The organism is Sorangium aterium (genome assembly GCF_028368935.1).
GTDB lineage: Bacteria > Myxococcota_A > Polyangia > Polyangiales > Polyangiaceae > Sorangium > Sorangium atrum.
Map to the genome: position 1 here is coordinate 172,705 of NZ_JAQNDK010000003.1, position 57,671 is coordinate 230,375.

Consider the following 57,671-nt stretch of genomic DNA (forward strand, 5'->3'; position numbering starts at 1 on the left):
CGACCAGCTCGCTGACGACCGCCGCCTCGCTCGACGTGAGCGTCCCGTCGACGTCGGTCACGGCTACCTGCGCGCCTGGCGGGAGGACCTCGATGAACAGGTCCGCGCTCGTGGCGTCGCCGGCCACGGCGAGGTGGACGCGGTGCCGGCCGATCTCGAGGCGCCGGCCCGCGGCGAGGTCGATGTAGATGCGCCCGCCGGTGTCCGGGATCCCCTCCGTCGTCGCGTGCGGGTGGTCATCGTCGCTCGTCCGGAAGGTGCCGAGCCGCTCCCAGGCGCCGCTGCAGCCGCGGAGCAGATAGGCCTCGACGTCCTCATCCTCGAGATCGTCGTCCTGCGGCCCGTAAGCGAACTTCGCGATGGCCCACTGCGGCCCGTCGGCGCGCGCGAAGAGGTCGCGCCCGCGGTGGCGCGGCCACCCGGCCGCGACGAGGCGCGAGCGCGTGTGCCTGAACCCGCGCGGCAAGGCCTCCGGCGGCGGCGCGTCGCAGGCCGGACGGGCCGGGCAGGCGCCCGCCCGGGGCCGCGGCGGCGCGGGCGCATCGGGCTGCCGCGGGGCACCGGCGCAGGCGACGAACGAGACGGCGGCGAGGACCAGCGTAGCGAGCGGGGAGGGGCGCAACATGTCCACGTATACCGCGTTGGTCGTGAACGCGGTCGTGGTCGTGAACGCGGTCGTGGTCGTGAACGCGGTCGTGGTCGTGGTCGTGAACGTGGTCGTGAACGCGGTCGTGGTCGTGAACGTGGTCGTGGTCGTGGTCGTGGTCGTGGTCGTGGTCGTGGTCGTGGTCGTCCGCCGGCCGACGTGAATCGTGGGAGTTGAGAGCGGCGATCTCCGGGGGACGTTCACGTTCACGATCTAGCCGTCGACGACCACGACCACGACCACGACCGCGTTCACGACCACGTTGACGACCACGACCACGACCACGACGGTGATCGCTAAGGTTCAGGTCCAGAGGCCCGTCGGCTGCCCAAGGAGCGCGGCGCCGACCTGGCCGAACCAGCCCTCTGCGGCGGCGGCGTGCTGGGAGAAGGTGTGAATGTCCCGGAACCGCCGTTGCAGGGGCGACGCGTTCCGGGCGACTCCGCCTCCGCCCGCCTGATAGCAGGTGTCCACGGCACGGGCCGTCACCTCCGTCACCCACGCCAGGGCGCCCGAGATCCGCGGCGCCACCGCGAGGGCGGCGCCAGGGTTGTTCACGCACGCGGCCCAGAGCTCGTCCCCTATGTCGCGCAGCAGGGCGCGGGCGGCGCGGACGCTCGTCTCGGCGCGGCCGAGGTTCACCTGGAACAGCGGAGAGTCTGCCAGCTGGGCGCGCGCATACAGCCGCTTCTTGCCCGAGCTCGCGAGCGTCACGATGTCGTCGAGCGCCCCCTGGGCGATCCCCACCGCCACCGCTCCCATGTGGAGCGCGAAGTGCAGGACGGGCGCGACGAAGCCCGGCCCGGCCACCGACGGCTGGCCCCGGAAGATATCGAGGGTGTTCGCCTCGGGGCAGAAGGCCCCTTCCAGCGCGATATCGTGGCTGCCCGTGCCGCGCAGGCCGAGCACGGACCAGGTGTCGATGATGCGCGCCTCGCTCGCCGGGAACAGCATGCCCCGCATCTGGGGCGCCTCGCCGGCCGGGCCCATCCGCGGGCGGCCGCCGTCCATGATCACGCAGTTTCCGAACAGCCAGCTGGCGTGCTCGCAGCCGCTCGCGAAGCTCCAGCGCCCGGTGACCCGGTAGCCGCCGTCCGTCGCGTGGGCTTCGCCCTGCGCGTTGAAGCCGCCGCCGATGATCACGTCCGGCCCGCCGGCGTAGATGGCGTCGAAGCGCTCGCGCGGCAGGAGCGCGAAGAGGTGCGGGCTCTCCGAGCCGATCATCACGGTCCAGCCGGTGGCCCCGTCCGCCCGGGCGAGCGCCTCGAGGACGTCCATCCCCGTGCGCAGGTCGACCTCGTGGCCGCCGTGGCTCCTCGGCAGGAACATCCGGAAGCAACCCGCCGCCTTGAGCTGGCCGAGGAGATCCGCCGGGAGGCGCCGCGCCTCCTCGATCTCCGCGCTCCGTGAGGCGATCGCGGGGGCCAGGTCACGGACGGCATGCAGCACCTTCGCGGCGTCTTCGTTCTTCATCGCTCGCTCCTTGACATCGGGGGTTGGCGGACCCTGTGAAGGCCCGTCAAAACGCCTCATCGTACGGCGGTTCAGGAGCTCCGCGCGGACTTTCGGCCCCCCTCCGCCGGGAGCGACGTCATCGCGGGTCGGTCACGCGGCCCATGAACAGCACGGTGCCAGTCGCCACGTCGCGGATCAGGAACACGAACGGGTGATCCGCGCGGAACACCTGGGGCGGCGCCGGGGCTGAGCGTGTCGTCATGACGACCCCCGTGGCCGCGGCGGCTTCGGTCCCTTCCTCGTTGACCTCCACGAACGCCTTGTGGCGCACCTGGGAGATGTAGAGCGGCTCTGCCCTCGTGATCCCGGAGAAGTCGGCCTTCTTCTCGTCGAACGCGAGCGGCATCCCCAGCGCGCTCAGGGTCGCCGACAGCTCGAGCTCGGCGGTCATCTTGAAGCGCGGGAGCGCCACGTCGACCCGCGTCGGCTCGAGCGCCTCCACGTACGCCTTGAGCTGCCCCGCTGCCAGGCGCTGCTCCACCTGCGCCAGCCCGTCCACCTGCGCGGGCAGGACGACGACCATGGCCAGCCGGCGCTCGGGGCTCTGCGCCTCGTACGCGAGCTCCAGCACCGAGGCGTCAGCGGTCTTTCCAAAGCCCGCCAGGAGCGTCTTGCGCATCATCGGCACGGCCGGCGCCGTCCGGGGCTTGACCGTGAACGGCTCGTTCTTGGTGGCCTTCTTGTCGAAGGGCGTCACCCACTTCCCCTTGAAGTAGACCGCGTTCGTCAGGACGAGCCGCGTGAGGCCGGTGATGCTCCCGGCGGGCATCAGGTCCTTGATCTTCCCGTTCGTCTGCTGTTCGACCCATTGATTGATGCGCCCCCGCGCCGGCTCGCTCCCGCCCTTGAAGTCGACGAGCTCGATCCCTGCCCCGTAGTGCTGCTCGGTGGTGCTCTGGAACGCGGGCTCGATCGGCAGCCCGGCCTGGCCCCACAGCCGGTTGGCGATCCGGAGCTCGGGCCCCTTGGGCCCGGTCGCCAGCGCCAGCTCCTTGATGAGCCCGCCGAAGGCGGGATGGAGCGCCTCGGGCGGGAGGGTGAACTCGAGCGTCTTCGCCATCTGAGCCGCTGTCTCGCCGCGGGCGCCGGCGTAGGTCATGGCCAGCGCCGTCGAGATGCTCGCCGGCGAGAAGAAGAGCTTGTCTTTGGTCGCGGCGAGCTTGCCGTAGAGGCGCTGCGCGAACGCGGCGTTCGTGTCGGCGAGCGCCGTAGCCGGCGCCGCAGGATCCGGCTGCTGAGCGTCCGGCGGGGCGGGCTCGCTCGGCCCAGGGGCCGCCGCCCCGGAGGCCGGCTTCGTGCCGGGACAGACGTGCTCCCACCGGCACGCCCCGCCCTCGGCGCGCGCGCACTGCGGGGTGCCGGTGGAGCCATCGTCGCAGACGCGGGCGATCATCGCGAGGGGGCCGCAGTCGGCGGGCTGGCAAGCGGACGCGCTCGGGGCCGGCGCGGCCGGCGGGGCGCCGTCCCGGGCCTGACACCCGAGCCCCAGCAGCGTGCATAACGCGGTCGTGAAGAACGAGATCGGTCTGGCCATGGCGCTGAGGTACCAGCGCGCCAGGCCGGCGGGAAGCTCGACCGGAAGGCGGAGCGAGCGTGTGCTCCCGTCGCGCCGTCAGAAATTGTGGACGAACGTGAACCGGCCGGCGAGCTTCTTCCCGCCGATCTGGCTCTTCTCCTGCGTCTCGTAGCCGAGGTAAAGGAGCAGCTTGTTTCCCGTGCCGTAGTTCAGCCCGAGCACGCCGCCGACCTGCAGGCTGGCGAGGCCGCTCTCGTCGACGTCCACACCGGCGGTCGATGGATCGTCCTCGAGCGTGACCTCGTTGAGGTCGAGCGTGGCCTCGAGGTGCGGGCCGATGCCGAAGTCGTCGATGGGGTAGTAGAGCAGGAAGTCCCGTGTGTAGACGTAGTTCTGGACGCTCTCGTCGAACATGCTGGAGAACGACCCCAGGATCCACGACTCGAAGTAAACGGGCTTCGAGTCGACGAAGGTGAACAGCTGCGGGGCGACCAGCGCCGCCGGCTGCATCGTCGTGAAGTTGAACGAGAAGCCCACCATCGGGTTGAGGATGACAGGGCCCATCGTGAAGGCGGGGCCGATGTCGAACTCAGCGGTTCCCAGCGTGGTGAGGTAGATGTCGCTCGAGAGGCTGATGGGGCCGACCTGGTGCGTGGCGCCGGCCCAGAGCTGGAGACCGAGGCTGTCTGCGTCGAAGCGGAACCAGCTCGGGATCTGGCTCGCCTGCGGCTCCGGCGCGGCGGGCTCCGCCGCGGGCGTCGGCGCGGCCGCGGCCGCTGCGCCCGGATCAGCCGGGGGCGCAGCGGGATCCTGAGCCCAGGCGGCGGGCGACGCGAGCAACCCCACGACGCAAGCGAGCGCCGAGCAACTTCTCCGCATATCGTTCTCCATCATCGAATTGCCTCCTCTGCGCAGCACGAGGTGAAAGCAACATGAAACATGAGAGCAACATGAAACGTAACTGCAGTCGGTCGACACTAACGTAGTGCAGAGCAGTTAGGCAAAGCCGATGTGCATGGAGAGCCCCCGAGCGGCGCGCGGCCGCGTGGCCTGCCCGCGCGGGCGCACCTCGCTGCCTCGCTGGCCACAGGCGTCGATCGGGCAGGGGAGCGGCTCGAGCCGTCGGCGGCGCTGGACCGGGCGAGGTGTCGTTCGCCGAGGGCCGCGGGCGCGCAGGGGGAGAGGGGCCTGCGCCCTTCTTGAGAGGAGGATCACAGAGGGATGTACTGGATGCCCGCGGCCGCCCCGAGCGACGCCAGCGCGGCGACCCCGACGAGGAGCAGCGTCATCTTCAGCAGCGTCCCCTCGATCTGGTCGGCGACGAGGCCGTCGACGCCCTGGGAGAGCTCGTCCCGCACCTTCAGCAGGTCGATGCCGCCTGCCTGGTTGGCCTCGTTGCGGAAGCGCGCCAGCGTCAGCGTCTCGATGGTCCCGAGCAGCTGCGCCTCGATCTTGCGCCGCAGGAACCCCCGCACGCCGCCCCCTGTCGGCGCCGCCTGCACCCTGTGGATCACGGCGAGGCGAAGGCGCTTCACCGCCTCGTTGAGCGGGACGCGCTCCACCGCCTGCGCCACCCGCCCGCCGCGGGCGCCCGCCTCGGCCTGCTCGGAGACGCCGAGCAGCCGCTCGAACACGGAGGTCACGAGCATCCCGCCGAGGCGCTTCGCCCGCACGATCTGCAGGATGCCGGTGCCGAGCGCCCGCTTCCACGACAGCGTGAAGCCGATCACGGCGGAGAGCGCGAGCGCCGCGACGGCCGCCAGCGCCCCGCGCAGCGCCGAGCCGTCGGCCGCGATGGCGTACGAGGCCGCGGCGAGGACGAGGGCCAGGAACGACATGGCCGCGGCCGTCAGGAAGAAAGAGCGGAGCGCAGGGCCCAGCGCCCCGGCGACACCTTGCGCGAACGGTCGAAGATCCATGACCGCTCAGCTGACCACGCCCGCCGCGCGGCGAAAATGCCGAACGTGGCGGGCGCGCCTCGATCACGTCGAGCATGCCCGGAGGGCGCCGCTCCCGCCCGCCCGCCTCAGATGACGCCGAACTTCTTGCCGACCTTCTCGAACGCCTCGAGCGCGTGATCGAGGTGCTTGCGCTCGTGGGTCGCCATGTAGCTCGTCCGGAGCACCTGCTGCTTGGGCGGGACGCCCGGGGTGATGAACGGATTCACGTAGAGCGAGTAGTCGTCGAGGAGCGACTTCCACATCATCACGGTCTTGAGATCGTCGCGGATGTAGATGGGGATCACGGCCGTCTCCGTCTTGCCGAGCTCGAAGCCGAGCCGCTGCAGCTCCGTGCGCATGTACGTGAAGTTCTCGCGGAGCTTCTCCTGGCGCCAGGGCTCCTCCTGCATGACCTCGAGCGAGGCCATGGCGGCGGCAACGCAGGGCGGCGCGGCGCTCGCCGCGAAGAGGAAGCTATAGGCGAAATGCTGAATGTAATCGAGCACCTTTCGCTCGCCGACGAGCCAGCCGCCGATCGAGGCGAGCGACTTCGAGAAGGTGCCGCCGATGAGGTCGACCTCCTTCCCGAGGCCGAAGTGCGCGGCGGTGCCGCGGCCCCCCGGGCCGATGACGCCGAGCGCGTGGGCGTCGTCGACGAGGAGCCGCGCCTTGTGCTTCTTCACCACCTCGACGATGCCGGGCAGACTCGCGATCTCGCCCTGGGCGCTGAACACGCCGTCGGTGATCACGAGGGCGCCCTCGGTGTCGGCGATCTCGGAGAGCGCGCTGTCGAGCGCGGCGGGATCGCTGTGCTTGTAGCGCACCATCCGGGCGCCGGCCGCCTGCGCGAGCCGCACGCCGTCGTAGATGGAGGCGTGATCGTCCTTGTCGATCATCGCGACGCTCCGCTTGTTGCTGAGGAGCGCCGAGATGGTCGCGATGTTCACCTGATAGCCCGTCGTGAACACGAGCCCCGCCTCCTTGCCGTGGTAGGCGGCGAGCTTCTGCTCGAGCTCGTTGTGGAGGCGCATCGACCCGTTCACGAGCCGCGAGCCGGTCATGCTGGTGCCGTATTTGTCGATGGCGTTCCGCGCGGCTTCCCGCACCTTCGGGTGGGTCGTCAGCCCGAGGTAGTTGTTCGAGCCGAGCATGATCACGCTCCGGCCCTCGAGCTGCGCCTCGGGGCCGTTGTTGAAGTCGAGCGGGCGGAAGAAGGGGTAGACGCCCATGGCGCGGGCGTTGTCCGCGGTCATGAACTTGTAGGCCTTCTCGAACACGTCGCGCCCGCCGATCCGCGCCAGCGACGTCCGCGCCGCCATCTGGGTCGCGAGCTGCTGCTCGGCCGCCGCGGCCACGTAGGTGCCGGCGCCGTTCGAGCCCGCGCCGTTCGAGCCCACGCCGTTCACGTGCGGGCGGCTCGCCACCCCGCGCTCGCGCGGCGCCTCGCTGCTCGCCGTCTCCTCCACGACCGACAGCCCCGCGCCGCTCGCGGCGGGCGCGGCGGGCGCGGCGGGCCGACGAGCCGCCGCGCGCGACGGCGTCGCCCCGTGGACGCCGGCCTCGTCGTCGAGCGAGGGATCGATGTTCGGGAGCGCGTGCCCGTTGAGCAGGATGTCCCAGGCCTCCGCGGCCCGCTCCCTGGCGGCGCGCAGGCGGTTCTTCGCGTCCATGACCCCCGTGGCGAGCCGCATCACGCGATCGTTGCTGACGACACGGACGACCACGCCCGACGAGGTGAGCTTCTTTGCTTGGTCGACCAGACGATCCTTCATCCTCATGCCCTGGCTCCTCACGCGATCGAATTAAGGGGCGCGGTCCTGTCCGCGAAAGCCGCTCCGGCGTGCAGGATCGAGGCCTCTCGGGCCCCTGCTCGTTCCCTGCGCGTGTCGCCGCTAAAGCAGCCTGCGCGGGCCGCGTCAACTGCCACCGCCGCGTCGTCCTGGCGTGCCACGAGCGCCGCGGAGCGCCGTCGCCGCGCACGCGCATTCCGCGTCGCGCAGGGGCGTTCGCGTGGTGCGCGGCGACGTTCGCAGAGCTCGCCCGCCGGGGGGCCTGCGCGCGCTGCACCTGACTCCCAAACACCGCGGATGACAGGCCGCGGCAAGGGCAAAGGCGCAACTCGTTGCGGAGTGGTGCGCGCCGGTGTAGGAAAAGTTTTCAGGGTCTATGCGCCGTGTCCTAGTCGTTGACGACGAAGAAAACCTGCGCCTCGTGGTGCGCACGTTCCTCAAGCGGGACGGCTACGAGGTCGAGGCGGTCTCGAGCGGCGAGGAGGCGCTCGCGATGGTCGAGACGTTCGGGCCCGACGTCATCCTGACCGACGTCCGGATGCCCAGGATGGGCGGGCTCGACCTGCTGGCGACGCTGAAGGCCAAGGGCAACGAGGCCACGGTCATCGTGATGAGCGCCTACGGCAACGTCGACCTGGCGATCGAGGCGATGAAGGCGGGCGCCTACGATTACATCCAGAAGCCGTTCAAGGCCGAGGAGGTGCTGCTCACGCTCCGCAAGGCCGAGGAGCGGGAGGCGCTCCGCCGCGAGAACCGCGTCCTGCGCCAGGAGATCCGGCGGGAGAACCTCTTCGAGGAGCTCCTCGCGAAGAGCCCGCCGATGCAGGTGATCTTCAAGACGATCGCGAAGGTCGCCGACTACAAGACCACGGCGCTCATCACGGGAGAGAGCGGCGTCGGCAAGGAACTCGTGGCCCGGGCGATCCACAGGCGGTCGAGCCGCCGCGGCGGTCCGTTCGTCGCGGTCAACTGCGGCGCCATCCCGGAGAACCTGCTGGAGAGCGAGCTCTTCGGGTACAAGCGGGGCGCGTTCACCGACGCGGTGAACGACAGGGCGGGGCTGTTCGAGCAGGCGAACCACGGCACGCTGCTGCTCGACGAGATCGGCGAGCTGCCGCTCGCGCTTCAGGTGAAGCTGCTCCGGGTGCTCCAGGAGGAGACGCTCCGCCGGCTGGGGGACAGCAAGGACATCAAGGTCGACGTCCGCATCCTCGCCGCGACCCACCGCGACCTGATGGCCGAGACGCAGGCCGGCCGGTTCCGCGAGGACCTCTTCTACCGGATCAACGTGCTCCCCATCGCGATCCCGCCGCTCCGCGAGCGGCGGGAGGACATCCCGATCCTCATGGATCACTTCCTCGCGAGGAACAACGCGCGGTTCGGCATCAACATCCGCGGCTTCGAGCCCGAGGCGAGGCGGCTGCTCCTGGAGTACCGGTGGCCGGGCAACGTGCGGGAGCTGGAGAACACCGTCGAGCGCGCCATGGTGCTCTGCGAGGGCGAGCGCATCGGCGAGGCCGACCTGCCCGAGCGGATCCGCGAGGCGCGCGATCCGATCCAGATGCAGCTGACGAGCGGCGAGCTGTCGATCAAGAAGACGTCCCGCGTCATCGAGGAGATCCTCATCCGGCGCGCGCTCCAGAAGACGAAGGGCAACCGGACCAAGGCGGCCGAGGTGCTGGAGATCAGCCACCGGGCGCTGCTCTACAAGATCAAGGACTACCGGATCGATCTCTGACGACGGCGGGCCGACCGGGAGTCGACGGGGACGACGCGGACGGCGCGACGACCGTGGACGATGTTCCAGATCCGGCCGAGTCGAAGGTCGGTATTTCTCCAGATGTCCGCGAGAGGCTCGCGCCGATGCATGGGTCAACGCGTGACCGCAACCAAGCGCGGGCGGCACAACAGCTCTCTTGCGCCCGTCGCTTCAGGCGGCTACGTCGTCCCGCTCCCCCATGAAGAAGAATTACGTTCTCGACGCGAACGTCCTCCTCCACGATCCGCACGCGATCTTCAGGTTCGAGGACAACGACGTCATCATCCCGATCTACGCGATCGAGGAGATCGATCAGTTCAAGCGGGAGGGCTCCGAGCGCGGGCGCAACGCGAGGACGATCGCCCGGCTGCTCGACGAGGTCCGCGGCGCCGGGACGCTCGCGACCGGGGTGCTGCTCGAGAGCGGCGGCACGCTGCGGATCGCGATCCCGGAGCGGCGGCCGGAGCTGCTCGTGGGGCTGGAGTCCGGATCGCAGGACAGCGCCATCCTGCAGACGGCGATCGACATCCGCGATCGGCACAAGGATCGGCCGACCATCTTCGTGACGATGGACACGAACCTCCGGATCCGCGCCGACGCGCTCCGGATCCCGGCGGAGACGTACGAGAACCAGCGGGTGCACGACCCGGCCATCGAGCAGTCGGTGGTGGAGCTCGAGGTGCCCGGCTCCGAGGTCGACGCGTTCTTCCAGAACGGCTCTCTCTCCAGCGACAAGCTCGCGGATTTGTTGCCGAATTCGGCGGTGTTGCTCCGCGACGCGGGGGCGCCGAGCCACACGGCGCTCGGCCGGTTCGACGCGGCGCGCGGGCAGATCGTCGCCCTCCGCGTCGGGCGGGAGGGGGTGATGGGGGTCCGGCCGCGCAACAAGGAGCAGGCGTTCGCGCTGGACCTCCTGCTCGACGATTCGGTGCGGCTGATCACGCTGATCGGCAAGGCCGGGACGGGCAAGACGCTCCTTGCGCTCGCGGCGGCGCTGAAGCGGACGACCGAGGACAACGCCTACAGCCGGCTGCTCGTGAGCCGGCCGATCATGCCGCTGGGGCGCGATCTGGGCTTCCTTCCGGGCGACGTGGACGAGAAGCTGAACCCGTGGATGCAGCCGATCTTCGACAACCTCGAGTTCCTCTTCTCGAACGGCGGCACGAAGCCGGGGCGCGACGCGCGCGGCTTCGTGGAGCTCCTGGAGAGCGGGCGGATCCAGGTCGAGCCGCTCACCTACATCCGCGGGCGCAGCCTGCCGCACCAGTACCTCATCGTGGACGAGGCCCAGAACCTCACCCCGCACGAGGTGAAGACGATCATCACGCGGTGCGGCGAGGGGACCAAGATCGTGCTGACCGGCGATCCTCAGCAGATCGACAATCCGTACGTGGACCACGCGTCGAACGGCCTGCTCGTGGTGGCGGAGCGGTTCAGGCGCGAGCGCATCGCGGGTCACGTGGTGCTCGCCAAGGGCGAGCGCAGCGAGCTCGCGGAGCTCGCGGCGAACCTGCTCTGAGGCGAGCGGCGCCGGGCGCGCGGCGCTCTCACGGGGCGGGGGCGCGCGGGGCGGGGGCGCATTTGGAAGGAGCGGCGGGCCGTGGCGCGGCGTCATCGAGCTAGATCGGCCGAACGGCCGGCGCCTCCGGCGTGGGTGCCGGACGCGGATCGGCTCCTCGGCGCCGCGGCGCGGCGGATCCGCGTCGTCGGGTCGAGCACGCCGGTGAACCTCGTCGAGGAGCTCGCGCGGCTCGCCGCCTCCTGGGATCGGAGCGGCGGGGAGCTCCCGCGGTTCACCTACGCGCCTGCGCAGGACCACGGCGAGCTTCGAAAGGCGATGGAGGCGGCGGCCGAGCGGCTCGCGGGGCAAGGGGAGCTCGGCGCGGTCTACGCCGGCCGCGCGAGCGAGCTCGCCGCGGAGGCCGCGATCTGCGAGGCCGCGGGCGGGGCGGGGTGCTGGTCCGCCGCGCGCCGCCGCTACGCCGCGCGCGACGCGTTCGACGAGCAGGCGGACGCGCTCGCCGCGACATGGGTCGAGCAGGAGGCGGGCGCCGCGTCGAGCGACGAGGAGCGGGTGCGGAGCGACGACGCGCGCTCGCCCTGGTCGCTCCTGTCGCGGATGCGCCGCGAGATCGGGGCGCGGCGCTTGCCCCTCCGGGTCGTGATCGCCGACATCGCGCCGCTCGCCGCGACGGGCGACGGGGTGATCCAGGTCGCGCGGGGGCGCATGCTCACGCGCGACGACGTCGAGCGCACGGTGCTCCACGAGATCGAGGGGCACGCGGCGCCGAGCGTGCGCGCTGCGGCGCTCCCGCTCGGGATCTTCGCGATCGGGACCGCGAACGGGGGCGACGATCAGGAGGGCTGGGCGCTCGCGCGCGAGCGCGCCGCGGGGTACCTGGTCGGCGCCCGCCGGATCGAGCTCGGGCTGCGCCACCTCGCCGCGCGGAGCGTCGAGCGCGGCGCGGGCTTCGTCGAGACAGCGCGGCTGCTCGAGGCGCGCGGCGCGCGCTCCACGGGGGACGCCCTGCGCATCGCGGCGCGCGTCCACCGGGGCGGCGGCCTCGCGCGGGAGGTCGTCTACCTGCCGGCGCTGCTGCGGGTCGAGGCGCTGCTCGTGGAGCAGCCAGCGCTGGGGCCGGTGCTCGCCTCGGGCCGGGTCTCGGTGGGCGCAGCGGCGTCGCTTTCGTCCTGGGCGAGGGAGAGGTGATGGTCCGCGGCTGCCCAGCTCGACTGGGAGCATGGGAAGCCGGGAAGAAAAGTCCGATCCTCGCTGAACTTCGTGCCTTCCTGGGAAGCCGATCCCATGAAATGAAGGCATCGCGGGCCGGGTGAGGGGGCGGGCGAGAAAGGGGGCTGCGTGAAGGGAAGGATCACTCCAGCCGTGCGAGCGCGGCATGGAACGCGCTTGACGTGGTGTCCGGCGGGCGGGCTGCGCCGCGCGTGCGCTCGCATCCGCGCGGCGTGCGGCGGCGGTCCTGGGAGCGCGCGGCGCGGACGGGCCGGCGGGCGGAGGCGGGCATGAACTCGAAGAAGGCCATGGAGAGGGAATCCAGACGGCCGCCGAGGGGAGGCGAGGCCCCGACGGTGGTCCTCAAGGGGGACCTCCATGTCCTGGATCTCGGCGCGGGCCTGATGCTCGACGTGTTCATCAACGTCGAGGGGCGCCTGACGACCTTCGTCAGCCTGGATGGCCAGCTCATCGCGGAGCTCCGCGTCGCGGGCCTCGCCTGAGGTCCCGGGCCGATCAGGGGCCCGAGAACTCCCGGACGACGCGGAGGATGCCCTCCCCGTAGCTCGAGATCTTCGCCTGCCCCATGCCGCGCGCGAGCGCGAGGTCGTCGAGCGACGCGGGCCGGATCCGCGCGATCTCCCGGAGCGTCCGGTCGTGCGCGATGACGTAGGCGGGCAGCGACTTCTCCTTGGCGAGCGCGGCCCTGTGGGCGCGGAGCGCCTCGAACAGCGGCACGTCGCGCTCCTCGAGCTCGACGCCGGGCTCCGCCTGCGCGCGCGAGGCCGGCAGGGGGGCGCCCGGCGCGGGGCGCGCCGCGTCGTCGCGGGTCGCTGCGGACGCGAACGCCTGCGGGGCCGGCTGCGCGCGCGCCCGCGTGGAGGGCGCGGCCGCCGGCGGGCGCGCGGCGGGCGACGCGCCCGGCGCCGCGCGGCGCGGCCGCCGGCGCGCGGCGGGGACCGGGAGCCGCACCCGCGTGGGCACCTCTCCGCGCATCACGCGCCAGCCGGCCGGCGTGATGAGGGGGACGGGGAACTCGCCGGTCGTGAGATCGATCCAGGCGTTGGCGAGCAGCGCGCGGAGGATCGACATGGCCTCGTCGTGGCTCTTCCGCTCGAGGACGCCGAACGTCGAGAGCCGGTCGAGCCCCATGCGGCGGACGCGCTCGTTCGACTCGCCGACGAGCATCGACGCGACCGCCTGCATCCCGGCGCCGCCCTTCACCCGCGCGACGCCGGCGAGCGCCCGGCGCACGAGGTCGTTGTCCCGGGCGAGCGCGGCCGGGTCGCTCGCCTCGAGGGCGTCGACCTCCAGGCAGACGTCGCAGTGGCCGCAGCCGCCGAGCGACTCCGCCTCGTCGCCGAAGTAGCGGAGGATGAAGTCGTGCCGGCACGTCGCGGCGTCGACGTAGCGGAGCAGCTCTCGGAACAGCCCCCAGGCGCGCGCGGCGTCGTCGGCGTTCGCCTCGACGCCCCCCTCGCCGAGCTGGCAGAGCCGGCGGCGCAGCGCGATGTCCGCGGGCGCGAACAAGAGGAGGCCGCGGGCCGGGTCGCCGTCGCGCCCGGCGCGGCCGACCTCCTGGTAGTAGGCCTCGATCGACGACGGCGGCTGGGCGTGCACCACGAGCCGGACGTCGGGGCGATCGATCCCCATGCCGAAGGCGTTCGTGGCCACGACAACGGAGAGGCTGCGATCGGCGAAGCCCGCCGAGAGGCGCGCGCGGGACTCGGGGGCGAGCCCGGCGTGGTACGCCTCCGCGTTCCAGCCTGCATCGCGGAGCGCCTCGGCGAGGCGCTCGGCTCCCTTGCGGGTGGCGGCGTAGACGATGCCGGCCCCGCGGGGCCGCCCGGGATCGCCGAGGGCCTCCAGCAGCGCGCGCGCCGTGCGGCGCCCGGCCTCGCGCGGGCCGTCGACCGCCGAGACCTGCAGGTGGAGGTTGGGCCGGGCGAAGCCGCGCAGGATCACCTTGGGCGGCGGCTCTTCGGCGCCGCGCCCGCGCCCGCTCACCGCGTCGCCGTCGTCCGCGCCCTCGGGCGCGGGCAGCGGCCAGCCGAGCCGGCGGATGATCTCGTCGCGCGCGTCGGGGGTCGCCGTCGCGGTGCAGGCGAGGACCCGGGGCGGCCGGAGCCGCGCGAGCGCGGCGCCGATGCGCAGGTAGTCGGGCCGGAAGTCGTGCCCCCACTGGACGATGCAGTGCGCCTCGTCGACGGCGACGAGCGAGAGCCGGCTCGCGGCGAGCGCCTCGAGGAACCCGTCGAGGGCGAGGCGCTCGGGCGCGGCGTAGACGAGCTTGTACTCGCCGCGGCGGAGGGCGGCGAGGCGGCGGCCGTTCTCGTCGCGCGCGAGGCTGGACGCGATGAACGTCGCCGGGATGCGGCGCGCCTCGAGGGCGCGGACCTGATCTTCCATCAGGGAGATGAGCGGGCTCAGGACGAGCGTCGTGCCGGGCAGGGCGACGGCCGGGAGCTGGTAGCAGAGCGATTTGCCGCCGCCGGTCGGGGCGACCACGAGGACGCGGCCCGCGCCCCCGAGCAGGGCCTCGATCGCCTCGCGCTGCCACGGCCGGAACGCGGCGATGCCGAACCGCTCCGCGAGCACGGCGTCGAGCGACGGGGGCGGGCTCTCCGGCGGGCGCAGCGAGGAGGGGGCGAGGCGCTCGGTCACGATCGGCGAGGGGCGTTCAGCGAGGACCATGGCGGCGTCGTCGAGCGAGCGCCGTGCCTGCCGCGAGCCCTAGCATTTTCGCGCGCATGCGTCGCCCGGTGGGTGGCGGCGCCATGGCGGCGATCAGGCCTGGACGACGCCGATGCCCTTGGCGAGCGCTTCCATGTCGTCGAAGTGATAGACGTGGCGACCGTTGCGCCCGCCGAGCGCCGCGGCGACCATCGCGCCGGCGACGGTCCTCGCGTCGATGGGCCGGTACCTGCGCAGGCCGCCCTTCATCGTGAACCGGAGCGTCTGCGCCGCCGCGACGCCGATGGCCTCGCCCTTCCTGACCTCGCCCCGCTCGCCGAGGAGCAGGCTCGGCCTGAGGACGTGGACCGCCGCGAAGCTCGCCGCCGAGAGCTCCTGCTCGAGCTCGCCCTTCACGCGCAGGTAGAAGCTGGTCGAGCGCGGGTCGGCGCCCACGGAGGAGACCAGGACGAACTGCTTCACCCCCGCCTTCTCGGCGAGCCTGGCGATGGTGATGGGGTAGCGATAATCGATCTCGTAGAAGGCCTCTTCGGAGCCGGCCTTGGCGATCGTCGTCCCGAGCGCACAGAACACGTCGCTCACGCCGGCGAAGTCCGCGCCTTCGAGCCGGTCGAAGTCGACGATGCGCTGGGAGAGCCGCGCGTCCTCGATCGGGGCCGGGCGGCGGAGCAGGGCGACGACCTTCGTGTACGCTGGCTGTTGCACGAGGAGGCGCAGGCAGTGGCCGCCGACGAGGCCCGTTCCTCCCACGATGAGAGCTGTCTTGTCGACCGTCATGTCTTCCATGTCCGTGCGGAATCACCCGCGGAGAGCGCCGCCGCGGGGATCCACAGCCGTACCACGCAGCGTAACGCAAGCGGCGCGCGAACCATAGCGGCCGGCCGTGCGCGGCGCGAGCGGACCGACGGCGCGGCTCCCCCACGCTTCCTTTCCTGGTGTGTCCGGGCGCTACATGCTCTGTCCTTGGCCAGTCACGCGCCAGTCACGCGCCGCGCTGAGCCACGCGCCGCGCTCGCCCGGAGCAGCATAGACGGACGACCGCAGGGCTTCATCGAGCTGCTGGCTCTGGAGATGGCCGTACGCTGAAGGGGGGATGATCGCACATCTCCTGTGATCCCGCGGGCGCCTCTCGGAGCGAGCGTGCGAGATGGGCCTTGAGCGGGCCGCCCGCCTCCTGCGTCTCAGCGGCGCGGGGCCCGCGCGGCGCCTCACGTGAGCTGCGCGCTGGTGACCTTCTGCGAGCGCTTCGTGCGCTGGGCCTGCGAGCGCTTCGCGCGCTGGGCATGGAAGGCCTTGACCGCCATCGGGATGACCAGCTCCCGGTGCTTGGGTACCAGGTTGTTCGGCAGCTGCTCGACTGGCCACCAGGTGCCCGTGGCCGGGACCTCGGCGAGCTTCGCCTGATGGACCCGGGAGAGCATCCAGCCGCGCGTGGCGGCCGAGAAGTAATCGCCGACGAACGTGAAGTCGGAGATCGTCATCCCGACCCGGTGGAGGACGTGCTCGGGCTGCTCGCCCGGCGAGAGGACGCTGCCGGGGCAGCACCACTCTCCAGGGCCTGCCGCCGACGCTCCGCGCCGTGTCAGGAGCACCTCGAGGGCGCCAGAGTCCGCGTTCCTCCGGAGGCACACGGCGTCCGCGGCGAGGTGGATGGGGAGTCGGGAAAGAGCGTTGATGAGCGAGCTGCCGAGCGGCTCCCGTGGATCGACGTACCCGAGGAGCCAGCTGGCCATCGACTTGATGAGCCTCATCTGGGCACCCTCCGCGAGGGCGCGCGGCTGGGCCGCTGGAGCACCGCCCGCCGGGCGTTCAGGCGAGCGCGTCGGCGCTGCTCAGGGCTGGACGTCGTGCCGGGGTCGCTCTTCGCGCTGCCGCCGGGGCGGCGCGGTCGGGGCGATGGGATCGAGGTTCGAGTTGGATCTTTCATAGGAGGTTGCTGCGTTGGTGTGGTTGTGCGTTGTTGCGTCATGTTGCGCAGGTTCAGATCTTCATGTCGTTTCTCCTGGGATGTCGGGCTGCGCCGACGACGTTGAAGAGCCTACAATGCGCTCTGTTTCTTTGTCGTTTCAGTCGTGCAGCTCGGACGTGAATCATTGTCCTGCGTCGTTGCTCGCTGTCTCGCCGAGCTCCTGACGCCGGTGTTCGGGTGTCGTGCGTGAGAGTCGCTGGTGATCCGGGCAGCGCGAGCGCGCATGCGTTCGCCGGGGCATCGATGACATCGAGGTGTCAGCCGGGCAGTCGTCGCGTCGTCCGCGCTGGCCCGCCGGCCTCATCCTCCTCGGCCCCCTCGGTCACCTCCGCCTCGACGTCGATGACCTGCCATGACGCCGGTCGACCGCGGGACGCGCCAGCGCGCCCGTCGGCGCGCTCGCCGAACGGCCCGCCGCTCAGGTCGATGACCCTCATGCTGAAGAACGCGCCGTTGCCGGGGCCGTCCACGCCGATGCCGGCGGCGCTCGCCGCGGCCACCCGCCGCTCGAACCGCTCCCGCACCGCCGCTGCGATCCGGCGGCGCACCGGCGGGATCAGGAGCATGAGCCCTGCCACGTCGGTCAGCACCCCCGGCGTGATGAGCAGCGCCGCCCCGAGGAGCGCGAGGAGCCCTCCCGTGAGCCCCTCGTCCGGGACGCGGCCCGCCGCCAGCGCGCCGCGCCACGAGGCGAGCACCTTGAGCCCCTCGCGCTTCGCGAGCGCTGCGCCGAGGATCGCCGTCCCGAGCGCGATCGCCACGGTGGGCCAGAAGCCGATGACGTCGCCGATCGACAGGAGGAGCCAGAGCTCCAGGATCGGGAGCGCCGTGAAGAGCAGGATGAGCTTGCCCATGACCCCCGTCGTCTAGCGCCGCCCGCCGCGCCGCGCACGCGTGGGGCCGCCCGCCGCGCCGCGCACGCGTGGGGCCGCCCGCCGCGCCGCGCACGCGTGGGGCCGCCCGCCGCGCCGCGCACGCGTGGGGCCGCCCGCCGCCGGCCTCGCTGCCGAGCGCCGTCATCGCGCACCGCGGCACGCCGCCATCGCGCACCGCCCCGCGCCGTCATCCGCCGCCAGGAGTCCCACGAGGCCGGCTGCTCCACTGTTCCATGCTCCGCCATGGATCCTGCGCCGGAGTACCGGCCGCGGTGAGAGTGCGCTAAGAGCGCTTGCCCCGGAGAAATCCATGACGACTGTCCCCGTGGAGCAGGAAAAGGTGGAGGCGTGCCGCGCGTTTGCCGCCGACATCGCCGACGAGGTGCAGCGCTTCATCGACCGCCACACCACGGTCGGCGTCGAGCGCACCGTCGCCCGCGCCTACGGCGTGGTCGGCGCCGACGCCGAGGGGACGCCGCTCGTGAACGCGCTCGTCGATCGCATCCACAGGGCGGGGCAAGCCGGCCGCGGCGTCGCCTACCACCTGGGCCGGGCGCTCTGCGAGGGCGCCGGCTCGGTGCAGGAGGCCGCGGAGATGCTGGCGTTCAGCGAGGCGGCCGACCTCGGCGCGGGGCCGTCCGCGGCCGAGGCGCGCGGCGCGCTCGAGGCCGCGACGCGGGAGGCGATCGCCCGGATCGACAGGGCCCGCGACGAGCGCGAGGCCAACAAGGCGGCGCACCGGGTCGGCGTCGCGCCGCTCAAGTACGTCATCGTCGCGACGGGCAACATCTACGACGACGCCGTGCAGGCCAAGGCCGCCGGGTTCGCCGGCGCCGACATCGTCGCCGTGATCCGCGCGACCGCCCAGTCGCTCCTCGACTACGTCCCGGAGGGGCCGACCACCGAGGGATACGGCGGCACCTACGCGACGCAGGAGAACTTCAGGATCATCCGCCGCGCCGCCGACGAGGCGACCCGCGACACCGGCACCTACCTCGCGCAGACGAACTACTCGTCCGGCCTCTGCATGAGCGAGATCGCCTGGATGGCGGCGGTGGAGCGGCTCGACATGCTGCTCAACGACGCGATGTACGGGATCCTGTTCCGCGACATCAACATGCAGCGGACGTTCATCGATCAGTATTTCTCCCGGAGGATCATCGCGAGGAGCGGTATCGTCATCAACACGGGAGAGGACAACTACCTCACGACCGCCGATGCGGTCGAGAAGGCCCATACGGTGCTCGCGTCGCAGTTCATCAACGAGGCGTTCGCGCGGCGCGCGGGCCTCCGCGAGGAGCAGATGGGCCTCGGCCACGCCTTCGAGATCGACCCCTGGCTCGAGGACAGCCTCCTCTTCGAGCTCGCCCAGGCCCAGCTCGTCCGGCAGATCTTCGACCGGCACCCGATCAAGTGGATGCCGCCCACCAAGTTCAAGACAGGCGACATCTTCCACAGCCACGTCCACGACGCGATGTTCAACCTGGTCGGGATCACGACCGGCCAGTCGATCGAGCTGCTCGGGATGTTCAGCGAGGCGGTCCACACACCGCTCCTCATGGACCGGTATCTCTCGCTGAAGAGCGCCCGCTACATCTTCACGGCGGCGCGGCACCTCGGCGACGAGATCCAATGGAAGCCGGGCGGCATCGTCGAGCGGCGCGCCCGCGAGGTCCTCGACAAGGCGCATGAGCTGCTGCGGGAGGTCGAGCAGGAGACTGTCTGGGACGCCATCGGGCGCGGCGCGTTCGGCGACGTCAAGCGCACGCGCACCGGGGGGAAGGGGTACTCGGGGGTCGTCGCGCGCCACCCGGAGTACCTGAACCCGATCCTCGAGGTCCTGGAGCGGCCGTAGGCCCGTCCTGCTGCGCCGTTCCGGTCGGAGGGCCCTCGGGCTGGGGGCGCGCCGAGAAGGACGGGATTCCCGGGACAACTCTCCGACAGGGCCGGAGCGTCAGCGCGCCGGACGACATTCTTCCTGACTTGGCATCTTCCGTGCGCCGAAGCATGGCATGAAGCATGGAAGCATGGAAGAAGCGCGCTCTCTCCCCCTCGATCGCGCTGGCCGCGCGACGCCGCATGGCGCTACTGTCAACGATGGATGGGCTCTTCTGGCCCACCGCTGTAGACAGAGGTGAGCATGACACTGCGAAACATCCTGCGTGCGTATGGCGACCGAGAGGGGGACGGGATGGTCCAGATGTCGTTCACGCTCCGCGTCCTGCCGGGCGACCGCGCGCGCGAGGCGGCGAAGCGCTTTGCCGAGTCGCACGGCCTGCGCGAGCCGCTGGTCACGGCGATGGAGCAAGCCAGCCGGGAGCACACGTATTTCGTCGTTTACGGGCACTCCCAGCACGGGGTCGACCTCTCGGACATCGAGGTCGAGGAGCTCGCCGCACAGCCGCTCACGCGGGACGACATCGAGGCGCAGGCGAAGAAGCTCGGCCGCAAGATCGTGGTCGTCGGGGCGTGCACCGGCAGCGACGCGCACACGGTCGGCATCGACGCGATCCTGAACTACAAGGGGTTCGCCGGCGAGAAGGGGCTCGAGAGCTTCAAGTGCTTCGACGCCCACAACCTGGGCGCCCAGGTCGAGAACGCCGAGCTCTGCGAGAAGGCCAAGGCGCTCGGCGCGGACGCGATCCTGGTCTCGCAGGTGATCACCCAGCGCAACTGCCACAAGGAGAACGCGGCGGCGCTCGTCGAGCTGGCGACGCGCCAGGGCTTCCGGGACAAGGTGATCCTGCTGCTCGGCGGCCCGCGCATCGATCACAACCTGGCCGTCGAGCTCGGCTTCGACGCCGGGTTCGGCCCGGGCACGAAGCCGATCACCGTGGCGTCGTTCCTGATCGAGCGCCTCGTGGGCCGGGCGTAGGCGGTCAGGCGACGAGCAGGTGGTAGGCGGCCGAGAGCTCGGCGAACCGCGCGGTGCGCTGGGCGCCGTCGCCGGCCTGCGCCGCGGCGCGGTCGGGGTGCAGCGACGCGGCCAGGCGGCGGAAGGCGCGGCGGATATCGGCCTCGGTCGCGCCCTCGCGCAGGCCCAGCGCCTCGAGCGCCCGGCGGCGCGGCTCGTCCGCGCGAGCGGCGCGCGGCGGAGCGCTCCGCGGCGGCGCGCTCGCAGGCCCGCCGTGCGCGGCGCGCGCGGACGAGCCGCGCCGCTGCCGATCCCGCGCGCGCGGGCGGCCGTGGAGGAAATCGCTCGGAGAGAGCGGGCCGGTCTGCCGCAGCGACCCGGCGAGGGGCCTCGCCGTGTGGAAGCAGATGGTCGCCTCCTCGATGCTGAACAGCGCCTCGAGGCGCTCTCGGAGCTGGATCCGGAGCGCGCGGTCGACCGCGCTCGCCGGGATGAGCCCCGCCGCCACGAGCACCTCGCCGGTCCGGCGCCCCCGGTGCGCGGCGACGAGCGCGGCGAGCCGCTGGATCGACGGCTCGGGTGCGGAGCCCTCCTTCGCGAGGATCTCGCCGAGGCGGGGCACGCGGAGCGGCGTCTCGACGGCCGTCACGAGGCCGGAGAAGAGCTGGATCCGGTGCTGGCGGCCCGGCACCGTCGAGCCGCTCGGCGTCCGGAGCTCGCAGAGCTCCAGGAGCCCGGTGGTCTTCTCGCGGTGCAGCGCGCCGAGCAGGTCTCCCAGGGTCGACGTGGAAAGGCGGCTGGGCAGTTGCATCGAAGGCGGCGTTATCACTGCCGCGCTCGATCGGCCAAAGAAGCGGCGCAGGCGCTCGGGCGCGCGGACGTCTCCCTCGCCGGACGGGCCCGCTCGCGCGCACCGTCACCGTCGCTCGGCCATCGCTCGGCCATTGCGTGGCCTTCGCTCGGCCGTCGCGTGGCATTTGCTCGATTGCGTGCCCCTGCGCGCACGAATGTGTGCCCGGGCCGAGGCCCGCCGTGCGAAGCTCCGCGCGAAAACGGCACGGCGCACCGCGCCGGCGCGCGGATCAGGAGGAATCTGCGATGGGCTTGCTCGACGGAAAGGTCGCGATCATCACGGGAGCCGGCGGCGGGATCGGCCGCGAGGAAGCGCTGCTCTTCGCCCGCGAGGGCGCGAAGGTCGTCGTCAACGATCTCGGCGGGACGCGCGACGGGGCGGGCTCGAGCGACGCGATGGCGGCGCAGGTCTCGGAGGAGATCAAGGCCGCGGGCGGGCAGGCCGTGCCGAGCTTCGACAGCGTGGCGACCCCCGAGGGCGCGGCGAAGATCGTGAAGACCGCCGTCGATGCGTTCGGCCGGGTCGACATCCTGGTGAACAACGCGGGAATCGTCCGCGACAAGACGCTCCTCAAGATGGATGAGGGCATGTGGGACGCCGTCATCGCCGTTCACCTGAAGGGGACGTTCCTTTGCACGCAGGCCGCCGCGAAGCAGATGGTCGCGCAGGGCGGGGGAGGGCGGATCGTCAACACCACGAGCGTCTCGGGGATGATCGGCAACTTCGGGCAGGCCAACTACGCGGCTGCCAAGGCCGGCATCTACGGGCTCACCCGCACCGCCGCGATCGAGCTGCAGAAGCAACGGATCACCGTCAACGCGATCGCGCCCATCGCCAAGACACGCATGACGGAGGATCTGCCCATGTTCCAATCGGCGGGCGACACGCTCACGCCGGCGCACGTGGCGCCTGCGGCGCTGTTCCTCGCGTCCGACCTGTGCGCCGACAAGACCGGCAACGTCCTCGCCGTCGCGGGTGCACAGATGTACATTTACAAAGTCGTCCAGAGCCCCGGGAAGTTCAAGGACGAGGGCGGCGTCTGGACGGCGCAGGAGATCGCGGATCACTGGGACGCGATCATCAAGCTCTGATCGTGGCGCGGGCGCTGGCGCGACGGCGCAGGGCGCCTGGCCGACGGCGGGCGCGGCCGGAGCGCCGGCGCGCCCGCCCAGGGCTGCTTCCCGCGGATCGCGCCTCACCCGCGGCGCGGACGATGCGGCTTCGCGCGAGCCGACCGTTGCTGCGCTGATCCCTGGATGCTAGGTTCGAACCGCTTCCGGGGTACGATTGGCGCATCGGCGCACTGTTCGAGCAGGTCGTTCACGCGGAGTCTGGAGGTGCCACCGGTGACCGTCTTTCGCTGCTGTTACGGCTGCGCCATGTCGCGCGGTGCGGCCTCTGCAGCGCGGAGGCGTTGAGCGCCGTGTCACGTGACGCCCACATCCCGCTCGCCCTGTGGATCTGCGCGGCGATCGTGGCGCACATGGCGGGCGGCGGCGGCGCGGTCGAGGTGGCGCAGGTCATCGAGGATCGCGCCCAGCTCCGCCAGATGGTCCACGCGGTGAGGGATGGCCTCCGGCCGGGCGACACGACGTTCGAGATCCTGACCGACGGCGCGGCGCTCACGCCGCCTCCCGCCCCGCTCGCGCCGCCGGAGCGACCGGCGGACAGCGAGCCGGACAAGGACGCGGCGCCCGATCCGCAGCAGCCGAAGCCCGAGCCGACCAAGGCGGCGACGATCCCACCGCGGAAGCCGCCGAAGGCTGAGCCGCCGCGCCAGGCGAAGGCGCCTCCACCCGCGCCGCCAAAGGCCGAGCCGCCCAAGGAAGAGGCGGCCAAGATCGTACCGGTCCAGCCGGCGCCGCCGCCGCCGCTGCCGCCGGCGGATCAACGGATCGCCGTCCGCCAGCACGTCCAGAAGGACCAGGAGGACAACCCCGAGGCGAACCGGATCGCGGACGACGCCAACAAGGTCGCCGAGGAGACCATGGCGCAGATCCGCTCGAAGGATCAGGACGATCCGGAGCCGACGCCCGGGACGCCGTCGGGGCCGAAGGCGCCGACGGACACGGTCGGCGACAGCGACCACGATCACAGCGGCCACAGCGAGGAGCGCGCCGGCAACGAGAAGCACGCGCCCGGCGAGGGGAACCCCAGGAGCGAGAGCGCGGAGCACCACAGCCCAGCGTCGCCGGCGCAGGCCGCGCAGGCCTCCCGGGCAGCGTCCTCCCCGAGCGTGCCGGGCGCGAGCGGCGGCGCTCGCGTCGCGCAGGCATCTCCCGCGCTTCCGCCGCCGGAGAGGGGCGCCGCGGGCGGCTCCGGCCCGGCGTCGCCCGAGGTGATCGACGGCGCGCACGGCGGCTACACCCTCAATCCGGCGAACCCGGGCGGCGACGGCAAGAGCCGCGTGGCCGGCAAGAAGGCGACGCCGCTGCCCTACCAGAGCCCGGTCCGCGTCGGCTCGATCGGCCTCGGCGCGCCGGGGCTCCCCGGCGGGCCCAACCTCAACCTGGACATGGCCGGCGTGCAGGCGGCCGTCGGCAACGAGAAGCTCAGGGCGGAGCGGGCCTCGGACGGCGCCTCCCGCAAGAGCGCGCACCGGGGCTCGTGGGAGACGACGGACAAGTGGAAGAAATGGCGCGCCGCGATCGAGAACTACGATCCCTCGGTCAAGCCCGGCAACCAGACCTCGCTCAACGCCGCGCGGGTGCCGTTCGCGACGTACATCAACATGATCCACAACCGGCTCCACCCGATCTTCGCGGAGGAGTTCCTGGCGTCGCTCGAGAGCCTGCCGTCCGGGCACGCGTTCAACCAGAACCGGGTGACACACGTGGAGATCGTCCTGAACAAGGACAGCGGCAGCATCGTGCGCCTCGGGGTCACGAGGCCGAGCGGGATGACGGCCTTCGACATCGTCGCGCTGAACTCGGTGCAGCGCGCGTCGCCGTTCGGCAAGGCGCCGGACGCGATCGTCTCGCCGGACGGCAACGTGTACCTGCACTGGGAGTTCCACCGGGATCCGTACGACGCGTGCTCGACCCGCAACGCTCGCCCGTTCCTGCTGAAGGCGCCCTCGGGCGCCGCCCCGGTCGAGCCGGCGCCGGTGCGCAGGGGGCCGCGGGCCGTCCCGGGCGACGAGGGTGCGCCGGCGCCGCAAGGTCCGCTGCTTCCGCTCGGGCGTTAGGTCCCGGCTCTGCACCGGGACCGCGGCGATGTATCCTGCGCGTCATGCCGAAGGATTCCGACGAGGCCGTTCGAGTGACCAACGCGCGCATCGAGGCGGCGCTCGCGGATTCCCCGGCGTTCACCCGAGTCGAGCCGCAGTTCTACGTCGTCCGCCAGGGGACCGCGTACGTCTACCTTCATGTCCTCCCCTGGGCGCCCGATCGCGCGCTCGTGCGGCTCGTCGCGCAGCTCGCCCGCGGCGTCGAGATGACGCCGGACCTCGCGATGAAGCTGCTCCGCTTGAACGCGCGCATCCGCTTCGGCGCCTTCGGTTACGTCGCGCAGGGCTCGTGTGTGGTCATCGTCCACACGCTTCTCGGCGGCGAGACGCTCGACGCCGACGAGATCCTCGTCGCGCTCCGGGATCTGTCCGTGCTCGCGGATGAGTACGACGACCGCATCGTCGAGGAGGCCGGCGGCCAGCGGATGCAGGACCTGATCGACGCCTCGGCGACCGCCGCGGTCTTCACGGATCTCGACGCTCCCCGCGCCTGGGACAAGGGCTGAGCGACGGGCGCTCATCTTCAATGCTCCTCAACATCGATCTCCCACCCGAAGGCCCTCCTCTCACCGCCGCGCCGGACGCCGCTGCCTCGCCCCATCGCGAGGAGGGCGGCGAGCCTCCGCCTCCCGAGCGCCGGTCCTCCGCCGCCGGGCGACCTCCGCTCGCCGGCCTGCCAGTGCTCGCGCTGATCCGGCCGCTCGCCGTCCTCGCCCTGCTCGCGATGATCCTCGGCCGCATGCTCGCGCCCGCGATGGTCGGCCTGGCGGTGGGCATCGAGCGCGCTGTCCACACGATCGAGCTCGCCGGCGCCGGCGCCTCGCAGCTCTTCGCGATCGGCGCCATCGTCGTCGCGATGGCGCTGATCAGCGCGGTCGTGCGGAGCCGCGTCCCGTACGCGCTGCGGATCGGCACGATCGTCGCGGGCAGCTTCGTCATCCTTGTCGTGCTGCACGCGACCGTGCAGCGCGTGCCCGATCTCTCCGCCGCGCTCATCGGCGTGAGCGCCGCGATCCTCGCGCTCGGCAGCGCGTGGGAGGCGCTCCGCGTCCCGTTCGTGCGGCCGGTCGCGGCCGCGCTCGGGCTCGTCGGCGCCTCTGCGCTCGTGCGGCTCGCCGGCGTCCTCCTGGCCGTCTGGGCGAACGACCGCGGCTCGAAGGCGCTCGCCGGCGCGACGAGCTCCGTCGCGACCGCCGCGTTCGCGCTCGATGCGCTGGCCGTCCTCACAGCGACCGTCGCGCTCGGCGCGGGCCGCGAGGCGCGGCCCCGTGAGGCCGAGCCGCCGCGGCCGCGCCTCGTGAGCCCGCTCTCGCTGGTGGCGCTCGCGTCGGCCCTGCTCGCCACGCGGGCGGCGCTCGCGGGCGCCGCCGACGACGCATCCATGGTCGAGGCGCTCTTCCGCCGCGCGCTCGACCGGCTGCTCACCCGCCCCGCTCCGGTGGTGCCGCTCTCGATACAGCTCTTCGTCGCCGCGCTCTCGGTGGTGATCGTCGCGCTCGCGCTCGTCGCCCCGCCGCGGCTGCCGGCGCTGGGCGGCGCGCTCGCGCTGCTGCTCGTCGCGGGCAGCGCCCCGGAGGTGCCGCTCGGCGCGCTGTCGCTGGTGATCGCCGCCCTCTGCGTCGCGCTCGCGGCCCGCGACGAGCGCGGCTTCTGGGCGGCCATGCTCGCGAACGAGCGCGAGCGCACCTCTGGCTCGCTCCCGGGCGCCGGGAAACCGGACATCACCGGCGGCGCGTCAGGTTGACGCGAGCGACGACACTCGTTAAGCACGCCCTCGCTGTGCGGAAGGACGGCGCGCGGCATTCCACCCGCTGCTCGCCATGAGAAAGACGCGGTGGGAGTCGCCGCCCGGTCCAGACGACCCCTCCCTGAAAACGCCAGATCAGGCTCGGAGGGGCGCGAATCAGGCTCGCGTGGCGCGCCGCGGGCGCGGGAGAGTCCTCATGCATCGTCGCGATCTCGCCTCGCTCTCTGCTCTCGCGCTCGCGCTCGCAGGGTGCCCCGAGGAGCCCTCGAGGCCGAGCGGCGGCACGGCCGCGACGGCCATCACGGCGGCACCCCCGGTGGCCTCGGTCGAGAAGCCCGCCGCGGCCCCTCAGGGGTCCGAAGCGCCGAAGGCCACGGCGCAGGCGGCCGCCCCGGCGGCCCCCGAGGGCAAGGGGATCATCAAGGGGGTCGTCAAGTTCACCGGCAAGCCGGTCGAGATGAAGGTCCCCACCGCGCGCAAGGACGCTCCGTTCTGCCAGGACAAAGACGTCCTTTACAACGCTGTTGTCGTCAACGATGGCAAGCTCAAGGACACCTTCGTCCGCATCGCGGTCGGGGGCGTGCCGGGCAGCTGGAAGGCGCCCGACGCGCATGCGGCGGTCGACCAGCAGGACTGCATGTATGTGCCGCGCATCCAGGGCGTGGTCTCCGAGCAGCAGGTCGACATCAAGAACAGCGACCGGACGCTGCACAACGTGCACACCTACAAGGGCTCTGAGACGCTGTTCAACCAGGCGCAGCCGGGGGGCGCCGCGCCGCTCACGAAGGCGTGGAAGGACGGCATCATCAAGCTCACCTGCGACGTCCACCCGTGGATGCGCGGCTTTGTCGTGGTGACGGATCACCCGTTCTTCGCCGTGAGCGGGGATGACGGCTCGTTCACCATCGAGAAGGTCCCTGCCGGCAAGTACAAGCTCGAGGCGTGGCACCCCCGCTATGGCCTGAAGACCGCCGACGTCGCGGTCGCGGACGACAAGCCCGCCCAGGTCACGTTCACGTACGCCGGAACCGAGCCTGAGCCGGCGGAAAACAAGGACGAGCTCAAGGGCCTTTGGTGAGATCCGTGGCAGCGGCTGCGGCAGGCGTCGCTTCGCCCCGGGCCGCCCGGCTGGCGGCGAGCGGCGCGGGGGAGCGACCTTTCCAGGCTCGCTCGACGCGCAAAGAACGGCTGAGCACGCCACGACGGTTGCCGCAAGGCGACTCGTGCCCTAAAGGGAGGCGGGCGACAACTGACGAACTCGACTCCCCGAGACGTGTTGTGCGCGCTAGTCTCCCGGCCCCGATGCTGTTTTCTCCCGCCTCCCGCGCTCCGGTGATGACGTTTTTCAGTGTAACTGTCCCGAGCCCAGGGATCTTCGGAGATGCCGCGCGAGCGCGCGGCGTGGGCGCCGAGCACAGCAGCGAGGGGCGCGCGTGACCATGAGCGTCGAGCAGGCCGCCGAGCGCGCCCCGGTCGTCCCTTACGTCCGCCAGGCTGAGCCGTCCGAGGGCGGCGGCTGTGCGGTCCCCTCGAGCGCGCGCCCGCTGCTCAAGGGAGCGGCCGATCTCGTGAGCCTCACCAAGCCGCGCATCACGAGGATGGTGGCCGCGACGATGCTCGGCGGCATGTGGGTCGCGAGCCGTTATCTCCGCGCCGGACTGGGTGGAGAGGCCGCGATCGAGCGCGCGGCGGTGCCGCCGGCGCAGCTTGCGCTGGCGCTCCTGGGGACGGTGCTCGTCGTGTCCGGCGCCAACGCGCTCAACATGTACATCGAGCGCGACACCGATCTGCTGATGGAGCGGACGCGGAGCCGCCCCTTGCCGGCGCGGCGGCTTTCGCCGGAGCTGGCGCTCTGGTTCGGGATCGCGCTCTCTGCCGCCTCGATTCCGGTGCTGTTCATCGGGGTGAACGCGACCACGGGCGTGCTCGCCGCGGTGGCGCTGCTCAGCTACGTCCTCGTCTATACCCCGCTCAAGCGCCGGACGACGCTCTCGCTGCCGATCGGCGCGATCCCCGGCGCCATCCCGCCGCTGCTCGGGTGGACGAGCGTCACAGGGCAGATCGACGCGCCCGGCTTCCTGCTCTTCGCCGTCATGTTCCTCTGGCAGATCCCGCATTTCCTCGCGATATCGCTCTTCCGTCAGGACGAGTACCAGCGCGCGGGGCTCAAGGTGCTGCCGCTCGAAAAGGGCGATCTCACGACACGACGCCACATCGTCGGCTACCTCGCGCTGCTCGTGGTGTCCTCGGTCCTGTTCGTCCCGCTCGGCGTGGCGGGCCCTGTCTACCTCGGCGCCGCGGTCCTCCTCGGCGGTGCGTTCTTCGGGCTCGGCGTCTACGGTCTCCGCGCTGGCACCGGCGCTCGCTGGGCGCGTCAGGTCTTCTTCGCCTCCATGGTTTACCTGGTGCTCCTCTTCGCTGCGCTGATGATCGGCGCCTGAGCGGCGCCTCGTCGCCTTGACTCACAGGGGACAGGCCCTTAAGCGTCACCGGATGGTCTCAAGCGAGCCCACGCGCCACGCGAACGGCGCTCTGTCGCCTGCGGAGCCGACCGGCCACTCACTTCCGTCCGACCGCGGCGACGCGGGGAGGCCCCCGCGCCGTGGGCTCGTGGGCACGCCCGTGTTCTGGGCCGGGCTCCTCGCGCTGGTCGGGCTCGCGGCGCTCATCACCATCGGGGTCGCCGGGCGCGCGCTCCACGGCCAGGCCGCGGAGACGCCCGCGATACGCATCCCTCTGCCCGCCTTCGAGCTCACGGATCAGCGGGGCGCGCGGTTCGGGCTGGAGCAGCTCCGGGGCCGCGTGTGGATCGCGGACTTCATCTTCACGACCTGCCCGACCGTGTGTCCCAAGCTCACGCAGCGCATGAAGGAGATCGAGCACCGGGGCCGCGATCTCGGTGACGCGCTGCACCTCCTGACATTCACCGTCGACCCGGAGAACGACACCCCGGCGGTGCTCGCGGCCTACGCGGCGTCGCAGCAGCTCCCGCTCGAGCGCTGGACGCTCCTGACAGGCCCCCTCGATCAGATAGAGTCGACGGTCCTCGACGGCTTCAAGATCGCCATGGGCAAGAAGGAGTCGAGCCCTGGGCTCTTCAGCATCTTCCATGGCGAGCGCCTCGTGCTGGTCGACCAGCAGGGCGTGATCCGCGGCTACTACGAGGCGAACGACGACGGGCTCGACACGATCCTGCGCGACGCGGGCGCGCTCGTGAAGTCGAGGTGACCCGCTCGGGCCTGCCTCACGCCTCGATGGCGAGCCGCTTGATCATCTTCTGAAGGCCGAACCTGGACAGGCCCAGCAGCTTGGCGGCCTGCGTCTGGTTCCCGCGCGTGCGCTCGAGCGCGTCGCGCACGAGCTCCGTCTCCAGCGCGTCGATCCTCGCGCGGACGTTGAGGCCGAGCTCGCGCGGCGTCGCGCTGCCGCCGTGCGCGATCTCCGGCGAGAGGTGCTCCCGATCGATGGTCCCGTCGCAGAGCACGAGCGCCCGCCGGACCTCGTTCTCCAGCTGGCGCACGTTGCCCGGCCACGCGTAGGCCGAGAGCCGATCCATCGCCCCGCGCGTGACCCGGACCGGACCGCGGCTGTGCTTCTCCAGGAAGTGCTGGACGATGAGCGGCACGTCCGTCGCGCGCTCGCGCAGCGGCGGCACCCGGATCGCGATGATGTTCAGCCTGTAGAGCAGATCCTCCCGGAAGGCGCGGGCGCGGACGAGCGCCTCCAGATCCCGGTGGGTCGCGGCGATGACGCGCACGTCGACCTTGCGCGCCCGCTCCGAGCCGATCGGCCTCACGAGGCCGTCCTCGATGACCCGGAGCAGCTTCGTCTGCATCGCGAGGCTCATCTCGCCGATCTCGTCGAGGAACAGCGTGCCCCGATCGGCCACCTCGAAGAGCCCGGCGCGCGGGCGATCCGCGCCCGTGAACGCGCCGCGCACGTGCCCGAAGAGCGCCGACTCGAGGAGCCCTTCGGGGATCGCGCCGCAGTTCTCGCTCACGAACGCGTGCGCGGCGCGCGGCCCGTTGTGGTGGATGGCCCGCGCCACGAGCTCCTTGCCGCTGCCGGACTCGCCGCAGACGAGCACCGGCACCTCGGAGGCGGTCACCCGATCGACGAGGCGCAGCATCGCGCGCAGAGGCTCGCTCTCGCCGATGATGGCGTCGTACCGGTAGCGCGTGTCGCGGCCGCCGCGCGCCCTGGCGAGCTCGAGCGCCGCGGCGTCGAGCTCCGCCTCGCGCCGCGCGAGCTCCTCGGCGAGGCGCGACGAGGCGCGCTCCGCGCGGCGCGCGGCGCGGCGCAGCTCGACCTGCGCGCGCGCGTCGGAGATCGCCAGCGCCGCGACCGACGCGATGGCGCGCGCCCACCGCAGCTCCTGCGCGCCGAACGCGCCGCGGCGCACGCGGTCGTCGAGGTAGACGACGCCGAGCGCCTCGCCGCGCGCCACGAGCGGGACGGCCAGCACGCTCCGCAGCTTCAGCGCGTGCACGCTGCGGTGCACGCTCGGCAGCTCCCCCGCCGCGTCGACCGCGACCACTGGCTCGCGCGCCTCCAGGGCGCGGCGCGCGAGCGTCTCCGACAGCGCGAGCTGCTCCGCGCCGAGGCTCGAGCGCGCCAGGTTGCGCGCGGCCCGCGGGACCAGGCGCCCGTTCGGGGCGCGCAGGAGCAGGAGCCCCCGCTCGACCCCCGTCCAGAGCACGAGCGCGTCGACGACCCGGTCGAGCAGCGGCGCGAGCCGCTCGCGCTCGCCGAGCGCGCCGACGAGGGCCTCCAGATCGCGCGCCTGCTCGGGCCGAAGCCCGCTCTCCGGCAGCGCCCGCGCGCGGACCACCCACGGGAGCGATCGGACCGCGCCGGAGAGCGCCGACGCCCCTGGCGACGCAGCGGAGGCGCCGGCCGAGCCTGCGCCCGCGTTGCGCCCGCAGAGCTCGCGGGCGGCGTCGGCGAGCGCCGCGAGCACCCGGTGCGCGACGTCCGTCTGCCCGGCCCTGACGGCCAGCGCGTGTGCCGCGGCCAGCGCCGGGCCGCGCGCCGCGATCGGGGCGCGGGCGCCGGCGAGCGCGGCGATCGCGGCGAGGACGCGGTCGCTGCGGCCGCGCGACGCCGACGCGCCCGACGCGCCCGACGCGCCCGCCGGGCCGCGCGGCGCGTCGTCCGCGGCGATCGCGGCGCCGACGTCGTCCGCGGCGATCGCGATCGCGGCGCGCGCGCCCCACCAGTCGAGCCGCGAGGCCGCCGCGGGCTCCGGGCCGTTCGCGAGCTCGTCGAGCTCCTCGACGCGGGATCCATCGAGCTCGTCTGCGCCGTGGCGCAGGAGCCGCGCGGCCGCCCGGAGCGTGTCGTCCGCGGAGCCGCCGGCGAGGAGCGCCGCCGCGCGCGCCGCCGCCGCGCGCGCCGCCGCCGCGCGCGGGTCGACGTGCGATCCGACGTCCGCGCTGGCGACGCCGTCGCCCCGCGCGGCGACCACGTCGGCGATGGCCCAGAGCGCGTAGGCCTCCGCCTTCGCGTCGCCCGCGTCGCGGGCCCGCGCGATGGCGTCCTCGGCGGTCCGGCAGGTCTCGTGCACCAGGCCCGCGGTGGCGTAGGCGGCGGCGCAGGCGAGCAGCGCCCGTGCGCCCTGCGCCGGCCGGCCGAGGTGCTCCCAGAGCAGCGCCGCGCGGGTCGAGGTCGCGATCGCGCCGTCGAGATCGCCGAGATCCACCGCCGCCGCCGCCTCGCCGGTCCGGTAGGTCGCCTCCTCGACCACCGCGCCGGCGCGGACGGCGTAGTCCACCGCGGCGCTGAACGACGCGTGCGCGCGCTCCGGATCGCTCGCGTGCCACGCGTAGCCGCGCACGGCGGCCATCCGCGCCAGCTCCTCGACGGAGCTCGCGAGCGCCTCGCCGCGCGCCACCTCCGACAGCGCCCGCGCTGTGTCGCCGCGCAGCACGGCGAGCAGCGCGCGTACCTCGCAGAGCGGCGCCGTGACCGCATCGCCGGCGAGCGCGTCGGCCGCCTCCAGCGCCCCCGCGTCGATCGCGGCGCGCGCGAGCACGGCGCGCGCGCGCCCCTCCGGGTCCGCGCCGGCATCGATCGCGGCGCGCGCGCGCTCCTCCGCGAGGGCGCGATCGCCGGCGCGCCTAAGCACCTCCGCCGCGAGCGCCGCGGCCTCCGTGGCGCCTCGAACGCACGAGCGCAGCATCAGGCTCCGCGCGCGCCCGGCGTCGCCGTGCAGCCGGAGCGCGTTGGCCGCCGCGACCACCAGGCTGGCGGGCGCGTCGTCGCGCTGCTCGATCGCCTCGAGCGCCAGCGGATCCGGCGGCACCCGCGCGATCGCGAGCGCCAGCGCCGCCGCCTCCGCCGCGCCGAGGGCTCGTGCTTCGGCGGCGCCCTCGGCAGCTCCGCGGTCCTGCGGCGCCGCGCTCGTCCGCCGCCGCGCGCCGCTCCCCGGGGTTCCCAGCACGGCCGCCTCGACGTCCGCGTACGTCCAGGCGCGCGGCGGGACCTGCCGCGCGAGCGCGACGAGCGCGTCCGCGAGCGCCCTCTCCGACGCCGACGCGAGGGGCCCCATCGGCCACGCCGCCGCGCTCGTCCCCGCGAGCGCGGTGAGCCACCGCGCGACGCGGTCCGGCCCGAGCCGCCCCAGCCACGCCGCGTCGCCCTGCGGCGGACCCGCGCGCGCCGCGCCGTCGCCCGCGCGGAGCGGCGCGCCGGAGAGCGCGCGCACCCGCTCGACCACCGCGAACGCGTCCACGAGCCAGGGGGCGACGTCGTCGCGCACCCCGAGCGCCGCCTCGAGCTCGTGTCGCCGCAGGCGCAGGTAGGCGGCGCGCACGCGGCGCGCGTCGCGGTCCTGTCGATCGCGCTCAGCGGCGGCAGCCCCCGCGTCGCGGCCGGCGCGCCCCGCGGGGGACGCGGCGACCGGGTGCCGCGCGCGCGGCGCGCCGGCGAGCGCGGCGCGAGCCGACTCGGTGACCCACGCGGACGACGGGCGCGCCGCGGGGGAGGGCGAGAGGAGCGCCCGGCAGATGGCGTCGAGCGGCGGCCCGGCCGCGCTCTCCGCGGCCACCGCGGCCCGCGCCGCTCCGATGGGATCGTCCGCGTCCGCCACGCCGGGGAAGGCGATCTCGGCGAGCAGCGTCCCCAGCGCGAGCAGGTCCCTCGCCCGCGCGTCTCCGAGCTCCGCGTCCCCGCGCGCGATGTACCGCAGCGTCGCCCCGTCCACGGAGGCCTCGTGGATCGAGCACGCGAGCCCCAGGTCGATCACCGCGACCCGCCCCTCCGGCGTCAGGATCAGGTTCTCCGGCTTGAGATCTCCGTGCGCCAGGCCGATGCCGTGCAGGTCGGCGAGCGCCTCGCCCGCGTCGCGCGCGGCGGCGAGCGCGAGCGCCGCGCGCTCGCCGGGGGGCAGCCCGCGCAGGGCGTCGGCGACGGCTCGCCCTTCGACCCAGCGCATCGCGACGAACGCGCGCCCCTCCTCGCCGGGGGCGCCCTCGACGCGCGCGGCGCGCGCGACGCCAGATGGCATCGCGAGCCAGCCGACGTCGACGAGCTCCGGCAGCCGCGGCGAGAGCGCCAGCGCCGCGTGCAGCGCCTCGCGGGCGAGCACCCGCCGCGCGGAGGCGCGCTGCGCCGCGGGCGCTCCGCGCTCGCGCGGCTCGATCTTGAGCGCCACCATGCCGCCGCGCTCCCGATCGGCGGCCTTCCAGACCTCGGCCGACCCGCCGGAACCCGCGACGTCCAGCAGCCGGAAGCGCTCTGCCAACCGAGGTGTCACGGTCGACGGCTCGCTCATGCCCAGAATGCTCCCGGGCCGCGAGCCACCTGTCAACCCGGTTACGGCTCTGGTGGAGCGCCCTCCGCCATGCCTCCCGCGCCTCCGCCGCCGCCGCCGCCGCCGCAGTTCGGCGCGCCGCCGTCTGGCAGATCGATATCGACGGCCCCCGCGTCGCCGCACGTGTCTTCCGGGCCCTTGCCGTAGTGGTCCGCCACGAAGCGCGCGAGCGACGCCTTGTCGAGGCACGTCGCGGTGTACGTGGCGCCCCAGGCCGCGGCTGCGACGGGGGTGTCCAGCGCGCTGTCGGGCGTCATCACGAGGCGCGCCTCCGGCCCCCCCGGCACCAGGAGGCACTTCGGATCGGAGGCGGCCTCGGCCCGCACCTCGTCGAGCGCCGCCTTCACCTCCGCACAGCCGGACGAGGCGCACCGGTACGCGAGGACGATCGCGCCGTGCTCGAGGTTGTGGACGTACATCTCGCGCGGGACCTCGGACTCGAAGCGCTTGTACTCGGCCCAGATGCCCCAGTGATCTCCGCCGCTCGGCGGGTTGGTCGTGTACTGGACAGGCGCGCACGTGGCCACGTGTTGCGCCGACGTGACGGGGATCCCCGTCCTGACGACGACCTTGCACTCGGTCTCGCCCGGGAGCGGCGGAGCCTCCGGAAAGCTCGTGACGGTCTCGGGTTGTTGCGGCGCGGGCGCGGCGTCGCCCTCGTCGATCGGGGGCGCGCTCGTGCCACACCCGCTGAGAGGAGCGGCGAGCCCGGCGGCCATCGTGGCAGCGACACACATCTGCGCGAAACCGCAGTGTTTCATGGCCGAAGCCTACCATGTCCGACGCGCGACGCGCGTTGCCCTGGCACGTCGGCTCTGGTGTACTTGGCTCCCCTAGCGTGGCGAAGCAAGAGAACGATCATCGGCAGACGCTCGTCACCTGCACCTCGATCGCCCCGCCGGTGCTGCCGGTGGCGCCTGGCACCGCGTGTCTGGTGGTGATCTACGGCACCGAGCTCGGGCGCCGCATCGCGCTAGGGACCGGGGCAATCGAGTGTGGGCGCGCGATACAGACCGATATCCCGCTCGACGACGACGCGGTGAGCCGGCGTCATGCGCGCATCTCCTGGACGGGGATGAGCTACGTTGTCCGCGATCTCGGCTCGACCAATGGCACCTACGTGAACGACGTCTCCGTCGATGAGCGCGCCCTCAGGGACGGCGACCAGGTGAAGATCGGCCGGACGATCTTCAAGTTCATCCAGGGTGGGAACGTCGAGCTCTCGTATCACGAGGAGATCTACCGGCTGATGACCTTCGACGGTCTGACGCAGGTCCACAACAAGCGCTCCTTCGAGGTCGCGCTGGAGCGCGAGGTATCGCGGGCTTGCCGCTACCATCGCCACCTCGCGCTCATCATGTTCGACATCGATCACTTCAAGAACATCAACGACACCCGCGGGCACCTCACGGGCGACGCCGTGCTCCGCCAGATGGCCGCGCTCGCCGCCGCGAACGTCCGCCGCGACGACGTCCTCGCGCGCGTCGGCGGGGAGGAGTTCGCGCTGCTCGTGCCGGAGATCGCCCTCGACGGCGCCCGCCTGGTCGCCGAGAAGCTGCGCGCGCTCGTGGAGCGCACGCCGTTCCGCTTCGAGGATGGCGAGGTCGCCGTCACCGCGAGCTTCGGGGTCGCCGCCGTCACGCCGGACGCGCCTGTCTCGCCGATGGAGCTCTACCGCCGCGCCGACGAGCGGCTCTACCATGCGAAGAAGGCCGGGCGGAACCGCGTGATGTGACGCTGCGCAAGCGCCGTCAGGGCGAGGCAGCCGGGGCGGAGCAGTCTCGCGGCGCGGCGCCGTTGAGGATCCACGCGGACAGGATGTCCATGCCGTCCACGTAGGGCGTTGTGTACTGATCGTCCGGTGTCTGGGGGTCCTGGGGGTGGAACCAGAATATGGGGTTTGAAGGCGGGGGCGGCATCGGCATTCCCACGACGAACGCCGCCTGCAGCCGCTCGTTCTCCTGGCGGAGCTTCTCCGCCGCATCGGCGGGCAAGGAGGGGTCGACCGCGATCTGCCCGATGAGGATCTTGTAGAGCAGGTAGCTGTTCCCCGGGTTTCCCGGGTCGATGAGCGGCATGGCCCTGCCGAAGCGCGCAGGGGATGCCTCCCCCACGTGCGCCTTCTCGCCCATCTGGGTCTGGTGCGCGGTGCGCCCGATCGCGGTCTCGAGCAGCGGATCGAGCTGGTTGAACGCCGTGCCCAGGTTCAGGTCCAGCCCGGCGGCGGCGCTCGCGCCGTTGTGGCACCCGAAGCAGCCATAGAAGAGGTGGTACGCGGCGCCCCTCACGCAGGCGATGCACGTCGGATCCGCGGGAGCGTCGCCCTGGCAAGCGTCCGTGCGCATGACGCACTCGAGGTCTCGCTGGCAGAAGAAGTCGCCGCTCGGCGGGCGCTCCGGCATCGCCTGGGGCGGGTTCGTCGCCGCGACGGAGAACTCGATGCGCGTGTTGCCGTCGAGGGGCGCGCCGTCGAACGCGCGGATGCCGGACGGCGCAGCCTCGTCCGCCGGCTTGAAGACGGTCAGCGCATACCGGGTCCCGGGAACCAGGCCCGGCATGCCCTCGATCTGGCGGAAGATGACCTCCCGCTGGACAGGGTTGTACGTGGGCGCGAGGGCGATCGGATTGACGCAGTCCGCGTAGGTCTGGACCGTGGCCAGATCGCCCGAGACGCACACGGACTCGGCGCCGACCGTGGCGCTCACCGAGCTCGGCAGCAGGAAGCGATCGAACTTCAGCACGAAGCTCGCTGTCGACAGGACCTCGGTCGTGCCGGCGGGATCGAGCGCGGTGCGGACGGGCTGGTAATTCTGGTCGAGGCTGGTCGTGGCGCGTGCCTCGATCAGCTGGACAGGAGGGGCGTCGATCGGCTGGAGCGTGGCCTCCCCCACGTCGCAGCCGGCCATCGCGAGGGCCGCCTGCAGACAGAGGGGGAGGGGGGCGAGGCGCGTCGCGCGAGCCAGCGTGCTCAGCTCTCGGAGTAGAGCGAGAGCTGCTCGCGGACGACCTTTTCGTTCACCCCGGACTGGATGTGCTCCTTGAGACAGTCGGCCAGCGTGATCAGCATGTCGTCTACCCCTTTCTCCTCGATGAGCTTCGACAAAAGTTGGCGTGCCTCCCGTCCGTCGTCCTCGCGGAGGAAGCCCCGCACTGTCTCCAGCGTGATTTCCCCCTGGAAATCGAGATAGAGGTTGTCGATCAGGTACTTGATCAGCTCCTTCACGCCCGTTCTCCTTGGCGTTCGCGGCGATCGTTAGGGAAGCCGCGCGCACTTCGCTATACCCGTCGCTGGAAGGCCAGGGCAAGGAATATACTGACGGATTTTGACTTTTCATTGGCACCGCTGCACGAACCTGTCGCTCGACTGATGGCACACCAGGCACGGACGCGGGTTCCGGGAGAACGCCGTCTTGCACTTGCTCTCGAACCCGAGCGGGTGCGGGTTCAGCCCTTGCCCGCCTGACGCCCCGCGCGTCGCGTGGCAGGTCGCGCAGTCCCGCTCGGTGTGGCAGGAAACGCACGCATTCAGGTTTCGCTCTGCTTCCCAGGCGTGGTGCTTCGCGCCGCGTGGCGCTGTGGTCCACTCCGCCGGCGGGGGATGGAAGCGGCGCCCCGTGGGCCGCGCTGCGCTCGGCGCGTCGCGCGCCACGCCCGTCCGCCGGTGACAGTCCGCACAGAACGTCTGCTCCTGATGGCAGCTCACGCAGCGAGGATTGTCCTGCCGGGCCGCTTGCGGGTGCATCGAGAGGAAGTCGTTCGGGTGGACGTTGCGCGGACGGATCTTCCCGTCGTGGCAGTCGGTGCAGTAGTTCGCGCTGTGGCATGACCCGCAGAAGGCGCTGTCGTTCGCGGCGATCTGCCTGTGCCGCTCGAGCCAGTCGGGCGTGTGCCCCGCGTTGTGCAGCCACGCGGGCGGCAGCAGATCGCCCGTGGCGAACGCCGTCACGAGCCGCCCGTCGGGGCGCGTCACGTGGCAGACGTCGCAGTCGCTCTTCGCCTCACCCTGGGCCGCGCCGCTCATGTTATGGCACGTGAAGCAGCCGGCCATGCGCGGCAGTTGGTCCCGGGTAGCGAGCTCGATCCGATCGACGCGGCCGTGGCACTGGCTGCACTTGATGTTCCGGCTCACGTGCTTCGCGTGAGGGAAGCGGAGGTTCGCGTGCGGCAGCACGAGCGGCGCCACCTTTCCGTCGCTGCCAGCGTTCTCCCCGATATGGCAGTACGCACACTGTCCGTTCTCGTTCGTCCCCGCCTTCACCTGGGTGAGGTCGGAGTGATCGACATCATGACAGTTGTCGCAAGTCTCGCTCGGCTTCGGCAGCAGCCGGTCCGTCACCGCGCCGCTCGTGTAGGCCGCGCCGTGGCACGACTTGCACGTCTGCTTGAGCCCCTTGACGTGCTTCTTGTGGTTGAAGCGGATCGTCAGCGTTTGCGGGGGATAGATCTCGTCGCTCGGGACCGGGGTCGCGCTCGTCCCGGGAGGCATCCACGCCAGGGGCACCTCCGCGTCGGCGGGCATCGGGTGGAGGCCCGACGTGTACCCGCCGTGCGGCGCCTTCGCAGGCGCTTCTCCCTCGGCGTCGCCTTCGTCCGCGTCGCCATCGGCCGCCTCGGCGCTGTCGTCGCCTGCTGCCGCCGGCGGCTTCGGCTGGGCAGCCGCCTCGGGGCCCACGATCGCGAGCGCCAGCGCGCCCAGGCACGCGACGATCGCGACCCATCCAGGGACGACCCTCGCCTCGTTTCGCCGAGCGCGGCGCCGGCCGTCCTGTCTTGCGTCCATGCGATCCTCGCTCACGGCGCCACCCGCAGGTTCATGAGGCCGACGACCCGGAAGCGCTGGCCCACCAGCCGGTTCATGTCGTGCTCCCACTCGATCTTGAAATCCGCGACCTCGCCCGGCCGATACCCGGCCCCGAGGACATATCCGAACGACGTCGCGCCCCGGTCCGGCCTGAGCGGATCCTCCCAGTTGTACAGCGACATCCGCGCTCCGAGCGCGTAGCGCTGCCCGCTCAGCCGCTTCTCTCCCGAGAGATCGGCCCCCGTCCGGCGCCCGCGCTCCCCCGTCTGCAGCATCCCGCGGAGCTCGACCGACGTCGTGCGCGTGCGGTAGCGTCCCGCGAGGTTCGCGAGCACGTCGGTCGAGATCGTCGCGGCGCGGTTCTTCTCGTCGCGCGCGTAGTCGCGGAGCGCGCCGTCATTCGGATCGAGCGACGTCGCGCCGACGCAGCCTGGTTGATTTACGGCCTCACACTGGCCGGCGCCGAACTCCTCCGGGTTGCCTTCGGCGATCCACATCCGCGTGCCGCCCCAGGCCGCGACATCGATCTCGCGGGTGACGTCCACCGCCGCCCGTCCGGTGATCGTGGTGATGGGATCGTGGGTGAACCAGTTCCAGATCGAGTCCGCGTCGAACGTCGGAACGAAGTAGTCGACGTCCGCCCCCAGCGTGACGCGGCTCCCGGCGTACACCTCCAGGCCGCCGTAAAATGAGCCGACGAGCTGGTTGTAGAAGTCGTAGGTCACTCCGCCCTTGAGGCCGCCGAGATCCGGCTTGTTGATGTTGGCGGCGTACCCGAGCCGATCCTGCGAGATGCGCGACGCATCGGACGTCCGGACGCCTCCGCCCGGATCCGGGAACTGCTGGGTGACAGAGGTCCCCAGGTTGTAAACGCGGCGGTAGGTCAGGCGACCGTGGACGAAGCTCGGACCCGCGCTCTCGAGCGCGACGCCGAACGCTGGCGCCAGATCGGACGCCTGGTACGACGGGAAATCGGCTGCACTCCCGGGCTGAGTCCGGTCATCGCCGAATCCCCGGTGGCTGCCGCGCCAGATCCCCTGCTGCTCGAAGCGCGATGTGGAGAGCGGCAGGCCGCCGCGCTGCTCGAGCCCGCCGTACGCCTCGAGTTGAACGTAGTACGGTGTCGTCACCCGGAGGAGCGCGCCGTCGAACGACCACCACCCGAGCACGTCGCTCACATACTGACGGCCGACCCGGAAGCCGAGCCACCCGCCGGCGACGTTCCGCCCTTCGACGTACGCGTACATCAGATCGATGGGCGCCTCGCGCAGCCCCGGGATGTAGCGCGAGCCGCCATCGATGCTGTAGTCGGTCTCGCCGCCCCGCTGCGCGCCGTCGAGGTGGCCATTGATCCCGAAGTCCGCGTCGAGCCGGAGCCGCACGGTCGCCGAGTAGTCGGCCTCGCCTGGGGCAGAGTCGCCCTGGAGGTTGTAGACGGCGAGCCCCAGCGTCTGAAGGAGCCGCCGCCGTTCGATGTTCGTGTCGCCCCAAGGGCTGGCGACCTCGTAGGCCTGGACGCCGGTCGTCGACTCGACCTCGAAGTCGGCTGCGGCTGCGCTGCGCGGGACGAGCGCGCAAGGCAGCAAGCACGCCACGGCCAGCGCGCGTGACAGGGGGAGGCGGCGGAGGGGGAGGCGACAGAGGGGGACGCGACGGGCGCTCCCCACGAGCGTGCCAGGGCGTGCGTCGCTGGCGTGCCGCGGACGACGTCGCGACGGAAGCTCCGCCATCCATGAGAGATGCTCAATCACGGATGGCGCTCACTTTCGTCTTGTGCGGGCCGGTCTGCGCGGCTTCGCTCTCAGCTGCCGCCGAGGGCTGAACAAGCATGGCGTGGAGTTTCGTCCACACGCGGTGATGCTGTCAACCCGATCGCAGGACGAACGGGCTTGTCACGATGCGCGCCGGGTCAGCTGTATCCAGCGCCCTTCCGGAGCTTGCCGTCCGAGCCCACGCTGAAGCCGTTCGAGTCCTGGAGCGCCTGGCTCGCGCTGCTCCGCAGCTCGGCCGGCACCGTCCAGCCCCGGGTCATCAGCCCCTCGGCGACCTTGTTCTTCACCCGGACCGACTCCTCGGTCGCGAGCATCTTCACCAGCGCTGGCACGCTCGCCTCATCGCCCTGGGAGAAGATGGTCTGCACGGCGTGAAACCGGACCGTCTCGTTGACGTCGTCGAGGAACCGCTCGACCGCCACCCGCACGTCGTCGCCCTTGATGTCGCCCAGCGCCATGATGAGCTGCTGCTTCGGCTCGACGTTGCGCGCATACTCCGTGTCGAAGCGGTCGAGCAGCTGGACGAGCTCGGTCCGGTACTCGGCGTCGTCGAGCAGCGCCCGCAGGATCTTGAGCGGCCAGGTGAGCGCCTCGGCCTTGATGCAGAACTCGACAACGGCCGGCACCGCGTCCTTGCCCGCATCGACGATCCCCCGGAAAGCCAGATCCTTCTCCTCTTGATCCGTGATAGAGGGGTCGATCGAGAACGTGAAGCGCCTGAGGAGAGCCGCCGCCGCATCCGCGCTCTTCATCGCGGCGAGCGACTGGATGGCGTCGAGGCGGTCGTACGTCTGAGCGCGCTTGTCCGCGACGACCTTCGCAGGCCCGGCCACCTTCTTGTCGGAGGGGACGCCCCCGGCAGGGGGATTGCTTTTGCGGAGAAAATCGAAAATACCCAACGCTGACCTCTGGTGGCTGTCCCCGCCGCCCGGTCCGAGCTACCCGGCGATCGTCACCGGATCTATAGCGGGGCGCATCTTCGTGCGCTACGGACTCATCCGCGTCGTTCGGCTCGCTGCAGCGTGCTCTCGCCCGCCTCACGCGCCTGCCTAGCGGCTGAGCCCGTATCACATGAATCCGCGCCCCGCTAGAGTGGCTCGCGGCAGAGGGTGCTTCCCGCCTGAGCTACCCCGGGCGAACCGGCTCGGTCACCGCGAGCCGGCGCAGCCGTCTACTCCGTCGTCTTGATGCCGGTGGGGAACTGAATACTCAGGCTCACGGTGACCATGCTCGTGAAGTGGAATTCGCGGTCCTTGTCGTCCACCTTGCGGTCGGGGAACGCCTCGTCCGTTCCGAGCCCGTGGTTGTCGAAGCCCGAAGTATTCCATGCGAACGGCAGGGCGCGCCACTCCGCGCCGAAGCCGATGAAGTCCGACGGGTAGAAGTTCCAGCCGAGGCCGAACGTCGGTGCGAAGGCCATGCGGCTCTCGAGTCCGAAGGTCTCCGCGCAGGCGTTCTGGTTGGTCGTGCCGCACTCCTTGCGCTCCTTCACGCCGATCGCCGCGGCTCCAGCGAAGAAGCTCACGTCGGTGTCAACGAAGAGCTCGGCGAACAGCGCCAGCTTTCCACGGAAGGGAACGACCGTGACCTGGGGCGCTGCGACCCACTGGATCTGCCCGAGCTGATCCTTCGTCAGATCGCCCTTGGTCAGGTTGACCCTGGTCAGCTGGCACGCCTTCGTGAACGGCTGGGCATCGCAGTTACGCCCGTCGATCGCGACGCGCTGGAGCTCGTCCGTCAGCCCGGCGTTGTACTGAAACCCGTACCCGCCCCAGGCGCCGAAGCCGAGCCAGTCCGTGAAGTGGTAGGTGAGCCGCAGGCCCGGCATGATCGTCCGCCGGTACTCGTCCAGCAGCGTGAACGATGCGCCTGGAGCCACCTCGAACCGCCCGGCACGGTGGAGCCGGAGCTGCCGCACGGCCGGCGCGCCGGCTAGAGGGCCCGTGAGCTGAATCTCCTGCGCCTCCGCGGGCGCAGCCGTCATCAGAAGTGCACAGCCGGTAAGCCCTGCCACCACAGTGCAGAGGCTTTGGACGAATCGACGCATCATGCCTGTCCCCGTCTTTGGCTGAATCATCCTATGTCTCGCGCTCGGCGTCTGCGCGTCCCCACGTCCAAAGTCTTCACTTCGGCAGCCGGTATTCCCAGGAGAACGGCAGGAAGACCGACAGCCCGACCTGCGCCTGTACGTTGTTGGTGAAGCTCTTCCCCTCGGCGAGCCAGGTGCTCTTGTCCTGAGGGTTCGCCGCGACGCTGGGGTTCTCGAGCTCGTCGAAGAAGATGTAGTCGCTGACCTCGAACATCGCCGCAAACCAGCGGTTGAAGAAGATGCGGAGGCCACCGCCGACGTGGAAGGAGAGCTTCGGCTTCCAGTCGAAGGTGCGGTTGTCGGGATCGACGACGGCCATGGGCCTCGTCGAGATCGCGCCGACACCGCCCAGTACGAAGAAGTCGTAGTGGAAGATGAAGTCGCTGAACCCGGCGAACTTGCCGTACGCGGGGACGTACGTGAAGTTCGCATTCGCGTTCCACTGATACTCGGTGATCGGCTCGCCGATACGCGCCGCCCTGCTCGTCTGGAAGTTGAAGTCCGACGGCGTGTTGAGCGCACCGTACCAGTTGCCGTTGACCCCGATCGCGAGGACGTTGGTGAGGTACCAGTTGACCGCGAGCCCCGGCCCGTTGTGGCCGACGAACTGGTCGTTCATCGTCAGCCCGAAGTACGGGTTCACCTCGAAGCGGTGGTAGCGCAGCGCGTAGATCTGCTGCACCGCGTAGGTCTCGTTCTTGAGATCCTTCGCGGCCTCCTTCTCCAAATTGATCGTGGGACACGCCGTCGGGTCGATCTTACAGATGTCCCCAAGCCCCGTTTCCTCGCCGCCATCGGTCGGGGCCGCGGGCGCCTCCACCGGCTCCGTGCCCTCGGCAGGAGTCTCTGGCTCGTCGAGGTTGATTTCCTTGGGTTGCCCTTTTGGCTGAGCCGACGCCGTAAGCGGCACCGCGACGAGCGCAGCCGCAACGAGAAGCCCCACGCGAGCCTGGTTCATCGCCATCCCTTCCAAAGTCCGTGCGATGCGAGCGATCGCGATCGATCGCCCAGGTAGTACAGCTTCCTAACTACTCGAATTCATTAAATAATTCGGTCAACCGCCAAGCCCGACGGACTATATCACGCCGAAAATAAAAGGATCAACAACCAAATCCTTTTGCCACGGACGACCGGCGGCGTCGCAGAGGGGGCGCGCCGGGTGGATTCGCGGCGAGCGGCAGACTCGCTGCACAATCACCGCGGGCTCGGATCGCCGGTGTGCTTGCGCCGAGGGCGCGACGATCGTGACGCCTGACGGGTTCAGCGGCAGAGGCGCGGCGTGCTGAGACATCGGAGCCATCGCCCGTTGGTTGGACCGGTGTCGAGCCGCGCGATTGGGTGGTGAGGAGAGATCGAGCGCCGCCGGCGCTCACGCCGCGGGGCGCGTCAGGCGGCCGCGTCTTCGGAGCCGCTGGCGCGGCCGAGCATCGCCTCGACGAACTCGTCGGGCTCGAACTCGCGGAGGTCTTCCGCGCGCTCGCCGATGCCGACGTACCGGACGGGCAGCCCGTGCTCGGCGCAGATGCCGAGGATGACGCCGCCCTTGGCGGTGCCGTCGAGCTTCGTCAGCACGATGCCGGTGATGGGCAGCGCCTCCTTGAAGAGCGCGGCCTGCTGCATGGCGTTCTGGCCGTTCGTGGCGTCGAGCACGAGCAGCGTCTCGTGAGGCGCGCCCTCGAGCGCCTTGTTCATGGTGCGCGCGACCCGGGACAGCTCCTCCATGAGGTTCGTCTTCGTGTGCAGCCTGCCGGCGGTGTCGGCGAGCACCACGTCGGCGCCGGTGTCCTTCGCCTTCTGGATCGCGTCGAAGATCACCGCGCCGGGGTTCGCGCCGTCCTTGCCGCGCACGACCTCGCAGCCGACGCGCTTGCCCCAGACGTTGAGCTGCTGCACCGCCGCCGCCCGGAACGTGTCGCCCGCGGCGAGCACCACCGTCCGGCCTTCGGCCTTGAGCTGCGTCGCGAGCTTGCCGATCGTGGTCGTCTTTCCCACGCCGTTCACGCCGACCACCATCACCACGGTGGGCTGCGCCTTCAGCGGCAGCCCGCCGCCGGCGCCGACGCGCAGGATCCGCTTCGCGTGCTCCCGCAGCGCGTCCCAGACCTTGTCGGTGTCGGCGAGCTCGTTCCTGCTGAGCGCCGATCGGATCTCGTCGAGGAGGAGCTCTGTCGTCTTCACGCCGACGTCCGAGGTGAGCAGCACCTCTTCGATCTGCTCGACGACGTTGGGATCGATCTCCTTCTTGCCGGCGAACAGCGCCTTGAGCCGGCCGAAGAAGCCCTCGCTCTCCCGCACCTTCGTGAGGCCTTTGCGGAGCCCCTCGATGTCTCGCTTGCGCGCGGCCGGAGGCGCGGTCTCCCGCGCCGGCCTGGCGGCGGGCTTGGCGGCCGGCGCCTCGATCGCGGGCGCGACGGGCGCCTCCGCGACCGCGGGCTCCGGCGCCGCCGGCTCGATGGCGGCCGGCGGCGCGACGGGCGCGGGCACCGCCGCGGGCGGCTCCTCCTGCGGCGCGGGCTCCTTCGCCTTCGCGGGAGGAGCTTCCTCCGCCGGAGGCTTCTTCGGGGCACGCGGCTTCTCGGTCGGCTTGTCCGCCGGCTTCTCGGAGGGCTGCTTCGCCTTCTCCTGGAGCTTCTTCGGTTCGGGGGGCGCTGCGATCTCCGGTGGCGGCGCCTTCTTCGTGACGAAGTAGACGATCGCCGCCACCACGACGAGGCCGACGATAATTAGGGCGATTTCCACGTTGGCGTTCTCCGGCGAGGGAGCCGACTATATGGGACGCACCCCATACGTCAACGTGCGGTCGCGCGGGGGCGCGATCCGGCCAGCGAAACGGCAGATCGACGCGGCGGCGGGGCCGGCGCTGCGCGGGCCCCGTGTACCTGGCTCACGGGGCGAGCGGCGAGGCGCCCGGCTTGGGCTCCGACGCCCCGAGGTCCTGCTCGATCCGCTCGTCGACGGGATCGGGGCCGAAGGCGGCGTGCTCGATCCGGCTCGCCCAGAGCTCGACCTCGCGCTGCTGAACCCTGCTCGCCGCGCGGCGCACGTGCCCGGGCGTCGGCTCGGGCGGCCCCTCGAAGGGAGCTCCCTGGCGCCGCGCCCAGCGGACGAGGCGGTCGAGGACGGCGCGGCGCCGCGTGACCAGCGCGATGCCCAGCTTGCTCGGCGACGGGAGCGCCTGCTCATGGCTGCTGTGCATCGGCGCGCGGACCACGAGCCTCGCGTCGCTCCGGTACGGCGCCTCGATCGAGAACTCGCCGACGTCGTCGGTCAGCGCGCGGGCGATGACGCCGCTGCCGTCGAAGGCGGGCACGACGATCACGAGCTCGGCGCGCGCGATGGGCGTGCCGTCGTGCGCGTCGGCGACGGCGCCACGCCAGCCGGTCGCGCCCTCGAGCGGTCCCATGACACGCACGCCGGCGCGGCCGGGCGGCGCGACGGGCCGCTCGTCGCCCGCGCGCGCCGTCGCGGCGCGCTTCGGCGCCCGCCGCCAGCCGCCGAGCACCCAGCCCGCGATGACGAGGACGGCGGCGCCGAGCGCGATCTGTCGCCACGCGCCGGGGCCCGCGACGGGCACGTCGATCGCGAGCTCCGCGCCGGGGATCCACCACGGAGAGGCGGGCACGTAGCGGAGCGAGATCGGGACCGTACCCGCTCGCTCGGCGGTGAACGCGGCGATCACCCGCGCCTTGCCGCCGGACACGGTCGCCGCTCCGACGGGCTCACCCGCGCGCAGCGCCTCGACGACGCCGCCCTCGACCGGGCCACGGGACGAGCGCACCTCGACGTCGATCGACACGCCGTCCTCCGCGCGCGCCGGCTCGACGGGATGCGACAGATCGAGCGTGACCTGCGCGTACCGGACGACGCCCTGGCTGACGCTCGCCTTCGCGAGCGTGGCGGTTCCATCGAAGCGCGCGCGCAGCACGCCCTGGCCGGCGCCGTCGAGGCGCTCGGTCGGGAGCTCGAAGCGCGCGCGGCCGTCGCCGCCGGTCGGCGCCTCAGCGAGCCGCGCGCCGCGCTCGTCCTCGAGCACGACCGGGAGCCGGTCGCGCTCGAACGGCGCGCCGCTCGCGAAGCCGCGCGCGCCGCTGCGATCGAGCCGGAGCGCCACGGCGACGTTGACCGTCGGACGATCGAGATCGATCGCGTCCACCGGCGGATCGAACCGGAGGATCACCGGCGCGAGCGGGGCCGCGTGTGCCTCGATCGGGATCTTCGCCTCGGCCGCGTCGTAGAGCTTTCCCCCGGCGAACCGGATGCGCAGCGTCGCGTCCGCGAGCGGCGCGCGCCCGCGGAGGCAGAACCCGCCGCGCTCGTCTGTCGCGATCACGTAGCCGCCTTGTGAGGGGCGGGGCTCGCGGGCGCGCGCCGCGCCGTCGGCTGCGCACCCATCGACCGCCGGCAGGACCGCAGGCGCGCCGGCGCTCGTGAGCGCATCGATGGAGAGCGGCGCCTCTGCGATCGCGCTCCGCGCGTCGTCGACGACGCTTCCGCGCACGACGAACCCGTCGGGCTCGGTCCATGCGACCGCCTCGATCTGCGCGCTTCCTCTCACATGGATGCGGAGCGGCGCACCTTGCGTCTGCGCGTGCGCCGCGGGCGCCGCCGCGAGCGACGTGGCCGCGAGGAGCGCCAGCGGCAGGCATTGTCTCAGTCCGCGCATCTCCCGAAGGCCTCCGGCGAGCTCCTCGTCATGGTCGCTCATTATCCGTCACGCGGACACGGCATGGGCAAGGGGAAGCCGATCCGAAGCCATGCCGAGCTCGCGCTCGCCCGCCGCCTGCGGCGCGAGCGAGCGAGCAAGCGGCGAGCGCGGACGTAAGCGGACGTGAGCGGACGTGCACGCGAGCTCGCGGCAGCGCGCCGGGTTGATGGCGGCAGCGGGTGGGTAGATAAGCGGATGGTGAAGCCGTGTTCGCCGTGAGCCCAACATGTTTCACGCGTTGAAGCGCCGCGGGCAGGCCGCGTCAAACCGTCCAGTCTGGTCGCAGCGAGGAGCGAGCGAATGCAAGGCAAAAGTGCGAGCGTGTGCGCACCAATTTTCGGGTGTAGACCGGCTGATCCGATCGCCACGGCGGCGATGCGCTCGTGTATCGTCGGACGTGGAATGCGTCGGCCCTTTTCAGTGCTCGTGTTGCTGGTTGTGACGCTTGTACTCTCGCTGATACCCACGAGGCTCTACGCGGATCAGCGCACGAGCTACCTCGCCGACCAGCTCAGGACCAACGAGGACTATCGCGTCCGCACGCAGGCGGCGCTCGCGCTCGGCGCGTCGGGAGACGACGCCGCCACGAGGCCGCTCTGCGATGCCCTCACGGACAGCAACGCGTCCGTCAAGGTCGCGGCGGCCGCGGCGCTCGGCAAGCTCGGCAAGCCCGCGGGGCTCGCGTGCCTGGAGCGCGCCGAGGGGCGGGAGCAGACGCCGGCCGTCAAGTCGCAGATGCAGAAGTCGATCGCGGCGCTGTCCGCCGGCGGCGGTGGCAGTGGCGGCTCGGCTGCGCCGCCGCCTCCGGGCGCGGACACGAAGTACTACGTGGCCATCGAGATCACGAACAAGAGCGGTCGCCCCGAGTCCGAGATCGAGCCGCTCGTGCGCGCCGCGATCCAGTCGAAGATCCTCGCGAAGGCCGGCTACGCGGTCGCCCCCAAGGGCGAGACGGTGGCGCAAGGCAAGAAGATTCTGAACGGCAAGAAGCTGAAGGGCTTCTATCTCCTCGCCACGGTCGAGCCCGCCGTGTACCAGGGCGGCAACCTCACCCAGGTGGTCCGCGTCAGCATGTGGACCTATCCGTCCAAGTCGCTCCAGGGTGAGTTCGCGCCGAAGCTCACGCAGAGCGGCACCCCGAAGAAAGACGTCCAGAGCGAGAACATCCTGATGAAGATGTGCGTCGAGAATGCGGTCGAGACCTTCCACAAGGTCGTCGCCTCGCTGTGACGCACCTTCGCTGCTCGAACTTGGCTTTTCCAGTGCCTCACGACCCTTGTCATCTCCAGCCAGCTCCGAGGATCCCATGAGCGACGCTTCCAGCACGGCCCCGCAGACCTCCGCGCCGGAGGTCAGAGCGCGCTACCAGCGGAGCGCGCGGAACTACCTGATCGACCAGAACTTCCAGCTGAAATACACGGGGTTCCTCGTGGGGATCAGCCTTGCGCTCTCCGTGGCGCTCGGGATCCTCCTCTGGAACGCGAGCTCGAAGATCATCGAGCAGAGCCGCAGCGCCGTGCAGCAGGGACAAGAGACCGTCCGTCAGGGTCAGGAGACGGTCAAGCGCGGCCAGGAGGTGCTCGTCCAGAGCCGTCGGGTCAGCGAGGTCGTCGCGATGAACATCGCGAAGGAGTACAAGGACGATCCCGAGCTCACGAAGACGTTCGGCGAGGCGGCGCAGCGCGACGAGAACAAGCTCAAGGACGAGCAGTCGCGGCTCGAGCGCGACGCGGCCACGCTGCAGCAGCGGGCGGAGGCGCTCGAGCGGCAGGCCGCCGACGTCGCGAACAACCAGCAGATGTTGCTACGCCTGATCGTCGCGCTCCTGTCGCTGCTCGTCCTGGGCGTCGGCATCGCGGGCATCGTCTTCACGCACAAGATCGCCGGGCCGATCTTCAAGATGAAGCGGCTGCTCCGTCAGGTCGGCGAGGGCAAGTTGGTCGTGCGCGAGAAGCTCCGGAAGGGCGACGAGCTCCAGCACTTCTTCGAGGCGTTCGAGAAGATGGTCGAGGACCTGAGGGCGCGCCAGCAGGGCAAGATCGCCAAGATGGATGCGGTCCTCGAGAAGCTCGAGGCAGGGGCGCGCGCCGAGAAGGGGACGCTCGAGATCGACCCCGAGGGCCTCTCCCAGCTGAAGCGCCTCCGCAGCGAGATGCAGGAGCAGCTCGACGCGTGATCGAGCCCGCGCGCGGTCGATCGACGTACGCGCTGTCCGAATCCCTCCCGAGATCAAGCCAAAAATAAGAAGAGTTCAGGCCGCGCTAAAAGGCGGCCTTGATGATCTCGACGGTCGCTTCTCCGCTCGGGAGGAACGTCACCGACGCGGCGTCGAAGCGCATCCGCTCCACGCCGCGCACGCGCGAGAACGTGGCGCGCCAGAGCCGCTCGCCCGCTCGCCGCACGCGGGCGCGCTTGCTCGCGTCGATGCTGTCGAGGGCGCGGACGTACGAGCCGGCGCCGCGTGTCCGCACCTCGATGATCACGATGACAGGGCCGTCGCGCGCGACCACGTCGATCTCCAGCCGCCCCACCCGCGCGTTGCGCGCGATGATCTCCACGCCCTGCGCGGCGAGGTGAGCGACCACCGCGTCCTCCGCGCGCGCGCCGAGCGCTCGCCGCGCGTCGGCCGCGGGAGCGCCAGCGGGCCCGATCGCCGGCCGGCTCTTCGCCGGAGCCGCCCGTGCGCTGCGCGTCGCGGCGCGCCCGGGCGGCCGGCCGTCATGTGAGCCCGAATCGTCGCTGGGAGGGAGGGAGAGGGAGGTTCCGGCCAGATCGGCCATCGTCGGCGGAGGGCTGCGCGAGCCGCGACGGCCGGTCACCCGACGCCTAGAAGCCTTCGCACTGGTCCGAGTTGGCGCGGCCCTGCACGTCGCCGCAGGCCCCCTCGTTCTCGAACCCCGTGTTCTGCTTGATGCAGTACTTGCCGGTGATGTTCGGGTCCCCGAGGCCGACGTTCGGCCGGATCTCCGAGCAGGTGAAGCCCTGCGGGCACTCGCAGAAGTTGAAGTTCGGGTCGTCCGGCTCGCCATCGGCCACGCCGCACCGGCACGAGCAGTACACCGCCTGCTGCGCGTTCCGGTTCGAGTTGGCGGCGCACTGGCCGCAGACGGGCGACGCGACCTGGTCATCGGTCCCCGGCACGCAGCAGGCTTTGCCCTCGTTCTCGGCCGCCGACTTGGTCGGGTCCTGGCAGCCGGTGAAGCCGTCGCGGCAGAGGTACAGCTTGCAGACGCCGGCATCGGCGTCGCACTTCCAGCCGTCGCCGGGGCAGTCGGTGTCGCCGCCGCAGCGACAGAAGGCGCCGGCGGCGTCGCAGTTGCCGCTGAGGCACTGGCTCTTGCCGCCGTCCGGCCTCGTCGGGTCGCAGTCGGGCGCGTGCGTCCCCGACTCCTCGCAGGTGGTGCACCCGCCTTGCCCGGGTACACACGTCGCAGGCGCCTCCTGGCCGAGCGGGCAGCTCACGCGCCCCTGGAAGTGGTTCACCAGGCAGATCCGCGTCTGGCACTGGAAGGATCGCGATTCGATGTTCTCTTCCGTCACCTTGAAGCCAGCAAACTGCGAATCGTACTCGTCTTCAGGCAGACACGGGTCGCCGACGCCGCCGCTCTCGCACGCGGAGGGCAGGCTCGCCATAGCGACGACGCTGAGCAGGCCGAGCAGGCCGGACAGAATGGAACGGGTCATCAGAACGTGCTCCTTCGGCGGCGGTGCGCGCCACCGCTTCGGCAGCGGCGCGCGGACGGGAGGCAAGAAAACGCTCAAGTCGAGGTGCTCAAAGGCACAACGTCAGCGGTTGGACCCTAGACGAAGCGCGCCTTGAGCGTCAACAGCCGGATGGGGCGCGCCCGTCCACGTCGCCGAGGTGGCGGGCGCCGCCGGTGCGAGGCGTTCGACCCTGCGCGCGCGCATCCCTTGGCGGCGGACGGCCTGGCTGCCGCCTGGGCGGCGGCGGTGAGGCGGCGGCGCGACGATCGCGTTTAAGGAAGCGATCGCGCCTCCGTTCGATAATTCCACCGTCGACTCCTACGCAGTGCGCAACCCCAAGGTCGACGCGGCGCCGGGTGTCTCAGGACGGGAATGCAAGAGGGGGCCCCTCGCCCGGCATCGCTTGACAAGCTGCGCGCCACAATCCTACCATCCCCCGCCACACGCAAGTATCCGTTGATTCTCATTGAACTTTTTGGTTCCTGACCGAGCTGCCTCGGGGGTCTACGGCGCGCGTTCTCCGTGTGTGGAGCCGCGAACGGGGCGAAGGGGCCACGATCTTTACGTCGCCGAAAGCGAGGAACGACGATGCGGAACCGGGTGGCGAGTATCTGCCTTGTAGCTTCTGCCCTGTTGCTATCCCCCGCCGTGGGGCATGCGCAGCCCGGCAAAGGTAAGCCCGTCGCGGCTGAAAAGGCGGACGCCAAGGGCGACAAGAAGCCCAGCAAAGAGGTCAGCGCCGACGAGGATGCGGGCCCCGTGACCGCGGGCCAGATGACGGAGGAGGCGGCGCAGGGCAAGCGGCTCTTCGACAGCGAGCGGTGGAGCGACGCTGCGCGGCAGCTGAAGCGCGTCGTCGACGGCGACACCGGCGATGACGAGGGCAACAAGCAGATCGCCCAGTACCACCTCGCGATCGCGCTCTACCGCCTGCAGTTCTACCAGGCGAGCTATGCGCTCTTCTCGCAGATCGCCGACAAGCCGAACCACCTCAAGTTCAACGAGACGCTGCTCTGGCTGTCCAAGCTCGCGACGCAGCTCCCGGAGCCGGCGGACATCATCGAGCGCGTCGGCAAGTACAAGACCGAGCAGATCGCGCGCTTCAACAACCCCCAGCAGCGCGACCTCTACTGGCAGCTCAACTACCTGCTCGGCCGCTACAAGTACCGGAACCGGAACTACGAGGAGGCCATCAGCCTCTTCGCCAAGGTCGACCCGAACAGCAAGTACTACGTCCAGGCGCAGTTCTTCAGCGGCATCTCGTACGTGCAGCTGCGCAAGTCGGTGCCGGCGGTCAAGTCGTTCCAGCGCATCGTCCAGGCGATCGACGAGGGCGTCGAGGGCCTCGAGGACGAGGCGCGCATGCGCGACCTCGCGTTCCTCTCGATGGCGCGCACCTACTACTCGGCGTCCGTCCGCCTCGACGACAACAACGTTCCGACGATCGACGCCGCGAAGCTCTCGGCGGCCGTCAAGTACTGGAACCGCGTCGACGTCGCGAGCGAGTACTGGCTGGACAGCCTCTTCGAGCAGTCCTGGGCGTACTTCATGGCCGGGCTGTACCCGCAGGCGCTCGGCAACATCCACACGATCGAGTCGCCCTACTTCCCGAACTCGTTCTATCCCGAGGCCGACATCCTGAAGGCCGTCGTCTCGTTCACGATCTGCCAGTACGGCGACGCGACCACGATCGTCGCGAAGATGAAGAAGAAGTACGAGCCGATCAAGAAGGACCTCGAGTCGATCCTGTCCCGGTACCAGGGGGAGGGGAACGAGGAGCGCTTCTTCCAGTTCCTGAAGGACGTGGGCGCCGGCAAGGGCGACATCCCGCCGAGGGTCCGGCCGATCGTCGAGAACGCGCTCTCCGACCGCCAGCTCCGCCGCAACATGGAGTACGTGCGCATCCTCGATGAGGAGGCGGATCGGTTCAAGAAGGCGCCCGCCAACTTCCGCAACTCCCCGGTCGGCAGCGACGTGACCGACGCGCTCGAGTTCGCGAGGAGCCTCGCGATCCGGAACGCCGGCACGCTCGGCCGGGAGCGCTACCAGCGCAACCTCGACGAGCTCAACGAGCACCTCCGCGACTCGTCGAAGATCCTCATCGACATCACCGCGGCCGAAAGGAACAAGCTGGATCAGCAGGTCGTCAGCGGTCAGCTGTCGAAGGAGGACGCGCTCACCTACGGCGTCGTCAAGCCCGACGACGAGCACGTGCTCTGGCCGTTCGACGGCGAGTACTGGCGCGACGAGCTCGGCTTCTACCGGCAGGTCGTGACGTCGAAGTGCAGCAAGTGAGCGATTTCATCATGGTTGGCCCCGCGGCCCTAGGTCGCGGGGCAGGCAGCGCTTCCTCACGGGGGTCCGTGGCGGAGGGACGGAGATGGAGATGAAGCAGTCGAAGTTCGGTGTACTGCATGCGCTCCGCGCGGCGGCGGGTACGTTGGCCGTGGCGGCGTGCGCGGTCACAACGAGCCCCGCGTCGGCGGCCGACGCGTGCATCACGCAGCCGGCGAAGGATGCGATCGCCGCCTGTCCGGGCGGCAAGCTCCAGGTGTCGGCGGGCAAGAAGCCGCAGGTCAGCTTCAAGTCTGCCCCGCAGGGGATCCAGCTGAAGAAGCGCGAGGACCTGACGAAGCCGACCAATCCGACGGCTTCACAGGCCTCGGCGCAGCGCGACGAGCGGCGCAATCGCCTCGCCCCGAAGGTGAGGAGCCTGCTGGTCACGGAGATCCAGGGGCTCGAGGGCCTGTACTCCTCGACGCCGAAGAACGCGCCGGACCGGCCGAAGCTGATGCGGCGCCTCGCCGAGGGCTACGTCGAGCTCGAGTCGGCGGCGTTCCGCGACAAGACCGAGGGGCAGATCAAGGCGGACGAGGCCAAGCGGAAGAACCCGAAGGCGGTCGCCGGGATCAAGGCCGAGATCGGCAAGGCCGACAAGATCCTCAGCCTCGCGCGCAAGCAGGCGATCAAGTACTACACGGACCTGAAGACGCAGTATCCGAAGTACTGCCAGAGCACCAACGCGGCCGACCCCGCGAAGAGCACGGGCTGCACGGACGAGGTCCTCTACTACCTCGCCTATGAGTACGAGCAGGCCCAGCAGCTCGAGGACGCTCGCAAGGTCTACTTCGAGCTGATCAAGAACTGGCCGAACTCGAAGTACATCCCGAACGCGTACCTCGCCTTCGGCGAGCTCTTCTTCAACGAGGCGCAGGGCGACCCGTCCAAGTGGGACCTGGCTGAGCAGTCGTACGTCAAGGTCACCCAGTACCCGCCGCCCGAGAACAAGGTCTGGGGCTACGCCCACTACAAGCTCGGGTACGTCTACTGGAACAAGGGCGATTTCGCCCGCGCGATCAGCGAGTTCAAGAAGACGATCGAGTACGGGCAGCAGTTCCAGCAGATGCCGAACGCGGCGCAGCTCGCGGTCTCGGCGCGGCGCGACATCATCCCCGTCTACGCGCTCGCGGGCGATCCGCGCAAGTCGCACGACTTCCTCCGGCCGCTCAGCGGCGACACGAGCGGCAGCTCCGAGAAGACGTTCAAGATGATGGACGACCTCGGGCAGAACTACCTCGACACAGGTCATTACAAGGAGGGCATCGAGCTCTACACCGACCTGATGACCCGCGATCGGGGCCCGAGGTACTGCGTGTACCAAGGGCACATCGCGGAGGCGACGCTCGCCATGAAGTCTGGCAACAAGGACCAGATCATGGGCGAGCTCGGGCGCCAGCTCGACGTCCACAACAAGTTCCTGGGCGAGGGGCACCCGGCGGACGCCAAGCTGAAGTGCTCGAACATCACCGCCGGTCTGCTGACCGAGACGGCGATGGCCTGGCACCTCGAGGCGGTGGGCTCGGGCGGCGTGCGCGGCACCGGCGACAAGAAGACGATGCAGCTCGCCGCGCAGCTCTACGACAAGGTCGTCAACAACTTCAAGCAGGAGCAGTTCGCCAAGTTCGAGTTCCCCCGCATCCTGAAGGAGGACTGGCCGAACATCTTCAAGATCAAGTACGCGATGGCCGACCTTCTGTACTTCCAGAAGGACTGGGCCAAGTGCGGTCCCGCGTTCGACTCGGTCGTGGCCGAGGACCCGAACGGCCCGCAGGCGGCTGAGGCCGCGTACGCCTCGGTGCTCTGCTACCAGAACATCTACACCGAGACCCACAAGGACGGCTCCGACAAGAAGGGGTCCGGCAACCTCCCCGACGGGGGGACGGGCAAGAAGGGCGACAAGAAGGCGGAGAAAGCGAAGTTCCTGCCCAAGGACTTCAGCGACAGCCAGAAGGGCATGATCACCGCCTTCAACCGGTACGTCTGCTACATCAAGCCCGCGGCGAACGACAAGGAAGCGCAGGAGCAGTACGTCGAGGTGAAGTACGCGCGCGGCCGCACGTACTTCGAGGCGCAGCACTGGGAGGAGGCCGCGCTCGCGTTCCGCGACGTGGCGCTGAACCACGCCGACAAGGAAGTCGGCATCTACGCGTCTCAGCTCTACCTCGAGTCGCTCAACGTCCTCGGCGCGAACATGGATCCGCCGCGTCCGTCTTGTTACGACGACATGGCCGCGGACGTGCCCAAGTTCGTCGACCTCTACTGCAAGGGCGGCAAGGAGAAGGAGAACGCCGAGCAGTGCGGCATCCTGATCCGCATCCAGCGCGACATCGAGCGCCTGCGCGCCCAGAAGCTCGTCGAGGCGGCTGATGCGGCCGGCGGCGTCGAGGCCCTCAAGAACTACGAGAAGGCCGCCGTCGCCTACATGGACATGTGGAAGAAGTACGGCGAGGCCGCCTGCGAGGCGAAGCAGCCCGCGTGCGAGAAGAGCGAGGAGATCCTCTACAACGCGGCCAAGGCGTTCCAGGCCGCCCGCCTCATCGCCAAGTCCATCTCGGCCCGCAAGATCCTGCTCGATCCGCGGTACAACCTCCACAACACCGAGCTGGCGAAGACGTCGATCTACGAGATCGGCGGCAACTACCAGGCGATCGCGGTCTATGACGAGGCGGCGAACTGGTACGAGCGCTACGCCCGCGAGAACCCGAAGGGGGACAAGGCCGCCGAGGCGCTCCAGGACGCGGTCGTGCTGCGGCTCGGCCTCGGTCAAGAGGACCAGGCGATCAAGGACGCCGACCTCTTCAACAAGAACTACGGCAAGGCGAAGCCGGCGCAGACCGCGCAGATCGCGTTCGCGATCGGCGCGCACTACATCGATCGCGAGGACTGGGATCAGGCGCGCCGGCGGCTGTCGACGGCGATGCCGCAGATCGATCGCAACGCGACGTTCGACGTCCAGGTGCAAGCGCACGCGATGTACGCGCGCGTCCTCCTGCAGACGAAGAGCGTGACCCCGGCGAACGGCGAGTACAACAAGGTCCGTGGCTACTGGAAGGACCCGGCGGCCGCGCTCAAGAAGCTCGACGCGATCGGCGGCGAGGAGCCGGAGAAGCTGCGTCGGCTCGGCAAGGTGCTGACCGCGGTCGGCGAGGCCTACTTCCACTTCGCCGAGCAGAAGCGGAAGGACGTCGATAAGATCAAGTTCCCCGAGTACAAGGGCTCCGGGAACCGCGAGGACGTCCTCAAGCACATCAACACCAAGGTCGCCGACTGGGTGAAGAAGAAGCGCCCGGCGATCGAGGCGGCCGACGCCGAGTACCAGAAGATCCTCAAGCTGGAGCCGACGCCTCCGCCGAAGTGGGTCATCGCAGCCGGCGCGCGCGTCGGTCAGATGTGGGGCAAGTTCGTCGCCGAGTTCCGGGCCGCGCCCATCCCGAAGGAATGGAAGGGGCACGGCATGGTCCCGGGCACCGACGTCTCGTACGACGAGATCCGGGGCGAGTACTACTCGCGCCTCGACGAGGCGAGCGAGCCGCAAAAGCAGATGGCGAAGGGCGCGTTCAAGACCTGCCTCGACCTGTCCGTGAAGTACCAGTACTTCGACGACTACTCGCGTACCTGCGAGGTGTGGCTGTCGAAGAACTACGGCGCCGAGTACCACCTCATCGACGAATTCCGCGGCTCGCCGTCGCGGGTCAACTCCGGCATGAGCGAGCGCCCTGCGCCGCTGAACCTCGACGGCACCCCCTTCCGAGAGGCGCTGACAGCCGCTGACAAGCCGGCTGCGAGCAAGGAGAAGGAAGAGGGCGAGGACAAGAAGGCGGGCGACGACAAGAAGGCGAGCGAGGACAAGAAGGCCGCGCCGGCTGCGTCCGGTGCGTCCAAGGAAGGCTCGGCGCTCGATCGGGCCACGACCCGACCCAGGAAGTGATGGAGCGAAACATGAGAAGCATCACCTCATTGGCAGCGGTTGCGGTGCTCCTTCTGGCCGCGACGGGTTGTGGCGGCGGGAGCACCGGCGGTACGGCTCACGGGGCGAAGGACCCGACGACGGGCAAGACGATCACGGACAGCAAGGGTCAGGCCGTGTCGGTCGAGGCGGCCAACAAGTTCAAGACCGCCATGGACACCATGGTCCAGCACGACAAGGCTGGGGACTGGTCCGAGGCGACTTGCAGCTCGACGGCCCAGCTGTTCCTGGACGCCGCGGACGAGCAAGGGAGCACCACGTTCGCCGAGGCCATCTACAACGCGGGGCTCGCGTACCAGCGTTGCAAGAAGGACTCGGAGGCGAAGAAGCACTTCACGCAAGCGCTTCAGAAGAACCCGAA

The 57,671-nt window shown here is 71.1% G+C and carries 44 protein-coding genes (2 of these 44 only partly in view); 20 read left to right on the top strand and 24 right to left on the bottom strand.

Features of this window, described 5'->3' with window-relative positions:
- A protein-coding gene (locus POL72_RS25115) for an LNS2 domain-containing protein (RefSeq protein ID WP_272098094.1) crosses the window boundary here: on the bottom strand, positions 1–625 show its 5' portion. It extends 434 nt beyond the left edge of the window; 625 of the gene's 1,059 nt are visible here — the first part of the coding sequence; its start codon is at positions 623–625; its stop codon lies off the left edge, out of view.
- Here POL72_RS25115 and POL72_RS25120 point away from each other — a divergent pair.
- A complete protein-coding gene (locus tag POL72_RS25120) occupies positions 624–809 on the top strand; it encodes a hypothetical protein (RefSeq protein WP_272098095.1) in 186 nt (61 codons plus the stop codon). The genes POL72_RS25115 and POL72_RS25120 overlap by 2 nt on opposite strands.
- Positions 810–949: 140 nt before the next feature.
- Here POL72_RS25120 and POL72_RS25125 read toward each other — a convergent pair whose 3' ends face one another.
- From POL72_RS25125 to POL72_RS25145, 5 genes are all read right to left on the bottom strand, one after another.
- Positions 950–2,119 carry an acyl-CoA dehydrogenase family protein gene (locus tag POL72_RS25125; RefSeq protein WP_272098096.1) on the bottom strand — a complete coding sequence of 390 codons (1,170 nt, stop codon included), beginning with the start codon at positions 2,117–2,119 and terminating at the stop codon, positions 950–952.
- 118 nt (positions 2,120–2,237) lie between these two features.
- The gene (locus POL72_RS25130) at positions 2,238–3,695 is read right to left on the bottom strand and encodes a serpin family protein (protein ID WP_272098097.1); all 1,458 of its coding nucleotides are present in this window, start codon (positions 3,693–3,695) and stop codon (positions 2,238–2,240) included.
- Between the two features lie 78 nt (positions 3,696–3,773).
- Positions 3,774–4,571, bottom strand: coding sequence for a hypothetical protein (locus tag POL72_RS25135; RefSeq protein WP_272098098.1), 798 nt, complete (start codon positions 4,569–4,571; stop codon positions 3,774–3,776).
- 317 nt (positions 4,572–4,888) lie between these two features.
- Positions 4,889–5,596 carry a hypothetical protein gene (locus POL72_RS25140; RefSeq protein WP_272098099.1) on the bottom strand — a complete coding sequence of 236 codons (708 nt, stop codon included), beginning with the start codon at positions 5,594–5,596 and terminating at the stop codon, positions 4,889–4,891.
- A 107-nt stretch (positions 5,597–5,703) separates the two neighbouring features.
- Positions 5,704–7,395, bottom strand: coding sequence for an aminotransferase class I/II-fold pyridoxal phosphate-dependent enzyme (locus POL72_RS25145; protein ID WP_272098100.1), 1,692 nt, complete (start codon positions 7,393–7,395; stop codon positions 5,704–5,706).
- Positions 7,396–7,783: 388 nt separating this feature from the next.
- On the opposite strand from POL72_RS25145, the gene POL72_RS25150 reads away from it, so the two are divergent.
- The 4 genes from POL72_RS25150 to POL72_RS25165 all read left to right on the top strand — a co-directional run bounded on the left by POL72_RS25150 (position 7,784) and on the right by POL72_RS25165 (position 12,400).
- Complete coding sequence (locus POL72_RS25150) at positions 7,784–9,145, top strand: sigma-54-dependent transcriptional regulator (RefSeq protein WP_272098101.1); 1,362 nt, start codon at positions 7,784–7,786, stop codon at positions 9,143–9,145.
- 220 nt (positions 9,146–9,365) lie between these two features.
- Positions 9,366–10,685: a PhoH family protein gene (locus tag POL72_RS25155; protein WP_272098102.1), complete on the top strand. Its 1,320-nt coding sequence runs from the start codon at positions 9,366–9,368 to the stop codon at positions 10,683–10,685.
- A gap of 81 nt (positions 10,686–10,766) precedes the next feature.
- A complete protein-coding gene (locus POL72_RS25160) occupies positions 10,767–11,876 on the top strand; it encodes a tyrosine/phenylalanine carboxypeptidase domain-containing protein (protein WP_272098103.1) in 1,110 nt (369 codons plus the stop codon).
- Between the two features lie 311 nt (positions 11,877–12,187).
- The gene (locus POL72_RS25165) at positions 12,188–12,400 is read left to right on the top strand and encodes a hypothetical protein (RefSeq protein ID WP_272098104.1); all 213 of its coding nucleotides are present in this window, start codon (positions 12,188–12,190) and stop codon (positions 12,398–12,400) included.
- Positions 12,401–12,413: 13 nt separating this feature from the next.
- Here POL72_RS25165 and POL72_RS25170 read toward each other — a convergent pair whose 3' ends face one another.
- The 4 genes from POL72_RS25170 to POL72_RS25185 form a co-directional block, all read right to left on the bottom strand.
- A complete protein-coding gene (locus POL72_RS25170) occupies positions 12,414–14,591 on the bottom strand; it encodes a RecQ family ATP-dependent DNA helicase (RefSeq protein WP_272098105.1) in 2,178 nt (725 codons plus the stop codon).
- Positions 14,592–14,684: 93 nt separating this feature from the next.
- The gene (locus POL72_RS25175) at positions 14,685–15,377 is read right to left on the bottom strand and encodes an oxidoreductase (RefSeq protein WP_272098106.1); all 693 of its coding nucleotides are present in this window, start codon (positions 15,375–15,377) and stop codon (positions 14,685–14,687) included.
- 422 nt (positions 15,378–15,799) lie between these two features.
- Positions 15,800–16,342, bottom strand: coding sequence for an NUDIX hydrolase (locus POL72_RS25180; protein ID WP_272098107.1), 543 nt, complete (start codon positions 16,340–16,342; stop codon positions 15,800–15,802).
- A gap of 475 nt (positions 16,343–16,817) precedes the next feature.
- The gene (locus POL72_RS25185) at positions 16,818–17,414 is read right to left on the bottom strand and encodes an FxsA family protein (protein WP_272098108.1); all 597 of its coding nucleotides are present in this window, start codon (positions 17,412–17,414) and stop codon (positions 16,818–16,820) included.
- Between the two features lie 331 nt (positions 17,415–17,745).
- Here POL72_RS25185 and kamD point away from each other — a divergent pair, with 331 nt between their 5' ends.
- Both kamD and kamE read left to right on the top strand, forming a co-directional pair.
- Positions 17,746–19,290 carry a lysine 5,6-aminomutase subunit alpha gene (kamD, locus tag POL72_RS25190; protein WP_272098109.1) on the top strand — a complete coding sequence of 515 codons (1,545 nt, stop codon included), beginning with the start codon at positions 17,746–17,748 and terminating at the stop codon, positions 19,288–19,290.
- Between the two features lie 285 nt (positions 19,291–19,575).
- Entirely contained in the window at positions 19,576–20,310 is a 735-nt protein-coding gene (gene kamE / locus POL72_RS25195; protein ID WP_272098110.1) for a lysine 5,6-aminomutase subunit beta, read from the top strand.
- 4 nt (positions 20,311–20,314) lie between these two features.
- On the opposite strand, the gene POL72_RS25200 is transcribed toward kamE, so the two are convergent.
- The gene (locus POL72_RS25200) at positions 20,315–21,100 is read right to left on the bottom strand and encodes a J domain-containing protein (RefSeq protein ID WP_272098111.1); all 786 of its coding nucleotides are present in this window, start codon (positions 21,098–21,100) and stop codon (positions 20,315–20,317) included.
- A gap of 287 nt (positions 21,101–21,387) precedes the next feature.
- Between POL72_RS25200 and POL72_RS25205 the strand changes: the two genes are divergently transcribed.
- The 7 genes from POL72_RS25205 to POL72_RS25235 all read left to right on the top strand — a co-directional run bounded on the left by POL72_RS25205 (position 21,388) and on the right by POL72_RS25235 (position 29,346).
- Positions 21,388–22,233 (top strand): SDR family NAD(P)-dependent oxidoreductase, encoded by an 846-nt coding sequence (locus POL72_RS25205; protein WP_272098112.1) that lies wholly within the window; start codon positions 21,388–21,390, stop codon positions 22,231–22,233.
- A gap of 332 nt (positions 22,234–22,565) precedes the next feature.
- Positions 22,566–24,329, top strand: coding sequence for an energy transducer TonB (locus tag POL72_RS51305; protein ID WP_272098113.1), 1,764 nt, complete (start codon positions 22,566–22,568; stop codon positions 24,327–24,329).
- 44 nt (positions 24,330–24,373) lie between these two features.
- A complete protein-coding gene (locus POL72_RS25215; protein ID WP_272098114.1) occupies positions 24,374–24,877 on the top strand; it encodes a T3SS (YopN, CesT) and YbjN peptide-binding chaperone 1 in 504 nt (167 codons plus the stop codon).
- Between the two features lie 20 nt (positions 24,878–24,897).
- Positions 24,898–26,115 (top strand): hypothetical protein, encoded by a 1,218-nt coding sequence (locus POL72_RS25220; RefSeq protein WP_272098115.1) that lies wholly within the window; start codon positions 24,898–24,900, stop codon positions 26,113–26,115.
- Positions 26,116–26,314: 199 nt separating this feature from the next.
- Positions 26,315–27,196 (top strand): carboxypeptidase regulatory-like domain-containing protein, encoded by an 882-nt coding sequence (locus tag POL72_RS25225; RefSeq protein ID WP_272098116.1) that lies wholly within the window; start codon positions 26,315–26,317, stop codon positions 27,194–27,196.
- Positions 27,197–27,557: 361 nt separating this feature from the next.
- A complete protein-coding gene (gene cyoE / locus POL72_RS25230) occupies positions 27,558–28,559 on the top strand; it encodes a heme o synthase (RefSeq protein ID WP_272100003.1) in 1,002 nt (333 codons plus the stop codon).
- A gap of 169 nt (positions 28,560–28,728) precedes the next feature.
- Entirely contained in the window at positions 28,729–29,346 is a 618-nt protein-coding gene (locus POL72_RS25235; protein ID WP_272098117.1) for an SCO family protein, read from the top strand.
- A gap of 16 nt (positions 29,347–29,362) precedes the next feature.
- Here POL72_RS25235 and POL72_RS25240 read toward each other — a convergent pair whose 3' ends face one another.
- Together POL72_RS25240 and POL72_RS25245 are read right to left on the bottom strand one after the other, a co-directional pair.
- Positions 29,363–33,892 (bottom strand): sigma 54-interacting transcriptional regulator, encoded by a 4,530-nt coding sequence (locus POL72_RS25240; protein WP_272098118.1) that lies wholly within the window; start codon positions 33,890–33,892, stop codon positions 29,363–29,365.
- Positions 33,893–33,933: 41 nt separating this feature from the next.
- On the bottom strand, positions 33,934–34,692 hold the full coding sequence (locus POL72_RS25245) for a thioredoxin-like domain-containing protein (RefSeq protein ID WP_272098119.1): 759 nt from the start codon (positions 34,690–34,692) through the stop codon (positions 33,934–33,936).
- Between the two features lie 77 nt (positions 34,693–34,769).
- Here POL72_RS25245 and POL72_RS25250 point away from each other — a divergent pair, with 77 nt between their 5' ends.
- Entirely contained in the window at positions 34,770–35,666 is an 897-nt protein-coding gene (locus POL72_RS25250; protein WP_272098120.1) for a GGDEF domain-containing protein, read from the top strand.
- Between the two features lie 16 nt (positions 35,667–35,682).
- On the opposite strand, the gene POL72_RS25255 is transcribed toward POL72_RS25250, so the two are convergent.
- The 9 genes from POL72_RS25255 to POL72_RS25295 all read right to left on the bottom strand — a co-directional run bounded on the left by POL72_RS25255 (position 35,683) and on the right by POL72_RS25295 (position 47,256).
- A complete protein-coding gene (locus POL72_RS25255; RefSeq protein WP_272098121.1) occupies positions 35,683–36,837 on the bottom strand; it encodes a hypothetical protein in 1,155 nt (384 codons plus the stop codon).
- A 62-nt stretch (positions 36,838–36,899) separates the two neighbouring features.
- Positions 36,900–37,154: a hypothetical protein gene (locus tag POL72_RS25260; RefSeq protein ID WP_044964942.1), complete on the bottom strand. Its 255-nt coding sequence runs from the start codon at positions 37,152–37,154 to the stop codon at positions 36,900–36,902.
- Between the two features lie 108 nt (positions 37,155–37,262).
- Entirely contained in the window at positions 37,263–38,711 is a 1,449-nt protein-coding gene (locus POL72_RS25265) for a cytochrome c3 family protein (RefSeq protein ID WP_272098122.1), read from the bottom strand.
- A gap of 11 nt (positions 38,712–38,722) precedes the next feature.
- On the bottom strand, positions 38,723–40,327 hold the full coding sequence (locus POL72_RS25270) for a hypothetical protein (protein ID WP_272098123.1): 1,605 nt from the start codon (positions 40,325–40,327) through the stop codon (positions 38,723–38,725).
- A 314-nt stretch (positions 40,328–40,641) separates the two neighbouring features.
- A complete protein-coding gene (locus POL72_RS25275; RefSeq protein WP_272098124.1) occupies positions 40,642–41,403 on the bottom strand; it encodes a HEAT repeat domain-containing protein in 762 nt (253 codons plus the stop codon).
- Between the two features lie 272 nt (positions 41,404–41,675).
- Positions 41,676–42,488, bottom strand: a complete 813-nt coding sequence (locus POL72_RS25280; RefSeq protein WP_272098125.1) for a porin family protein — start codon at positions 42,486–42,488, stop codon at positions 41,676–41,678.
- 139 nt (positions 42,489–42,627) lie between these two features.
- A complete protein-coding gene (locus POL72_RS25285; RefSeq protein ID WP_272098126.1) occupies positions 42,628–43,536 on the bottom strand; it encodes an outer membrane beta-barrel domain-containing protein in 909 nt (302 codons plus the stop codon).
- Between the two features lie 443 nt (positions 43,537–43,979).
- Entirely contained in the window at positions 43,980–45,332 is a 1,353-nt protein-coding gene (gene ftsY, locus POL72_RS51310) for a signal recognition particle-docking protein FtsY (RefSeq protein WP_272098127.1), read from the bottom strand.
- Positions 45,333–45,477: 145 nt separating this feature from the next.
- On the bottom strand, positions 45,478–47,256 hold the full coding sequence (locus POL72_RS25295) for a carboxypeptidase regulatory-like domain-containing protein (protein WP_272098128.1): 1,779 nt from the start codon (positions 47,254–47,256) through the stop codon (positions 45,478–45,480).
- Between the two features lie 480 nt (positions 47,257–47,736).
- Between POL72_RS25295 and POL72_RS25300 the strand changes: the two genes are divergently transcribed.
- Positions 47,737–48,528 carry a HEAT repeat domain-containing protein gene (locus POL72_RS25300; RefSeq protein WP_272098129.1) on the top strand — a complete coding sequence of 264 codons (792 nt, stop codon included), beginning with the start codon at positions 47,737–47,739 and terminating at the stop codon, positions 48,526–48,528.
- Between the two features lie 76 nt (positions 48,529–48,604).
- On the top strand, positions 48,605–49,474 hold the full coding sequence (locus tag POL72_RS25305; protein ID WP_272098130.1) for a methyl-accepting chemotaxis protein: 870 nt from the start codon (positions 48,605–48,607) through the stop codon (positions 49,472–49,474).
- Positions 49,475–49,559: 85 nt separating this feature from the next.
- On the opposite strand, the gene POL72_RS51315 is transcribed toward POL72_RS25305, so the two are convergent.
- On the bottom strand, positions 49,560–49,883 hold the full coding sequence (locus tag POL72_RS51315) for a YraN family protein (RefSeq protein ID WP_272098131.1): 324 nt from the start codon (positions 49,881–49,883) through the stop codon (positions 49,560–49,562).
- 241 nt (positions 49,884–50,124) lie between these two features.
- Positions 50,125–50,982: a hypothetical protein gene (locus POL72_RS25315; RefSeq protein WP_272098132.1), complete on the bottom strand. Its 858-nt coding sequence runs from the start codon at positions 50,980–50,982 to the stop codon at positions 50,125–50,127.
- Positions 50,983–51,636: 654 nt separating this feature from the next.
- Here POL72_RS25315 and POL72_RS25320 point away from each other — a divergent pair.
- The 3 genes from POL72_RS25320 to POL72_RS25330 form a co-directional block, all read left to right on the top strand.
- Positions 51,637–53,298 (top strand): tetratricopeptide repeat protein, encoded by a 1,662-nt coding sequence (locus POL72_RS25320; RefSeq protein WP_272098133.1) that lies wholly within the window; start codon positions 51,637–51,639, stop codon positions 53,296–53,298.
- A 91-nt stretch (positions 53,299–53,389) separates the two neighbouring features.
- Positions 53,390–57,271, top strand: a complete 3,882-nt coding sequence (locus tag POL72_RS25325) for a tol-pal system YbgF family protein (RefSeq protein WP_272098134.1) — start codon at positions 53,390–53,392, stop codon at positions 57,269–57,271.
- 11 nt (positions 57,272–57,282) lie between these two features.
- A protein-coding gene (locus POL72_RS25330) for a tetratricopeptide repeat protein (protein ID WP_272098135.1) crosses the window boundary here: on the top strand, positions 57,283–57,671 show its 5' end (the start). Its footprint extends 1,102 nt past the window's final position; only the first 389 of its 1,491 coding nucleotides appear in the window; the start codon lies at positions 57,283–57,285; its stop codon lies off the right edge, out of view.

Coding starts and splice junctions, on each gene's coding strand:
- POL72_RS25120 (WP_272098095.1), top strand. CDS start 624: ATGTCCACGTATACCGCGTTGGTCGTGAACGCGGTCGTGGTCGTGAAC.
- POL72_RS25125 (WP_272098096.1), bottom strand. CDS start 2,119: ATGAAGAACGAAGACGCCGCGAAGGTGCTGCATGCCGTCCGTGACCTG.
- POL72_RS25130 (WP_272098097.1), bottom strand. CDS start 3,695: ATGGCCAGACCGATCTCGTTCTTCACGACCGCGTTATGCACGCTGCTG.
- POL72_RS25135 (WP_272098098.1), bottom strand. CDS start 4,571: ATGATGGAGAACGATATGCGGAGAAGTTGCTCGGCGCTCGCTTGCGTC.
- POL72_RS25140 (WP_272098099.1), bottom strand. CDS start 5,596: ATGGATCTTCGACCGTTCGCGCAAGGTGTCGCCGGGGCGCTGGGCCCT.
- POL72_RS25145 (WP_272098100.1), bottom strand. CDS start 7,395: ATGAGGATGAAGGATCGTCTGGTCGACCAAGCAAAGAAGCTCACCTCG.
- POL72_RS25150 (WP_272098101.1), top strand. CDS start 7,784: ATGCGCCGTGTCCTAGTCGTTGACGACGAAGAAAACCTGCGCCTCGTG.
- POL72_RS25155 (WP_272098102.1), top strand. CDS start 9,366: ATGAAGAAGAATTACGTTCTCGACGCGAACGTCCTCCTCCACGATCCG.
- POL72_RS25165 (WP_272098104.1), top strand. CDS start 12,188: ATGAACTCGAAGAAGGCCATGGAGAGGGAATCCAGACGGCCGCCGAGG.
- POL72_RS25170 (WP_272098105.1), bottom strand. CDS start 14,591: ATGGTCCTCGCTGAACGCCCCTCGCCGATCGTGACCGAGCGCCTCGCC.
- POL72_RS25175 (WP_272098106.1), bottom strand. CDS start 15,377: ATGGAAGACATGACGGTCGACAAGACAGCTCTCATCGTGGGAGGAACG.
- POL72_RS25180 (WP_272098107.1), bottom strand. CDS start 16,342: ATGAGGCTCATCAAGTCGATGGCCAGCTGGCTCCTCGGGTACGTCGAT.
- POL72_RS25185 (WP_272098108.1), bottom strand. CDS start 17,414: ATGGGCAAGCTCATCCTGCTCTTCACGGCGCTCCCGATCCTGGAGCTC.
- kamD (WP_272098109.1), top strand. CDS start 17,746: ATGACGACTGTCCCCGTGGAGCAGGAAAAGGTGGAGGCGTGCCGCGCG.
- kamE (WP_272098110.1), top strand. CDS start 19,576: ATGACACTGCGAAACATCCTGCGTGCGTATGGCGACCGAGAGGGGGAC.
- POL72_RS25200 (WP_272098111.1), bottom strand. CDS start 21,100: ATGCAACTGCCCAGCCGCCTTTCCACGTCGACCCTGGGAGACCTGCTC.
- POL72_RS25205 (WP_272098112.1), top strand. CDS start 21,388: ATGGGCTTGCTCGACGGAAAGGTCGCGATCATCACGGGAGCCGGCGGC.
- POL72_RS25215 (WP_272098114.1), top strand. CDS start 24,374: ATGCCGAAGGATTCCGACGAGGCCGTTCGAGTGACCAACGCGCGCATC.
- POL72_RS25220 (WP_272098115.1), top strand. CDS start 24,898: ATGCTCCTCAACATCGATCTCCCACCCGAAGGCCCTCCTCTCACCGCC.
- POL72_RS25225 (WP_272098116.1), top strand. CDS start 26,315: ATGCATCGTCGCGATCTCGCCTCGCTCTCTGCTCTCGCGCTCGCGCTC.
- cyoE (WP_272100003.1), top strand. CDS start 27,558: ATGAGCGTCGAGCAGGCCGCCGAGCGCGCCCCGGTCGTCCCTTACGTC.
- POL72_RS25240 (WP_272098118.1), bottom strand. CDS start 33,892: ATGAGCGAGCCGTCGACCGTGACACCTCGGTTGGCAGAGCGCTTCCGG.
- POL72_RS25245 (WP_272098119.1), bottom strand. CDS start 34,692: ATGAAACACTGCGGTTTCGCGCAGATGTGTGTCGCTGCCACGATGGCC.
- POL72_RS25255 (WP_272098121.1), bottom strand. CDS start 36,837: ATGGCCGGCTGCGACGTGGGGGAGGCCACGCTCCAGCCGATCGACGCC.
- POL72_RS25265 (WP_272098122.1), bottom strand. CDS start 38,711: ATGGACGCAAGACAGGACGGCCGGCGCCGCGCTCGGCGAAACGAGGCG.
- POL72_RS25280 (WP_272098125.1), bottom strand. CDS start 42,488: ATGACGGCTGCGCCCGCGGAGGCGCAGGAGATTCAGCTCACGGGCCCT.
- POL72_RS25295 (WP_272098128.1), bottom strand. CDS start 47,256: ATGCGCGGACTGAGACAATGCCTGCCGCTGGCGCTCCTCGCGGCCACG.
- POL72_RS25305 (WP_272098130.1), top strand. CDS start 48,605: ATGAGCGACGCTTCCAGCACGGCCCCGCAGACCTCCGCGCCGGAGGTC.
- POL72_RS25315 (WP_272098132.1), bottom strand. CDS start 50,982: ATGACCCGTTCCATTCTGTCCGGCCTGCTCGGCCTGCTCAGCGTCGTC.
- POL72_RS25325 (WP_272098134.1), top strand. CDS start 53,390: ATGAAGCAGTCGAAGTTCGGTGTACTGCATGCGCTCCGCGCGGCGGCG.